The organism is Arthrobacter sp. Y3222053, assembly GCF_059092805.1.
This window is the reverse complement of the sequence record NZ_JBNHIA010000004.1, coordinates 226350-283355: the sequence shown is the minus strand read 5'-3', so window position 1 is coordinate 283355 and position 57006 is coordinate 226350. Positions and strand designations below refer to the sequence as shown.

Annotated in this window: 51 protein-coding genes (2 of these 51 running past the window's edge); 33 read left to right on the top strand and 18 right to left on the bottom strand. The window is 69.7% G+C overall.

Annotation, left to right across the window (positions count from 1 at the left end; all coding sequences use genetic code 11):
• Nucleotides 1-580: the 3' end of a dihydrolipoamide acetyltransferase family protein gene (locus tag AC5RUW_RS12640; protein WP_494161015.1), read on the top strand. It extends 1085 nt beyond the left edge of the window; the window shows 580 of its 1665 coding nt (coding positions 1086-1665); its start codon lies beyond the left edge, outside the window; its stop codon occupies nucleotides 578-580.
• Between the two features lie 80 nt (nucleotides 581-660).
• Entirely contained in the window at nucleotides 661-1515 is an 855-nt protein-coding gene (locus tag AC5RUW_RS12635) for an MBL fold metallo-hydrolase (protein WP_494161014.1), read from the top strand.
• A 23-nt stretch (nucleotides 1516-1538) separates the two neighbouring features.
• On the opposite strand, the gene AC5RUW_RS12630 is transcribed toward AC5RUW_RS12635, so the two are convergent.
• Together AC5RUW_RS12630 and AC5RUW_RS12625 are read right to left on the bottom strand one after the other, a co-directional pair.
• Entirely contained in the window at nucleotides 1539-2306 is a 768-nt protein-coding gene (locus tag AC5RUW_RS12630) for an ABC transporter permease (protein WP_494161013.1), read from the bottom strand.
• Nucleotides 2303-3040, bottom strand: a complete 738-nt coding sequence (locus AC5RUW_RS12625; protein ID WP_494161012.1) for an ABC transporter ATP-binding protein — start codon at nucleotides 3038-3040, stop codon at nucleotides 2303-2305. Before AC5RUW_RS12625 ends, AC5RUW_RS12630 begins: the two co-directional genes overlap by 4 nt.
• 109 nt (nucleotides 3041-3149) lie before the next feature.
• Between AC5RUW_RS12625 and AC5RUW_RS12620 the strand changes: the two genes are divergently transcribed.
• The 3 genes from AC5RUW_RS12620 (at nucleotide 3150) to AC5RUW_RS12610 (ending at nucleotide 6445) form a co-directional block, all read left to right on the top strand.
• Nucleotides 3150-4253 (top strand): sensor histidine kinase, encoded by a 1104-nt coding sequence (locus AC5RUW_RS12620; RefSeq protein ID WP_494161011.1) that lies wholly within the window; start codon nucleotides 3150-3152, stop codon nucleotides 4251-4253.
• Nucleotides 4235-4891, top strand: a complete 657-nt coding sequence (locus tag AC5RUW_RS12615) for a response regulator (RefSeq protein ID WP_494161010.1) — start codon at nucleotides 4235-4237, stop codon at nucleotides 4889-4891. Before AC5RUW_RS12620 ends, AC5RUW_RS12615 begins: the two co-directional genes overlap by 19 nt.
• 102 nt (nucleotides 4892-4993) lie before the next feature.
• Complete coding sequence (locus AC5RUW_RS12610; protein ID WP_494161009.1) at nucleotides 4994-6445, top strand: MFS transporter; 1452 nt, start codon at nucleotides 4994-4996, stop codon at nucleotides 6443-6445.
• 73 nt (nucleotides 6446-6518) lie between these two features.
• On the opposite strand, the gene AC5RUW_RS12605 is transcribed toward AC5RUW_RS12610, so the two are convergent.
• Complete coding sequence (locus AC5RUW_RS12605) at nucleotides 6519-7412, bottom strand: phosphatase PAP2 family protein (protein ID WP_494161008.1); 894 nt, start codon at nucleotides 7410-7412, stop codon at nucleotides 6519-6521.
• Between the two features lie 121 nt (nucleotides 7413-7533).
• Between AC5RUW_RS12605 and AC5RUW_RS12600 the strand changes: the two genes are divergently transcribed.
• From AC5RUW_RS12600 to menD, 4 genes are all read left to right on the top strand, one after another.
• Nucleotides 7534-8550: an o-succinylbenzoate synthase gene (locus AC5RUW_RS12600; RefSeq protein ID WP_494161007.1), complete on the top strand. Its 1017-nt coding sequence runs from the start codon at nucleotides 7534-7536 to the stop codon at nucleotides 8548-8550.
• Between the two features lie 420 nt (nucleotides 8551-8970).
• A complete protein-coding gene (locus AC5RUW_RS12595; protein ID WP_494161006.1) occupies nucleotides 8971-9378 on the top strand; it encodes a hypothetical protein in 408 nt (135 codons plus the stop codon).
• A 320-nt stretch (nucleotides 9379-9698) separates the two neighbouring features.
• Complete coding sequence (locus AC5RUW_RS12590; protein ID WP_494161005.1) at nucleotides 9699-11828, top strand: PhoX family protein; 2130 nt, start codon at nucleotides 9699-9701, stop codon at nucleotides 11826-11828.
• Nucleotides 11829-12022: 194 nt separating this feature from the next.
• Nucleotides 12023-13693, top strand: coding sequence for a 2-succinyl-5-enolpyruvyl-6-hydroxy-3-cyclohexene-1-carboxylic-acid synthase (gene menD, locus AC5RUW_RS12585; protein ID WP_494161004.1), 1671 nt, complete (start codon nucleotides 12023-12025; stop codon nucleotides 13691-13693).
• 199 nt (nucleotides 13694-13892) lie between these two features.
• Here menD and AC5RUW_RS12580 read toward each other — a convergent pair whose 3' ends face one another.
• The 4 genes from AC5RUW_RS12580 to AC5RUW_RS12565 all read right to left on the bottom strand — a co-directional run bounded on the left by AC5RUW_RS12580 (nucleotide 13893) and on the right by AC5RUW_RS12565 (nucleotide 17926).
• Entirely contained in the window at nucleotides 13893-14651 is a 759-nt protein-coding gene (locus tag AC5RUW_RS12580) for an amino acid ABC transporter ATP-binding protein (protein ID WP_494161003.1), read from the bottom strand.
• Nucleotides 14652-14655: 4 nt separating this feature from the next.
• A complete protein-coding gene (locus AC5RUW_RS12575; RefSeq protein WP_494161002.1) occupies nucleotides 14656-15441 on the bottom strand; it encodes an amino acid ABC transporter permease in 786 nt (261 codons plus the stop codon).
• Between the two features lie 184 nt (nucleotides 15442-15625).
• Nucleotides 15626-16420, bottom strand: a complete 795-nt coding sequence (locus AC5RUW_RS12570; protein WP_494161001.1) for a basic amino acid ABC transporter substrate-binding protein — start codon at nucleotides 16418-16420, stop codon at nucleotides 15626-15628.
• 156 nt (nucleotides 16421-16576) lie between these two features.
• Nucleotides 16577-17926, bottom strand: coding sequence for an isochorismate synthase (locus AC5RUW_RS12565; protein ID WP_494161000.1), 1350 nt, complete (start codon nucleotides 17924-17926; stop codon nucleotides 16577-16579).
• Nucleotides 17927-18070: 144 nt separating this feature from the next.
• On the opposite strand from AC5RUW_RS12565, the gene AC5RUW_RS12560 reads away from it, so the two are divergent.
• The 3 genes from AC5RUW_RS12560 to AC5RUW_RS12550 are packed head-to-tail and all read left to right on the top strand — an operon-like array spanning nucleotide 18071 to nucleotide 21230.
• Nucleotides 18071-18805, top strand: a complete 735-nt coding sequence (locus AC5RUW_RS12560) for a demethylmenaquinone methyltransferase (RefSeq protein WP_494160999.1) — start codon at nucleotides 18071-18073, stop codon at nucleotides 18803-18805.
• Nucleotide 18806: 1 nt separating this feature from the next.
• A complete protein-coding gene (locus tag AC5RUW_RS12555; RefSeq protein ID WP_494160998.1) occupies nucleotides 18807-20162 on the top strand; it encodes a geranylgeranyl reductase family protein in 1356 nt (451 codons plus the stop codon).
• 9 nt (nucleotides 20163-20171) lie between these two features.
• On the top strand, nucleotides 20172-21230 hold the full coding sequence (locus AC5RUW_RS12550) for a polyprenyl synthetase family protein (RefSeq protein ID WP_494160997.1): 1059 nt from the start codon (nucleotides 20172-20174) through the stop codon (nucleotides 21228-21230).
• 169 nt (nucleotides 21231-21399) lie between these two features.
• Here the strand turns inward: AC5RUW_RS12550 and AC5RUW_RS12545 are convergent, their stop codons facing one another.
• From AC5RUW_RS12545 to AC5RUW_RS12530, 4 genes are all read right to left on the bottom strand, one after another.
• A complete protein-coding gene (locus tag AC5RUW_RS12545) occupies nucleotides 21400-22005 on the bottom strand; it encodes an HIT family protein (protein WP_494160996.1) in 606 nt (201 codons plus the stop codon).
• On the bottom strand, nucleotides 21897-22322 hold the full coding sequence (locus AC5RUW_RS12540; protein ID WP_494160995.1) for a hypothetical protein: 426 nt from the start codon (nucleotides 22320-22322) through the stop codon (nucleotides 21897-21899). The genes AC5RUW_RS12545 and AC5RUW_RS12540 overlap by 109 nt, the downstream gene beginning before the upstream one ends.
• 130 nt (nucleotides 22323-22452) lie before the next feature.
• A complete protein-coding gene (locus tag AC5RUW_RS12535; RefSeq protein ID WP_494160994.1) occupies nucleotides 22453-23133 on the bottom strand; it encodes a putative glycolipid-binding domain-containing protein in 681 nt (226 codons plus the stop codon).
• A 128-nt stretch (nucleotides 23134-23261) separates the two neighbouring features.
• Entirely contained in the window at nucleotides 23262-24698 is a 1437-nt protein-coding gene (locus tag AC5RUW_RS12530; RefSeq protein ID WP_494160993.1) for a PucR family transcriptional regulator, read from the bottom strand.
• Between the two features lie 246 nt (nucleotides 24699-24944).
• Between AC5RUW_RS12530 and gabT the strand changes: the two genes are divergently transcribed.
• Nucleotides 24945-26300, top strand: a complete 1356-nt coding sequence (gene gabT / locus AC5RUW_RS12525; protein ID WP_494005711.1) for a 4-aminobutyrate--2-oxoglutarate transaminase — start codon at nucleotides 24945-24947, stop codon at nucleotides 26298-26300.
• Between the two features lie 301 nt (nucleotides 26301-26601).
• Nucleotides 26602-28197, top strand: coding sequence for a CAP domain-containing protein (locus AC5RUW_RS12520; protein ID WP_494160992.1), 1596 nt, complete (start codon nucleotides 26602-26604; stop codon nucleotides 28195-28197).
• 74 nt (nucleotides 28198-28271) lie between these two features.
• On the opposite strand, the gene AC5RUW_RS12515 is transcribed toward AC5RUW_RS12520, so the two are convergent.
• Nucleotides 28272-30032, bottom strand: coding sequence for an HNH endonuclease signature motif containing protein (locus tag AC5RUW_RS12515; protein ID WP_494160991.1), 1761 nt, complete (start codon nucleotides 30030-30032; stop codon nucleotides 28272-28274).
• 325 nt (nucleotides 30033-30357) lie between these two features.
• Entirely contained in the window at nucleotides 30358-31308 is a 951-nt protein-coding gene (gene rarD, locus AC5RUW_RS12510; RefSeq protein WP_494160990.1) for an EamA family transporter RarD, read from the bottom strand.
• Between the two features lie 156 nt (nucleotides 31309-31464).
• Between rarD and AC5RUW_RS12505 the strand changes: the two genes are divergently transcribed.
• Together AC5RUW_RS12505 and AC5RUW_RS12500 are read left to right on the top strand one after the other, a co-directional pair.
• A complete protein-coding gene (locus AC5RUW_RS12505; RefSeq protein WP_494160989.1) occupies nucleotides 31465-32886 on the top strand; it encodes an FAD-dependent oxidoreductase in 1422 nt (473 codons plus the stop codon).
• A gap of 201 nt (nucleotides 32887-33087) precedes the next feature.
• Nucleotides 33088-34533, top strand: coding sequence for a GAF domain-containing protein (locus AC5RUW_RS12500; RefSeq protein WP_494160988.1), 1446 nt, complete (start codon nucleotides 33088-33090; stop codon nucleotides 34531-34533).
• Between the two features lie 42 nt (nucleotides 34534-34575).
• On the opposite strand, the gene AC5RUW_RS12495 is transcribed toward AC5RUW_RS12500, so the two are convergent.
• Nucleotides 34576-37029: a DUF6541 family protein gene (locus tag AC5RUW_RS12495; protein WP_494160987.1), complete on the bottom strand. Its 2454-nt coding sequence runs from the start codon at nucleotides 37027-37029 to the stop codon at nucleotides 34576-34578.
• Between the two features lie 558 nt (nucleotides 37030-37587).
• Here AC5RUW_RS12495 and exaC point away from each other — a divergent pair.
• The 8 genes from exaC to AC5RUW_RS12455 all read left to right on the top strand — a co-directional run bounded on the left by exaC (nucleotide 37588) and on the right by AC5RUW_RS12455 (nucleotide 46270).
• On the top strand, nucleotides 37588-39111 hold the full coding sequence (gene exaC, locus AC5RUW_RS12490) for an acetaldehyde dehydrogenase ExaC (protein WP_494160986.1): 1524 nt from the start codon (nucleotides 37588-37590) through the stop codon (nucleotides 39109-39111).
• A gap of 6 nt (nucleotides 39112-39117) precedes the next feature.
• Nucleotides 39118-39516 (top strand): DUF779 domain-containing protein, encoded by a 399-nt coding sequence (locus AC5RUW_RS12485; RefSeq protein ID WP_494160985.1) that lies wholly within the window; start codon nucleotides 39118-39120, stop codon nucleotides 39514-39516.
• A 160-nt stretch (nucleotides 39517-39676) separates the two neighbouring features.
• Nucleotides 39677-40117 carry a hypothetical protein gene (locus AC5RUW_RS12480; protein WP_494160984.1) on the top strand — a complete coding sequence of 147 codons (441 nt, stop codon included), beginning with the start codon at nucleotides 39677-39679 and terminating at the stop codon, nucleotides 40115-40117.
• 197 nt (nucleotides 40118-40314) lie between these two features.
• Nucleotides 40315-40941: a TetR family transcriptional regulator gene (locus tag AC5RUW_RS12475; RefSeq protein ID WP_494160983.1), complete on the top strand. Its 627-nt coding sequence runs from the start codon at nucleotides 40315-40317 to the stop codon at nucleotides 40939-40941.
• Nucleotides 40942-41039: 98 nt separating this feature from the next.
• Entirely contained in the window at nucleotides 41040-43625 is a 2586-nt protein-coding gene (locus tag AC5RUW_RS12470; protein ID WP_494160982.1) for an MMPL family transporter, read from the top strand.
• A 171-nt stretch (nucleotides 43626-43796) separates the two neighbouring features.
• On the top strand, nucleotides 43797-44096 hold the full coding sequence (locus tag AC5RUW_RS12465) for a DUF4193 domain-containing protein (protein WP_494005698.1): 300 nt from the start codon (nucleotides 43797-43799) through the stop codon (nucleotides 44094-44096).
• Nucleotides 44097-44224: 128 nt separating this feature from the next.
• Nucleotides 44225-44893 carry a nucleotidyltransferase family protein gene (locus tag AC5RUW_RS12460; RefSeq protein ID WP_494160981.1) on the top strand — a complete coding sequence of 223 codons (669 nt, stop codon included), beginning with the start codon at nucleotides 44225-44227 and terminating at the stop codon, nucleotides 44891-44893.
• Nucleotides 44894-45082: 189 nt separating this feature from the next.
• Nucleotides 45083-46270, top strand: a complete 1188-nt coding sequence (locus AC5RUW_RS12455; RefSeq protein ID WP_494160980.1) for a TerC family protein — start codon at nucleotides 45083-45085, stop codon at nucleotides 46268-46270.
• 102 nt (nucleotides 46271-46372) lie between these two features.
• Here AC5RUW_RS12455 and AC5RUW_RS12450 read toward each other — a convergent pair whose 3' ends face one another.
• Entirely contained in the window at nucleotides 46373-47008 is a 636-nt protein-coding gene (locus AC5RUW_RS12450) for a DUF2238 domain-containing protein (protein ID WP_494160979.1), read from the bottom strand.
• Between the two features lie 115 nt (nucleotides 47009-47123).
• On the opposite strand from AC5RUW_RS12450, the gene AC5RUW_RS12445 reads away from it, so the two are divergent.
• Nucleotides 47124-47879 carry a glycosyltransferase family A protein gene (locus tag AC5RUW_RS12445; protein ID WP_494160978.1) on the top strand — a complete coding sequence of 252 codons (756 nt, stop codon included), beginning with the start codon at nucleotides 47124-47126 and terminating at the stop codon, nucleotides 47877-47879.
• Here AC5RUW_RS12445 and idi read toward each other — a convergent pair.
• On the bottom strand, nucleotides 47876-48403 hold the full coding sequence (idi, locus tag AC5RUW_RS12440) for an isopentenyl-diphosphate Delta-isomerase (protein WP_494160977.1): 528 nt from the start codon (nucleotides 48401-48403) through the stop codon (nucleotides 47876-47878). The two genes, AC5RUW_RS12445 and idi, sit on opposite strands and share 4 nt — an antisense overlap.
• Nucleotides 48404-48445: 42 nt before the next feature.
• Between idi and AC5RUW_RS12435 the strand changes: the two genes are divergently transcribed.
• Genes AC5RUW_RS12435 through AC5RUW_RS12410 form a run of 6 tightly spaced genes read left to right on the top strand, consistent with a single transcriptional unit; the run spans nucleotide 48446 to nucleotide 53651 of the window.
• Nucleotides 48446-49507 (top strand): polyprenyl synthetase family protein, encoded by a 1062-nt coding sequence (locus tag AC5RUW_RS12435; protein ID WP_494160976.1) that lies wholly within the window; start codon nucleotides 48446-48448, stop codon nucleotides 49505-49507.
• Complete coding sequence (locus tag AC5RUW_RS12430) at nucleotides 49507-50394, top strand: phytoene/squalene synthase family protein (RefSeq protein ID WP_494160975.1); 888 nt, start codon at nucleotides 49507-49509, stop codon at nucleotides 50392-50394. Before AC5RUW_RS12435 ends, AC5RUW_RS12430 begins: the two co-directional genes overlap by 1 nt.
• Nucleotides 50391-51992 carry a phytoene desaturase family protein gene (gene crtI / locus AC5RUW_RS12425; RefSeq protein WP_494160974.1) on the top strand — a complete coding sequence of 534 codons (1602 nt, stop codon included), beginning with the start codon at nucleotides 50391-50393 and terminating at the stop codon, nucleotides 51990-51992. Before AC5RUW_RS12430 ends, crtI begins: the two co-directional genes overlap by 4 nt.
• A complete protein-coding gene (locus AC5RUW_RS12420) occupies nucleotides 51992-52372 on the top strand; it encodes a lycopene cyclase domain-containing protein (RefSeq protein WP_494160973.1) in 381 nt (126 codons plus the stop codon). The genes crtI and AC5RUW_RS12420 overlap by 1 nt, the downstream gene beginning before the upstream one ends.
• The gene (locus AC5RUW_RS12415; protein WP_494160972.1) at nucleotides 52369-52761 is read left to right on the top strand and encodes a lycopene cyclase domain-containing protein; all 393 of its coding nucleotides are present in this window, start codon (nucleotides 52369-52371) and stop codon (nucleotides 52759-52761) included. Before AC5RUW_RS12420 ends, AC5RUW_RS12415 begins: the two co-directional genes overlap by 4 nt.
• A 41-nt stretch (nucleotides 52762-52802) precedes the next feature.
• Nucleotides 52803-53651, top strand: a complete 849-nt coding sequence (locus AC5RUW_RS12410; RefSeq protein WP_494161067.1) for a prenyltransferase — start codon at nucleotides 52803-52805, stop codon at nucleotides 53649-53651.
• A gap of 66 nt (nucleotides 53652-53717) precedes the next feature.
• On the opposite strand, the gene AC5RUW_RS12405 is transcribed toward AC5RUW_RS12410, so the two are convergent.
• Together AC5RUW_RS12405 and AC5RUW_RS12400 are read right to left on the bottom strand one after the other, a co-directional pair.
• Complete coding sequence (locus tag AC5RUW_RS12405; RefSeq protein ID WP_494005687.1) at nucleotides 53718-55208, bottom strand: catalase; 1491 nt, start codon at nucleotides 55206-55208, stop codon at nucleotides 53718-53720.
• A 92-nt stretch (nucleotides 55209-55300) separates the two neighbouring features.
• Nucleotides 55301-55747, bottom strand: a complete 447-nt coding sequence (locus AC5RUW_RS12400; RefSeq protein WP_494160971.1) for a Fur family transcriptional regulator — start codon at nucleotides 55745-55747, stop codon at nucleotides 55301-55303.
• 62 nt (nucleotides 55748-55809) lie between these two features.
• Between AC5RUW_RS12400 and AC5RUW_RS12395 the strand changes: the two genes are divergently transcribed.
• Nucleotides 55810-56604 carry an alpha/beta fold hydrolase gene (locus AC5RUW_RS12395; RefSeq protein ID WP_494160970.1) on the top strand — a complete coding sequence of 265 codons (795 nt, stop codon included), beginning with the start codon at nucleotides 55810-55812 and terminating at the stop codon, nucleotides 56602-56604.
• A protein-coding gene (locus tag AC5RUW_RS12390; protein WP_494160969.1) for an esterase/lipase family protein crosses the window boundary here: on the top strand, nucleotides 56601-57006 show its 5' portion. Its footprint extends 287 nt past the window's final position; the window shows 406 of its 693 coding nt (coding positions 1-406); it begins with the start codon at nucleotides 56601-56603; its stop codon lies beyond the right edge, outside the window. Before AC5RUW_RS12395 ends, AC5RUW_RS12390 begins: the two co-directional genes overlap by 4 nt.

The window sequence follows — 57006 nt, the reverse complement described above, 5'->3', positions numbered from 1 at the left end:
GGAGCTGCGCGCGGACCTGAAGAAGCGCCACCCCGACTCCACACCGGGGCTCATGGCCTTCCTGGCCCGCTTTGCGCTGGCCGGCCTCGCCCGCTTCCCGGAGCTGAACACCCGCTGGGAGGACAAGGACGGGGGCGCCGAAATTGCGGCCTTCGACGGCGTGAATCTCGGTTTCGCCGCGCAGACGGAGCGGGGGCTGGTCGTGCCCTCGATCCGCCGGGCCGACGCCCTGAACGCCCGCCAGCTCGACGCCGAGATCCGTCGGCTGACCGCTGCGGCCCGGGCGGGCAAGGCCAGCCCGGCCGAGCTGACCTCGGGCACCTTCACACTGAACAACTACGGGGTCTTCGGGGTCGACGGCAGCGCGGCGATCATCAACCATCCCGAATCCGCGATCCTGGGCATTGGCCGGATCATCGACAAGCCTTGGGTGGTGGACGGTCAGCTGGCGGTGCGCAAGGTGACCGAACTGACGCTGGCCTTCGATCATCGGGTGTGCGACGGCGGCACGGCCGGCGGTTTCCTGCGCTACGTCGCGGACGCCGTCGAGAACCCGGGCAGCGTGCTCGCCGATCTCTGAATGTTGCGCTTATCCCGGCCGGCTCCGGCCGGCCGGGATAAGTTGGAGGGCAGGCGCAGGATCAGGGCGGAAGGGCGAGCATGAGCGAAGCAACAGCAGCACCGGCACCGCGGGGCGTGCAGATCGCACCACGGATATGGGTTTTCAGCAGCCCCGGCTTCCGGGTCAACACCGGGCTGGTGGTCGGCGACGAACGGGCCCTGCTCATCGACACCGGCAGCGGACCGCGGCAGGCCGCCGCCCTGCTCGCCGCAGGCCGTGAGGTCACCGACCTGCCGCTGACGGTGGTCAACACGCACGCCCATTTTGATCACTTCTTCGGCAACGGGTTCTTTGCCGCCGAAGCCGGCGTCGAGGATTTTTGGGCCACCTCTGCGGCTGCCGCGGAGATGGGCGGGCACGGCGAGGAGCAGCGCATCCACGTCGCTGACGCTGAACCGGAGATGGCCGCCGACGCCGGGCCGCACACCGCAGTCAGAGTGCCGAACCGGCTGGTGGAGGACGCCCCGGTGGACCTGGATCTCGGCGGTATCACCGCCACCCTGTTCCATCTGGGTCGCGGCCACACCGGACACGACCTGCTGGTCGGCGCCGCGGAGGTGCTGTTCACCGGAGACCTGGTCGAGGAAGGCGCCGATCCGGCGTTCGAGGACTCCTTCCCGAAGGAATGGATCCGCACCCTGGGCAAAGTGGTGGCCCTGGAGGACCTCTACACCGTGTTCGTTCCCGGACACGGTGCTCCGGTGGAACTGGATTTCGTCACCACGCAGATGAACAAGATGCGCACCGCGGTGACCGTGACCCGCAGCGCCATGGACCAGGCCTCCACTGACGTGACCAAGGCCGTGCCCCTCCTGCCCTACGGTCCGGTGCAGAGCCGGGCCCTTTTGAACCGTCTGCGGACCCTGGCGCAGTGGAAGTGGCTGCGGACCTGAGCTTCACGCGGTGAAAGCCGCTGCTACTCCCACCGGAAGAAGGCTGCGGAGAGGGTCACGCCGACGAGGGTGGTCACCGCCAGGCCGATCAGGGCTCCGGCGTCGGGAGCGGTACCCACCCAGGCGGCGCCCAGGGAACTGACCGCTGCTCCGAACGGCAGCCAGCCGCCGAGGTCGGCCAGCGGCCCGGGGAGGGCTCCGGGGCCGCCGAACATCCCGCCCAGCGCCCCAAGGGCGAAGAACAGCACCAGTCCGATGGCGACGGCGGAGTTCGGTGTGGGCGCGACAGCCGCCACCGTCATGCCGAGGCTGTACATTGCCGCGATCGTCAGGACGGCGACCCCCGCGGCCCAAGCCGGCCTGGCGGGCAGGTTCGCGCCGAAGGCGGCGACCGCGACGGTCAGCGCGGCCGCGATGCCGATGAGTGTCTGAACGACGCTGACCGCCGCCTGCGCCGCAAGCACCATCATCGGGGAGGCCGGGGTCACGGCCAGCCGGCGCAGGATGCCCGAGCGCCGGTAATACGCCAGGAACCCCGGCATGTTGAGGACCCCGATGCTGGAGACCACCATCACGAGCACCAGCGGGAGCACAAAAACCTCCAGGGCCGTCATGCCCTCGGCGATCTCCTGACCGGCCGCCCCGGTCGCGCTGGTGAGGAGGATCAGCAGGGGCAGCCCCAGCGGCACTATCAGTCCCGGGGCGTCCCTCACCACCATTCGCGCTTCGCAGCCGATGAGCATGAGCCATGCCCGGATTCCCGGGCGGCGCGCCTCGACCAAGGTGCTCATTCGGCTTCCTCCAGCTCTCTTCCGGTCAGGGTGACGAAGGCTTCGTCGAGGGTGTGCGCACCCGCCGACGCACGGAGGTCCGCCGGTGTGCCCTGTGCCCGGACCAGCCCGGCGTCCAGGATCGCCGCCCGGTCGCACAGCCGTTCCACTTCCTCCATGGCGTGGCTGACAAGCAGCACCGTCACGCCGTCCTGCTTCAGCTGCTCCACAGTTCGCCACATGCGGCGGCGCGCTCCCGGGTCGAGGCCGGTGGTGAGCTCGTCCAGGATCACGACGCGCGGTCGCCCGACGAGCGCGAGCGCGATGGAGAGGCGCTGCTGCTGGCCACCGGAAAGGTTCTCGAACCGGATCCGGTGCTGGTCCGTCAGCTCCACCAGTTCCAGCAACTCATCGCAGGCCCGTGGGTTGGGATAGAAGCTGCGGTACAGGTCCACCAGCTCACGCACCCTCAGCGCCCCGTGCAGGTAGGACTCCTGGAGCTGCACGCCCAGGACCTGTCGGAGCCGGTCCCGGTCCCGGCGGGGATCCAGGCCCAGCACTCTTACCCGGCCGTTGTTCGGGCGGCGCAGCCCGGCGACCATCTCGACCGTGGTGGTTTTTCCGGCCCCGTTGGCACCGAGGACGCCAAAGACCTCTCCTTCGAGGATCCGCAGGCTCACATCGGCAACCGCGGTCCTGCCCCGGTAGCTCTTGGCAAGGTGTTCGGCGAGCACCGCCGGTTCCGTCGTCGTCATGGTTCCATGCTGACCGCGGCGAATCCGCGGGGGCAGTGCCGATAGTCAGCCTTCACGGCCATGACCTTTGGCACGTGTGTCTGGGCCGCCCGCCTCCTAGGATGGGTGGATGCGACGGCTGGGGACTGAGGGGTGGGCGGGGCTGGCGATGCTCGTCATTGCCGTCGGGGTCGCCGCGCCCACCCTTTTCGGCGCGCTGGAGCCGGTGATCCCGCGGGCCTGGTGGGCCCTGCTGTTTGCCCTGTTCCTGGCCGCCCTGTTCATTTCCACGGCCGCCCGGGAGCGGTCCCCGCTGCAGTACGGGGCGTTCGCCGTCGCCGTGGCGGCGGCCTGGGCCGCAGTGCTTACGGCCCAGAGCACCGGGCTGCTGCTGATCCTGCTGGTCATTACCGCGGCCACCAGCGCCTACGTTGTGCCGCTGTGGCTGAGCGTGGTCCTGGTGGTCCTGAACACCGTCGTCGTTGCCCGGGTCAGCCTGCCGCTGGAGATCTACCGGACGGAAATGGCTGTCCTGGTCGGGTTCTACCTGCTGATCCAGCTGGCCACCCTGCTCAGCAGCACCACCTTGATCCGGGAACAGCAGATGCGCCGGGAACTTGGTGAGGCGCACGCCGAGCTGAAAGCAGCCGGAGTGCTGCTCGCAGAGTCCGCCCGCACCGCGGAGCGGCTGCGGATATCCCGGGAGCTCCATGACCTGATCGGCCATCAGCTCACCGTGCTGACCTTGGAGCTGGAGACCGCCCGGCACCTCGACGGTCCGGGCGCCGCCGTCCATCTGGACCGCGCCGACAGGACAGCCCGGGACCTGCTCCGCGACGTCCGCACCACGGTAGGCCGGCTGCGGAGCGCCCCGACGGACCTTGAGCGGGCGCTGCGGGAGATGACCGGTGATCTTCCCGGCCTGGGGGTCCGGGTCGACGTTTCCCCGGATGTCCGCCTCGGGGATGAGCACAGTGCCGCGTTCCTGCGGGCGGCGCAGGAGATCGTCACCAACACCCTCCGCCACGCCGACGCCGCGCAGCTGCACATCCAGGTCAGCGCTGCAGCGGACTCGGTCACCCTCCTGGCCCGCGACGACGGCGTCGGCGCTACGGAAGCGGTATTCGGCAACGGCCTGTCCGGACTGCGGGACCGGTTCACGGAACTCGGCGGCGACATAGCAGTCGACGGGAGTCGGGGATTCCAGGTCACGGCATGGATGCCGGCGCCGTGATCCGGGTAGTCATCGTGGACGACCAGGCCCTCATCCGGCAGGGCATTTCCGGGCTGCTGGCGGTGGCGGGGATCGAGGTCGTCGGCGAAGCCGCCGACGGTCAGGCCGGTGTCGATGTCATCGCCGGGGCGGCCCCCGACGTCGTGCTGCTCGACATGCGCATGCCCCGTTTCGACGGTATCTGGACGCTGCGCCGGCTGCAGGAGCTGGGCCTGGACGTGCCGGTGCTGGTACTGACCACCTTTGACGACGACGACCTCGTGCTCGACGCCTTGAAGGCAGGAGCGCGCGGCTACCTGCTGAAGGACGTCACCCTGGACCAGCTCACCGACGCCGTGCAGGTCCTCGCAGCCGGCGGCACGCTCGTCGCCCCGGCTGTCACCGACCGGCTGCTGCGCGGCGTGCGTTCCGGGGGATCCCTGCCCGAGCCGGGCCCTTCAGGCGGCGAGCTGACCGCACGGGAGCTCGAGGTCCTGCGCCTTGTCGCCTCCGGGTTCGGAAACCGGCAGATCGCGGACGCGTTGTTCCTCGCCGAGGGAACGGTAAAGAACCATGTTTCCGCAATCCTCGCCAAGCTGGGTGCCCGTGACCGCACCCACGCAGTCCTCCGGGCGCTGCAGGACGGACACCTGCGTTAGGCCGCGAGGGCTCGGGCGCAGGCCGGGAAGACCGGGGCGCTGGCCGGGAAGACCGGGGCGCAGACCGGGTGGGCCGCACCGTCCCCGGAGTAGGCTGAATCGGTGCCAACCGAACCCTTCAGCCTGAAGAGCATCGCCGTTCCCGCCTACGGGCCCACGCTGCTGTACGGGCTGGCCACCGGCGCCATCCTGCCGGTCATCGCCCTCACGGCCCGGGACCTGGGCGCCTCGGTGCCGCTGGCCGCACTGATCATCACGCTGACCGGCATCGGCTCGCTGGTAACCAACGTTCCCGCGACGGTGATCACCACCCGCTTCGGAGAGCGCGGGGCCCTGGTCGTCGCCGCAGCGTGGTGTGCGGCCGCCATGGCAACGGCGGCGACCGTGCCGCTGCTCGGAGTCTTCGCCCTGTCGGTGTTCATGGTGGGGATGGCCGGTTCGGTATTCGGCCTGGCCCGGCAGAGCTACCTCACCGAGGCAGTGCCGCTGCACATGCGGGCCAGGGCTCTCTCCACGCTCGGCGGGGTGAACCGGATCGGCGTCTTTGCCGGGCCTTTCATCTCGGCCGGCGCCATGCACTTCCTGGGAACCCCGGGCGCGTATTGGACCGGCGCCGTCGCGGCCCTGGGCGCCGGGCTGCTGAGCCTGAAGGTCCCGCCCGTCACGGCCCACCCGGTGCGGCGGGGGCCTGAGCCGTCATCGACCAGGTCCTCGTCCTCCGCCGCGTCGCCCGCCGCCGCGTCGCCCGCCGCCTCGTCGCCCGCCGCCTCGTCGCCCGGCGGATCCCGGCCCTCCGCCGCGTCGTCCTCCGCGCCGGCCTCGTCCGCATCGGCTCTGACAGGGCCGTCGCCGGCAGCGTCATCGCCCGCCTGGAAGCCAGGCGGGGACCGGGCTGCCGACGGTACCGAAGCGGGCGCCGTCGGGCTTCACGACGCTGCGTTGCCGCCCACGGTCCGGCGGATCCTGCGCAGCCACGCCCGGATCTTCCGCACCGTGGGGGTGGGCGTACTGCTGATCGCCGCGGTCCGGGCCACCCGTCAGGCCGTGATTCCGCTCTGGGCCCAGCACCTCGGCCTGGACCCCACGGCCACGAGCCTGATCTACGGGCTGTCCGGGGCCATCGACATGCTCATTTTCTACCCGGCCGGCAAGGTGATGGACCGGTTCGGCCGGCGGTGGATCGCCGTTCCCTGCATGCTCACGATGGGTGCCGGCCTGGCCCTGCTGCCGCTGACCTCCACGCCGGGGCAGCTCCTCGCCGTCGCCATGCTGATCGGGTTCGGCAACGGCATCGGCTCCGGAATCGTGATGACGTTGGGTGCGGACTTTTCGCCGTCGCCCGGCCGCCCGCAGTTCCTGGGCATCTGGCGGCTGCTGGCCGACCTCGGCACCATGGGCGGGCCGGCGCTGCTGTCAGGAGTGACGGCGCTGGCTGCGCTTCCGGCCGGTATCGCCGCGACGGCGGTACTGGGTTTCCTCGGCGCCGCAGCGCTGTGGGCCTGGGTGCCGAAGCGGCCCAAGGAGGAGCCGCTTCCGCTCCGCCCGGCGGCCTGACAGCGGGACCGACGTGACCCCCTGACTGCAACTGAGACGCGCGCCGTCGGGGGAAGCGGGGCCGGCTCCGGTCCTAGTCTCCGGTCTGCTGGTTGAACAGTGCGATCGCCAGGGCCCAGAGAACGTACCCGACTCCGATGATCAGTGTCAGCCCCCACCAGAAGTAGGGCAGCAGGGGATCGGCCGCCGTGGAGGCAGGGGCCAGGAACCGTGCGTACAGATAGGAGCCCGCGCAGGCGACCAGCGACAGCAGTCCGGCGAACCAGCTGAGCAGCCCCCAGGCGCCGCTGCCGTGCCGCCGTCCCTGCCACCGGTTCCATTCCGGCTGCAGGCGCATCATTGCCAGCCCGCCCAGCAGGGTCCATGCGGCGACCACCAGGAAGGACGCAACGACATCGGCCGGGCGGTGCCACAGATTCACCACGGTCGCGGCGCCGGCCAGCACGGCATAGGTGCCGCCGATGAACGCTGCGGCCGGGCGCCAGCGCGGGGTGGCCAGCAGGAAGACGACGGCCGCGGCCGAGGCAGCCAGGGTGGTGTGCCCGCTGGGCAGGGAATTGAAGTCCAGGGTGACGACGCCGCGGTCCGGACGGTCAAGCAGCAGGCGCTTGAGCACCTGGGTGGTCACGTTGGCGCCGGCGAAGGTGATGAACGCGATGAGCGCCGGGACCAGGGACCGCCGGTAGATGGACACGGCGAGCATCACTATGCCGGCCAGGAACACCGAGATCAGCGGCAGGCTGTCCAGGAATTCCAGGATCGGCAGCCGCTGCGGGGAGACCAGCAGTTCGGCTTCCTTGAAGGCGGACTCGTCCAGCAGCTGCCCCGTGGTGGTGCGGACAAACGCCCAGTAGGTCAGCGCCAGCGCCGCAGCGCACCACAGCGCGGTGAAGATGAAGAGCGCCGGGTTGTGGGCGGGCCGCCGGGCGGATGTGCCCCGGTTGTTCAACAGATTGCGTGTGTCCATTGCTTCCAGCGTAGGGACTGCGGCAGGGGTGGTGCGGTGCCGGGCGCCGCAGTACCCGCCCCGCAATGAACCAACAGGATACTAAACGTCGCTGGAATAACCGGGAGCGTAGGCTGGCAGCGTGCCTGACTACACCCTGCCCGACCTTGACGACCTGACCTGGCGCGCCCGCGTGGTGTCCCTGCCCATGCGGGTGAAGTTCCGGGGTGTGCTGCACCGTGAGGCGCTGCTGCTGCAGGGCCCGGCGGGATGGGGCGAGTTTGCGCCCTTCCCGGAATACGGCGACGACGAAGCGGCCGCCTGGCTGGCCTCGGCCCTGGAAGCCGGATGGCACGGCTACCCGGAACCGGTCCGCCGCAGCATTCCGGTCAACGCGACCGTTCCCGCCGTCGGTCCGGAGCACGTCGAAGAGGTGCTGAGCCGGTTCGGCGCCGTGTCCGCGGTCAAGGTGAAGGTCGCCGAGCGGGGCCAGGACTTGGCCCAGGACCTCGCGCGGGTGGCCGAGGTGCGCCGGCTGCTGCCCGATGCCGCGGTTCGGGTGGACGCCAACGGCGGCTGGGACGTGCCTGCCGCCGTCGAGGCCCTGACGGCGCTCGCCGACGCCGGCCTTGAATACGCCGAGCAGCCCGTACCCGACATCGCCGGCCTCCGCGAGGTGCGGATGGAACTGATTCGCCGCGGCATCACCGTGGCAGTGGCTGCCGACGAGAGCGTCCGCAGGGAGTCCGACCCGCTGCAGGTGGCGCGGGAGGACGCTGCGGACCTGATCGTGGTCAAGGCCGCACCGCTGGGCGGGGTCCGGCGGGCGCTGCGGATCGTCGCCGAGGCTGGGCTGCCCGCCGTCGTCTCCAGCGCCCTGGACACCTCGGTGGGCATCCGGACCGGCGTCGCCCTCGCCGCGTCGCTGCCGCAGCTGCCGCATGCCTGCGGGCTGGGCACTGTGTCGCTGATGGCCGCCGACGTCACCTCCGATTCCCTGGTGCCCGACGGCGGGGCGCTCGCCGTGCGCCCGGTCGCCGTTGACGAGGAGCTGCTGGAACGCCACGCCGCACCGGTAGAGCGCACCCGCTGGTGGCTGGAACGGTTGGAACGGGTCCACGGGGTGCTGGCTGCGCGGCAGGAGTCCGACGCCGGCTGAGCCGCCTGCGGGGCGTTTTCCGGGCGGTCTTGACGCGGCCGATTCGAGTTACGGACCCTGTTGGCAGGGGCTGGCCCGTTCATCGACATCCGTAACAGGAACCCGGCCATGAAAACGACCTATACGCTGGCAGCGGTTACCGCAGGCGCCTGTCTTGGCCTGGCTGCGTGCACCGGAGGCGGTGGCACCACGGCGGAACCAACGGCAGCGACGCCGACGGCCTCGCAACAGCAGTCCACCTCAGCAGCTACGTCGTCCGGACAGTCCGGTTCTCCGTCGGCGCCGACCACCGGCCGGCAGACGGGCAATCCGTCGGAGACTCCCGCTTCACCTCCAGGCCCGTCGCCGTCCACTCCGGCAGCCGTTCCGTCGACTCCCGTTCCGTCTGCCACGCCGTCCGACTCGGTACCCTCCGGTCCGGTGACGCCGCAGCCGACCTACCGGTCCCCGACCGAGATGACGCCGGAAGAGGCCCTGGACGCTGTGCTGCGCGGCCGGATCAGCCTCGATGAGTACTGTTCCCGGGACACATTCGCCTCCTCCGGAGACACCCAGATGTGTTACTACTACAACAATCCCGAGATCCTGGAGCCCCCGGAAACGTATCCTCCGCCGGACTACCCCGATGTCTTCGACTCGTGGCGGGAAAGTCCCACGAGGTACCTGTTTACCTACGATGAGGCCTACGCCGCCTGGCAGTCAGGCATGCCGTACTACCTTGCGTTCTGCCTGAACTACATTCCCGTCACCTCAGGCGGGGTTTCACAGTGTGAAGGAATCGAGGCAGGAACCGTTGACGCCGTCACCGGAGAGTACGTCGGGCCCTAGGGACACCTGCACAGGGTCCGACATGCCCAGGTGAATTGGTCCTCCCGCAGTGCAGCCCCGGCCCGCTTAGCCTGCCGCCCTCCGTTACGTCCTGGACCCGGCCCACGGACCGGCTGGGGAGGCCCCAAGTCCCTGGGATCCCGACGTCGTGACCGCGGACCTGTGTGCCTCAATTCACTTTCCGTTCACCCTGCGGCGGCTCTCCCGTCATTTTGGCTTGCCACGTTGGAGGAGCTCCGGGTCTTTCCCTGCGGCGGCTTTCTCCCCGCCGCAGGGACGCATCCTGCCCCGGTGCCTCCCGTGGACGGAAGGACCTGCCCGTGACCAACCTGCTGAAACTGCTGCCCGCCCCGCACGCCCGCGGCAAGCGCAGCCCCGTGACCTGCCGGCTGAAGTGCGACGACGCGTGCACCAAGGCGGTGTGCAACACCTCGTCGAACGGCTACTTCCGCGACATCGCCTCGGCGGAGTTCTCCCGCCGGGCCGCGCTGGGTGCCGGGGCAGCGGGCGCGCTGAGCGCAGCGGTGGTGCTGCTGGGCGCCGCGCAGCCTGCCGCCGCAGGACCGGCCCCGGCCCACGGTCCCGGCCGGCCCGGCCACGGCGGCCGCGGCAGGCTGCCCTTCAGCCCCATCGCCCCGGTGGACGCCGCTTCCGACACCTTCGATGTGCCCGGCGGCTACAGATGGGAACCAATCCTGCGCTGGGGTGATCCGCTGTTCGACGATTCCCCGGAGTTCGACTTCGCGGCCCAGACCGCGGCGGCCCAGGCCCGCCAGTTCGGCTACAACAACGACTACCTCGACATCCTGCGCGCCCGGGACGGACGCAGCGCCGTCCTGGTCTGCAACCACGAGTACGTGAACCCGCAGATCATGTTCCCGGCCGCACCGGCATCCGCCGCGGAGGAACGCGAGCGGCGCGCGATCTTCCGCAACGCCGTCGGGCTCTCCGTCGTCGAACTGAGCCGCCGACGGCGCGGCGCGCCTTGGGACTACGTGCGCGGGGCGCGCCGGAACCGCCGCATCACCATGGACACCGTCTTTGAACTCACCGGCCCGCTGGCCGGCACGGACCTGGTGCGCACGAAGGAGGACCCGGAGGGCCGCTGGGTGCGCGGCACGCTGGGCAACTGCGCCGGCGGCACGACACCGTGGGGCACGATCCTCTCCGGCGAGGAGAACTTCCACGGCTTCTTCCGGGCACAGGGCACGACGGCGGAGGAACGCCGCTACGGGCTGGCCGACAAGGCCACCGCCATGGGCTGGGAGCAGGACGACCCGCGCTTCGACGCCCGCAGCGAGGAGTACCGCAACGAACCGAACCGCTTCGGCTACATCGTGGAGATCGACCCGGAGGATCGCGGGTCGGTGCCGGTGAAGCACACCAGCCTGGGACGCTTCAAGCATGAGGGCGCGAACGTCACCATTGCCCGTGACGGCCGGGTGGTCGCCTACTCGGGCGACGACGAGCGGTTCGACTACCTCTACAAGTTCGTCTCCCGCCACCGGTACCGGAAGAACGACCGGCGGCACAACATGCGCCTGCTGGCCGAAGGCAACCTGTACGTTGCCCGGTTCCGCGGCAGCTCCGAGGGCGAGATCGACGGGTCGGGGACGGTGCCGGCCGACGGCGGGTTCGACGGTACGGGGCGGTGGCTGCCCCTGGTCGTGGACGGGCGCAGCGCCGTGCCCGGCATGGATGTGCCCCAGGTGCTGGCCTACACCCGCCTGGCCGCAGACCGCGCCGGAGCGACCAAGATGGACCGCTGCGAGGACGTGGAACCGAACCCCGCCACGGGCCGGGTGTATGTGGCGTGCACCAACAACTCCAACCGTGGCGTCCCCGGGCAGCCCGGGCCGGACGAAGCCAACCCGCGCTCGCAGAACCGCGACGGACACATCGTCGAGCTCATTGAGCACCGCGGCGACGCGACGGCGGAAAGGTTCACCTGGAACCTGCTGATGCTGTGCGGGGACCCGGCCCGCGGGGGAGCGACCTACTTCTCCGGATACCCGGCGGAGAAGGTCAGCCCCATCTCCTGCCCGGACAACCTCGCCTTCGACACCCAAGGCAACCTCTGGGTCTCCACCGACGGTGCTCCCGGCGGCATCGGATACAACGACGGCCTGTTCAAGGTGGGCCTCGACGGCCGGAACCGGGGGAAAGTGGAACAGTTCCTTTCCGTGCCGCGGGAGGCCGAAACCTGCGGCCCCGTGATCCATGATGACGAGGACATGGTCTTCGTCGCAGTGCAGCACCCGGGCGAAGACGGCAGCTACGGGCAGCCGCACTCGCTCTTCCCCGACTACGTGGGCACAGGAGGAACGCGAACCCGCCCCGGCCGGCCGACGTCGGACGCAGTGGCCGCGCCGCGGCCTTCCGTGGTGCAGGTCTACCGGGAGGACCAGAATCAGGGCCGCGGCGGAGGCGGAGGCTCGAAGGGACGGTGAAACCCAGGGGCGGCGGTGAAACCCAGGGGCCGGGAAACCCAGGGGCACTCAGGGGCGGGGTCGGGCGGGCCATCGTGCCCGCGGCCGGCGGCGCTGCACGGAAGCGGGCCGCGGGTGCTGATCAGCGGCCTTGGGGACGCACCCCGGCACCGTCGACTGGCCGGGAGGCGGGGGCAGGTTCGTAGGATAAGGGAATGACCGGCCCCCTCACCTCCCTGCAGTCCGCCCGCTCCGCCGTCGCCGCCCTTGCGGCCGGAGGCGTGCAGGACGTCGTCCTCGCGCCCGGGTCCCGGAGCGCCCCGCTGGCCTACGCCCTGGCGGAGGCGGAGCTGCAGCACCGGATCCGCGTGCACGTGCGGATCGACGAGCGCGCCGCCGGGTTCCTGGCCCTCGGCCTGGCCCGGGGCGGGCACCGGCCTGCAGCGGTGGTGACCACCTCCGGCACCGCCGTCGGGGAACTGGTGCCGGCTGTGATGGAGGCGCATCACGCAGCGGTTCCATTGGTGGTCCTGTCGGCGGACCGGCCGACGGAACTGCACGGCACCGGCGCCAACCAGACCACCGTGCAGCCCGGACTGTTCTCCGGCTTCCCCGTGGCGGAGGCCAACGTGGAAGCCGGGGAGGATCCGGCCGGCGCCATCGCCGAGGCCTTTGCGGCCCCCTCCGGCGGGGCCGCGGGCCCGATCCACATCAACCTGCAGTTCCGGGATCCGCTGGTCCCGGGCCTCGATGACGCGCTGGGGCTGGAGCCGGGCGTGGGTCCGGCCGCCGTGGGCACAGTTCCCGAGCCCGAGGAGGACGAGCGCGTCCGCGTTCCGGCGGAGCCGGGAGCCGCCCGCACGGTGGTGATCGCGGGCGACGGCGCCGGTGAGATCGCCGCGCTGTTCGCCCGGCGTGCCGGGTTGCCCCTGCTGGCCGAACCGTCGTCGAACGCCCGGTTCGGCCCGAACGCCGTCGTTGCCTACCGGCTGCTGCTTGAGCAGCTGGGGCCGCGGATCCAGCGCGTGGTCGTGTTCGGACGGCCCACGCTGTCCCGGCCCGTGGCCGCTCTGCTGGCCCGCAGGGACGTGCAGCGGGCCATCTACCTGCCCCGGCCGGTCAACTGGTTCCGGCCGGGACGCCGGCAGGAAGTAGTCATCACGGACCTGGCTGCCCTGTTCGCCTTCTCCGGGACGGGCAGCGCGGCGTGGCTGAAGCTGTGGCAGGACGCCTCAGCGGTAGCGCAGCGGGCCCTGCAGGCCGTCCTGGACCGCGAGCCGGGCCTCACCGGGCTGCGGGTGGCCCAGCTGGTGTGGGAACACACCGACGGCAACCTGGTGGTCGGCTCCTCGAACCCGGTCCGCGACCTTGACCTGATCGCCGCTCCGGCCCGGCATCCGCTGGACGTCTATGCCAACCGCGGCCTGGCGGGAATCGACGGGATGATCTCCACGGCGTCCGGCGTGGCCCTGGCCAACGGCATCCCGACCCGCCTGCTGGCCGGAGACCTGACCTTCCTGCACGACGCCGGCGGGCTGCTGGTGCCGCGCACCGAAACCGAACCGGACCTGCAGGTGGTGGTGCTCAACGACACCGGCGGCGGTATCTTCTCCGTGCTGGAGCACGGAGCCCTGGGCGAACAACCTGAATACGCGGAACTGGTGGAGCGGTTCTTCGGCACCCCGCACGACGCCGACCTGGCGGCACTGGCCGCCGGGTACGGCGCCCGCCACCAGCTGGTCACGAGCGACGCCGAGCTCGACGCCGCGCTGGCCGCGCCGTTCAGCGGCCGGTCGGTGCTCGAGGTTCCGGTCCAGCGGCACGGGCTGCGGCGGCTGCATGCGGCGGTCCGGGATGCGGTGCAGGGGGCGCTCGACGTCGGCTGACCGCCGAGCTTCCCGGAAGGGCGCTCGACACCGGCTGGCCGCCGGGCTTCCCGGAGGGGCGCCGGCCGCTTGGCCCGGCAGAGCAGATATCTTCACCCGGCAGAGCAGATATGCAGCGGCCCCCGCAGGCGATGCCTGCGGGGGCCGCTGCATATATCCGGGGGCCGGGATCCTGGCAGGACCCCGCGGCCGGCGCGTCCTAAAGCACCTTGGACAGGAAGGCCCGGGTCCGTTCGTGCTGCGGGTTGCCCAGCACGTCTTCGGGGCGGCCCTGCTCGACCACTACGCCGCCGTCCATGAAGACGACGCGGTCGCCCACTTCACGGGCGAAGCCCATCTCGTGGGTCACGACCATCATGGTCATGCCCTCTTCTGCCAGCTGGCGCATGACGCCGAGGACGTCGCCGACCAGCTCGGGATCGAGGGCGCTGGTGGGCTCGTCGAAGAGCATCATGTCCGGGTCCATGGACAGGGCGCGGGCGATCGCCACGCGCTGCTGCTGGCCGCCGGAGAGCTGCGAGGGGAAGGCCTCCGCCCGGTCCCGCAGGCCGACCTTCTCCAGGTTGCGCAGTGCGGTGTCGCGGGCCTCGGCTTTGCCGCGCTTCTTGGCCCGCCGCTGGGCGAGCATCAGGTTGCTCAGCACGTTCAGGTGCGGGAAGAGGTTGAACTGCTGGAACACCATCCCGATCCGGGTGCGCACCTTGTCCAGGTCCGTGTCGGGGTCCGTGATGTCGGTGCCCTCGACCAGGATGGTGCCGCTGGTGGGCTCCTCCAGCCGGTTCACGCAGCGCAGCAGGGTGGACTTGCCGCTGCCGGACGGGCCGATGACGCAGACCACTTCACCCTGGTCGACGTGGAAGTCGATGCCTTTGAGCACCTCGTTGCTGCCGAAGCTCTTGTGGAGGTTTTGGACCTGGATGGCGGGCGTGCCGGCGGTCTTCTCAGTATGTGCGGCCATGATCCTACCGGCCTCTCTGGTTGTGTCGTTCAAGCTTGGCCACCAGCTGGGTCAGCGGAAGGGTGATCACCAGGTACATGAGCGCGGCGATGACCAGCGGAGTGGCGTTGGCATTCATCGTGACCGAGTCGCGGGCGAAGGTGGTCAGCTCGCGGTCCTGCATGGCCATGCCCGCAATGAACAGCAGCGAGGTGTCCTTGATGAGGATCACCAGCTCGTTGGTCAGCGGCGGGGTGATGATCCGGAAGGCCTGGGGCAGCACCACGGACACCATGGTCCACGACGGGCTCATGCCCAGGGAACGGGCGGCTTCAACCTGTCCCGGCGGGACGGCCTGGATGCCGGCGCGGATGGTCTCGGCGATGTAGGCCGCGGACACGACGATGAGCGCCATCAGGCCCAGGGTGGTGCTGCCGCCCGGCGGGCGCCAGCCGAACGCGATCGGTACGGCGAACGCGAAACCGAAGATCACCAGCAGCGCCGGCAGGCCGCGGAACAGCTCGATGTAGGCGGTGGCGGCCCATCGGTACGGGGCCACGGGAGAAAGCTTCATCAGGGCCAGGATCAGGCCCAGCAGCAGGCCGCCCGCAAAGGCGATCAGCGTGTAGATGACGGTGTTCTTCGCCGCGACGGTGATGATCTGCGGGAAGGCCTCACGGGCCACTTCGGGGTCAAAGAAGTTGACGCCGATCTTCTCCCAGTCGGCCAGGAACACCACGGCGGCTACGGCCGCGACGAAGATCGCGTACAGGATGCCCCGGAACAGGCGTCTGCGGGTTGAGGGTTTCACTGGGACCTTTCGGTCTGGTCAGGCGGCGCCGGATGGGTGGGGCGGCCGGCTTCTGTCGGTCGGTTCATACGCGCTGTCCGGCGGCGGCGGTGGCCCCGCCGGATGCCGGCTGCCGAATGGCTGCGGCCCAACGCGCGGGCGCCGTTCCGGAGATGACCGGAACGGCGCTCTGCGGTTAATTCTCCTACTGTGCGGCTTCGCTGAAGTACTTGTCGTAGATCTCCTGGTAGGTGCCGTTCTCGCGCAGCTCGGTCAGCTGCTCGTTGACGGCGGAGACCAGGTCGTCGTTGCCCTTCATCATGGCGAAACCGTAGGACTCGTCGGTCGGGTACTCCTCGGCGATTTCGTACTCGCCCTCGCCCACGTGGCCGATGTTCACCGGGAGGTCCTGGAGGATCGCATCGATGCCTCCGGACTGCAGGGCCAGGAACAGCTCCGCGTCGCTGGGGTAGGCGACGATCTCGGCGCCCTCGGCGTTCTCGCGGGCGTAGGCCTCGCCGGTGGTGCCCTGCTGCACGCCCACCCGCTTGCCGGAGAGGGTGTCGATCCCGGCGATGTCGGACCCGGCAGGAACCAGCAGCGACTGCAGGGAGTCGTAGTAGGGGTCGGAGAAGGCGAGCCGCTCCTGGCGCTCTTGGGTGATGGTGATGGCGCTTGCGCCCAGGTCGCACTGCCCGGCGGTCAGGACGGTGCCGGACTGCAGGCCGTCAAAACCCACCACCTGGACGGTCATTTCCAGGTCCATGCCGGAGGCGATCTCCCGGACCAGGTCCATATCGAAGCCGGTGTACTCGCCGTTCTCCTCGAATTCAAAGGGCGGGTAGGGGATGTCCGAGCAGACGGTCAGCTGCCCGTCATTGACCAGGTCCAGGCCCGACGCCGCCTCGGAGCCTTCCTCGTCGCCTCCGCCGCAGGCGGTCAGGGCCAGGGCGCCCACGGCAAGGGCGGCCAGTGCCGCTTTGCGGGTTTTGTGCAGCATGCGTTTTTCTACCTTACGTATCGGGTCCGGTGACTGTTCTCCGTACAGAGAGTTGAAAAGCAGTCTAAAGGAGGGCGGCGAAACCGGGCCGGAATTTCAAATGTGAAGCTGGATCATTTTTTGCGTCCGGTCCGGTATTCAGGCTGCCTCCGGCGCTCACGCCCCGACGGGTGCCGGGGCGCGTCCGGGCAGCGCGGACCGGCCGCCGGAATGGCTGTCCAGGCCCAGGGCTTCGAGCATGGGACGGAACTTGCTCCAGGTCTCCTCAAGTTCCGCCGCCGGATTGGAGCCGGCCACGATTCCGCACCCTGCGTAGAGGCGCACGGTCTGCGGATCCTCAATCACCGCCCCGCGCAGCGCGATGCCGAATTCGCCGTTGCCGGCGGCGTCGAGCCAGCCCACCGGCCCGGCGTACGGGCCGCGGTCCATGTGCTCCAGTTCGCTGATCAGCTCCCCGGCGACGCTGGTGGGGAAGCCGCACACCGCAGCGGTGGGGTGCAGGGCTTCCAGCAGGGTGAGCACGCCGGGACGCGCGCCGTCGGCGTCCTCGGCCAGATCGGCGGTGACGTCGGACGCCAGATGCCACACGTTGGGCAGCTCCAGCACGAACGGCTCGCTGTGGCTGCTCATGCTGGAGGTGAACGGCTCCAGCGGCGCCAGCAGCGATTCGATGGCGATCCGGTGCTCCTGCTGCTGCTTCTCCGAGCCGGCGAGCATCCGCGCGGCGTATCCCGGATCATCCTCGGGGGCGGTGGCGCGGTCCAGCGTGCCGGCAAGGACCCGGGCGCGGGCGACACCGTTCTCCACCTTGATCAGCATCTCCGGAGTGGAACCCAGCAGCCCGTCCACGGAGTAGGTCCAGCAGCTGCGGTAGCGCAGCCCCAGTTCACGCAGCACCTGCGGCGCGGCCACCGGCGTGCCGAGCGACGCGACAATGTCGCGCGCCAGCACGATCTTGCTCAGGTCTCCGGCACTGATGTGCGCCACCGAGCGGGCCACGGCGTTCTTCCATTCGGACTCGCTGAGCATGCCCGGGCGGATCTCATCCTCCGCGGTCGACTCCCGGTGCGCCGGTTCTGCGTCGATCCAGCCGGCCATGGCGGCCAGCACGGAGTCCTCGTCCAGGGCCTTCCCGGGGTCCGACGTCGTCATGGTCACCCAGGCGGTGCCCTCGCGGGAACCGATCACCAGCTCCGGAACGATAACGCGCGAGCGGAAAGGTGAGCGCTTGCTGAACGCGAACGACGCGAAGGCGCTGAGCCCGGTGCCCGGCGCTCCAATGGGGTCGGTGACGTCGGCCGCCGCAACGGTCTGCCGCCACCAGGCCTCGGCCTCGGTGAACCGGTCCGGACCCGAGGCCGTGAACCGGGCGGCCTCGCCGAAGCCCACCATTCCCTCGCCGCAGCGGAGCCAGCAGAGCTGCTCGTCACGGACCAGGTATTCCAGCAGGCCGATCGCCGCCGAGGGCTCGCTGATGGGAACGGTAACGGAACGCAGGGTGGTCATAGTGCCTTCCAGCCTACTCTCGCCCGCGCAGTGGCATGGATTACGTGCCGCGCGGCGGCGGTCCCGGGCGGGCAGGGGAGTGAGCCGCTCAACACCCCCGGACTTCCGTTCGGTGCCTCCGGCAATCTTTGAGACAATGAACGCGTGAACCGCGCATCGCTGGAAAAACGCCCTGACGAAGTTGCCGCCATGTTCGACGACGTCGCTCCCAAGTACGACGTCGTCAACGACGTCCTGTCCATGGGGCAGACCCGGCGCTGGCGCCGGATCGTCGTGGATGCCGTGGGCGCGGTGCCCGGCCAGCGGGTCCTGGACCTGGCCGCCGGCACCGGCACCTCAAGCGAGCCCTACGCCGACGCCGGCGTCGACGTCGTCGCCTGCGACTTCTCGCTCGGAATGCTCAAGGTCGGCAAGCGCCGCCGCCCGGACATCGACTTCGTCGCCGGCGACGCCACCGCGCTGCCGTTCGCGGACAACTCCTTCGACGCCACCACCATCTCCTTTGGCCTGCGCAACGTGAACGAGCCGCGCAGGGCGCTGGCCGAGATGCTTCGCGTCACCAAGCCCGGCGGCAAGCTGGTCATCGCGGAGTTCTCCTCCCCGGTGGTCCCGCTGTGGCGGACCATGTACACCGAATACCTGATGCGTGCCCTGCCGCCCATCGCGCGCAAGGTCAGCTCCAACCCTGACGCCTACGTCTACCTTGCCGAGTCCATCCGGGCCTGGCCGGACCAGGACGCCCTGTCGGGCTGGATCACCGAATCCGGCTGGCAGGACGTGGCCTACCGCAACCTGACCGGCGGCATCGTGGCCGTGCACCGCGCCGTCAAGCCGGAGGACGCCTCCGGCGTGGCGGTTACCGGGGCGCAGCAGGCCTGACGTGGATGTCCTGATCGTCGGTGCGGGCCCTGCCGGCTCCACCGCTGCCTATTACCTTGCCCGTTCCGGCATCAACGTCACGGTGCTGGAAAAGACCGCCTTCCCGCGGGAAAAGGTCTGCGGCGACGGCCTGACGCCGCGTGCCGTGCGTGAGCTGCAGCTGCTCGGCCTGCCGCACCGCGAAGAGGACGGATGGCGCCGCAACCGCGGCCTGCGCCTGATCGCCGGCGGCCGGAAGCTGGAACTGCCTTGGCCGGAGCACTCTGAGTTCCCGGACTACGGGCTGATCCGCACCCGGCTGGACTTCGACGCTGAACTGGCCGCGCACGCGCGGGCCGCCGGCGCCGTCGTCCTGGAACGCCACACCGTGACCGGGGCGCTGCGCGGACCCGACGGGCGCGTCCAGGGCGTCACCGCCAACGTTCTGGACGAGCGCGGCCGCCGGACCGGAGAGACGCGGGAATTCGCGGCCGACGTCGTCCTGGCCGCCGACGGCAACTCCTCCCGCACCGCGCTCAGCCTGGGCCTGGAGAAGCGCGACGACCGACCCCTCGGCGTCGCGGTGCGCACCTACTTCACCAGCCCGCGCTCCGACGACGAGTGGATGGAGGGGTGGCTGGAACTGCCCGACGCCGCCGGCAACCCGCTGCCCGGCTACGGCTGGGTGTTCGGCGTCGGCGACGGTACCTCCAACGTCGGCCTGGGCATCCTCAACTCGTCCAAGGAGTTCGGGAAGCTGGACTACCGCAAGGTGCTGCGGGACTGGACAGCGGCGATGCCCGCCGAGTGGGGCTTCACTCCCGAACACCAGGTGGGGGAGATCCGCGGGGCGGCGCTGCCGATGGGCTTCAACCGCACCCCGCACGCCGCTCCGGGCCTGCTGCTGCTCGGCGACGCCGGCGGCATGGTCAGCCCGTTCAACGGCGAAGGCATCTCCTACGCGATGGAATCCGCCCGCTACGCCGCTGAGTGCATTGTCGCCGCCGAGGCGGCCGCCCGCACCCCCGGGCTGCTGTCCTCCAACGCCGCAGCCGACGCAGTGCTGGCCGGCTACGCGGACTACATCCGCGGGCAGTGGGGCAGCCACTTCACGCTCGGCCGCGTGTTTGCCGGCCTGATCGGCCGGCCGGCCGTCATGAAGCTCGCCCTGCGCACCGGAATGCCGGTGCCGGTGCTGATGCGCTTCGTGGTCCGCATGCTGGCCAACCTCACCGACCACAACGCCCCCGATTTCCAGGACCGCGTCATCGCGCTGCTGGAGAAGCTGGTCCCCGCCGCCGACAACCGCGGTGCGCTCCCGCCCGCCGTCGGCGGCCAGGCCGCCCGAACCGCCCCTTCCGCCCTAGAGAATAGTTAGTCTGGAACAGTGACTGAATCCACCAACACCAGCTCCAGTGCAGCCGACGGGCAGCGGACGCGGCTGCCTGCCGGGTTTGCGCTCCTCGCCGACGACCCTGACCTGGGCCCCGCCATCGCCGAGGGACTGGAGCAGGTGGAGACCCAGCTGCGCGAGGCCATCGCCAACTCCGACCCGTTCGCCGATGCGACCTCCCGGCACCTGGTGGAAGCCGGCGGCAAGCGGGTCCGCCCGCTGCTGACCCTGCTCGCCAGCCACCTTGGCCCCGCCCCGGCCAACGCCGATGTGCTGACCTCGGCCGTCGTCGTCGAACTGACGCACCTGGCCACCCTCTATCACGACGACGTGATGGACGAGGCGCCGGTGCGCCGTGGGGCTCCCACGGCCCACGAGGTGTGGGGCAACTCGGTGGCGGTGCTGACCGGAGACCTGATTTTCGCCCGGGCCTCGAGCCTGGTGTCGGTGCTGGGCGGAGAGGCGCTGGGAATCCAGGCGAGGACCTTTGAGCGGCTCTGCCTCGGCCAGCTGCACGAGACCGTCGGCCCGGCCGACGGCCAGGATCCGCTGGAGCATTACCTGGGAGTGCTCGCCGGCAAGACCGGCTCGCTGATCGCAGCAGCCGGCCAGCTCGGTGCCCTTTTCGGCGGTGCCGACGACGCCGCCGTCCAGGTGATGGTCGACTACGGCGAAAAGGTGGGCATGGCCTTCCAGCTCGCCGACGACGTCATCGACGTCACCGGCCTGGAAGCCAAGTCCGGCAAGACCCCGGGCACCGACCTGCGCGAGGGAGTGCCCACGCTGCCCGTGCTGCTGCTGCGGCGGGCCGCGACCGGCGGTGACGAATCCGCTGCCCGGGTGCTCGAGCTGGTGGAATCGGACCTTAGCTCTGATGAGGCGCTGGCCGCGGCGGTGCAGGCCCTGCGCGCCCATCCGGTGACGAACGAGGCCTGGGCCGTAGCCCGCAGCTGGTCCGCCGAGGCGATCGAGGCGCTGGCGCCGTTGCCCGACAGCGTGGTGAAGCGCGCCCTCGCAGCGTTCGCCGAAGCGGTCGTGGAGCGCGAAGCCTAGACGGCACGCGGGGGCCGAGGCTGCGGGCAGCCGGAGGAAGAGGACAGCGCATTGACGGCGCTGTTCGGCTGCCCGGCGCGGGAGTCTGGTTCGGGCAGGTCCGCCGAGGGCGGCCGGCCGCCTGAAAGGCGGGCGGCCTGGAGGACCGGCAGCCTGGAGGACCGGCAGCCTAGAGGACGGCCCGCAGCTCGGCGGCCTTGACGGCGCGGACCGCCGGCGGCACGATCGGACGCTTCGGTGTGAAGTACAGCCCGTCGCCGTTCCAGCGCGGCAGGACATGCTGGTGGTAGTGCCAGACATGCTGGCTTCCCGCCGGTTCGTTGTGCTGGCGGGTGGTCACGCCGTCCGGCTCCCAGGCGCGTTTGATGGCGACGGCGATGTCCCGCGTAAGAAGCATGATCCGGGCGGCAACGTCGTCGGGAAGCTCGTAGAGCAGCTCATAGTGTGCCCGCGGCGTCACCAGCACGTGGCCCGGATGCGGGTCGAACCCGTGGGAGGCGATGAACGCCAGCACGAGGTCGTCTGAGTAGATCAGGTCTCCCGGCTCGCAGAGGTTGCCGGCATACCTGAATTCGCCGGAGGCAAGGTCGCAGAAAGGACATTCGTAGCCCTCTGGAGCGTGGCTGGCCCAGCCTGCCGGCGTCGTCCGCTGAACGTGTCCGGCGCTCAGAGTTCGTCCGCTTCCTCGAAAATCCAGTTGAACATGTCGAAGACGAACTCGCTGAAGGTCCCTTCTTCGGACTTCCAGGTGCCCCGGGCGTTGTTCCTGCGCCACACGATGGGGTCCGGCACATCCAGCTGGTCGGCACGGAAACCCCAGACGAACTTCTCATCCTCGTCTTCGAGGAACAGCAGGTAGCCGTCCTCGATCTCCAGCTCATCGGGGTCCCAGAAGAAGTGGTACGCCTCCATCAGGTCATCGCACCCGCCGATGGCGAGGTAGAACTCCCGAAGGACCAGCGGGATCCGCAGCTCACGTTCGGCGAGGATGCCGTCCAGCTCAGGGGCGGGAATGCCGTCCTCCGCCCGCCACTGGTCCTCCAGATACTTGGGGACCAGGTCGCGGAACTTGTCGAGGAACATATCGCTCATGGGTCGGTCTCCAAAGTTGATGGTGCTGTACTCCCATCCTAGCCGCGGGGCATCGGAGCTTCTGACGGGTCGCTGAGTCGGCTGCGGCTCCTGCCCGCCGGCACCCCGCCCGGCTTTCGGAGCGGCCAACCTAAGCGAAGAGCCCGGCGCCCTTCAGTGGCGCACCCGCGGGAACCGGCGTCGTGCGCCGGGCCAGCCCGGGGTAGTCGAGGACCACGCCGTGCCGGTCCACGGGCAGCTCCGTGGTGAAGCCGGAAGCGGTTGAACTGAAGAGCACGAGAGCGTGTCCGCGGTCTTCGGTCCACGGCTTGACCTGGGTGTACACCTGTTCGCTGGCGACCACGCGCAGGCTGGGGACTTCGATCCAAGCCATCGTCAGCTTGGTGTCGTCGGCCGGCGCTGAGTCGCCCAGCAGGTCGAGGCGAAGCATCGGCATGGTGTTGGTGAGCGGGCACAGGCCCAGGTCGACGTCCTGGGCGTTGTCCAAGGCCGTGGGGTCGTCGATGCCGGCCGGGGGCAGATCCGGGGCGCCCTTCTCATCGACCTCCGCCGTCCAGCGGCCAAAGGCGCTGCGGCTCAGTTCCAGGCTCCGCGCCCACCCGTCTCCCTGAACGTCGACGCGCATCCGGCGGGTCACCCACCCCGTATCCGTCCGGAGTGACCAGCGCAGCCGATAGCCGTCGCAGTCAGAGGTCCCCGAGGCAGCGAGCTCACTCTCCCGGAAGGAAACGACGGCGCTGTCCATCCGGGACGGGTCGTCGGTTCCACGCCAGCGATAGGTCATCACCGGCTCAACGGGCGGAGTGTGCATCCCTACAGCGTAAGGAGGGGCGGGCGCACGCACAACGTGGACCTGAATCAGCCCCGGGCAGCGTCGCGCCGGGCCGCCGCTCAGCCGCCCTGCCGGCCGCAGGCTCTGCCTGTCCTGCCGGCTGCCGGCTAGCCGGAGAGGCTGTGGACCCGCAGGGCCAGGAACAGATGGACGCGGTCGGCGGTCCTGGCCGGGTCGTACCCGGTCAGCTCGCGGATCTGGGCCAGGCGGTACCGGACGGTGTTGCGGTGCAGCGACAGGGCTTCGGCGACTGCGGCGGTGGAACCGTTGAGGTCCAGGTACTGCTGCAGGGTGTCGAGCAGCCCCGCGCCATGCTCCTCATCGAAGCGGAGCACCGGCTGCAGCGTTTCCTCGGCCAGCGCGGACAGGGGAACGTCCCTCGCCGTCATGAGCAGGGAGGCAAGGCTCAGCCGGTCCGCTTCGTTGACCCGCCCGCCGTGTGCCAGGGCTTCCCGCGCGGCGAAGTAGCTCCAGCGCAGGCCGGCCGGATCGACAAACCCGCCGCCGACGCCGATCCGGGCGGGCAGGCCCGCACCGTCAAGGTAGTCGCCCAGGTCCTCCGCGAGCTGATGCGGCTCCCTGCCTGCAGGGACGATGACCACCAGCCGCGAATCCACGACGGCAGTGACCGCGTCCACAAACGCGGCGGGCAGCGGCAGGGACGGAAGCAGCCGTGACTTGTCCGGGCCCACGTCGGCCAGCAGCAGGGCCCGCGGTTCCTCCCCGCCGAGGCCTGCGGCGGCGAGGCGGAGCGCTGCTTCCCGGCCGGCGAGGCGTCCGTCGCCGACGTCGGCCAGCAGCTGGCCTGTGACGGCGCGGTCGCGGGCGCGGCGTCGGGCCAGGTTGCTCAGCTCGACGCTGATCAGGCTCTGCGCATACGCCACGATCTCGGGCTGGCGGTAGGGTTCGGCGATTGCGAGGGTGCAGCGGTCCCGCATGCCGGTGGCGACGGGAAGCCGGTGCCAGCCGTCCTCCGTTTCCTCGGGCGCCGGACGATGATCATGGTTGAAGGCGAGGACCTGGGCGCCGTACTGGTGGAGGGTTACCGAGCTGTCGAGCAGCCGGGCCAGTTCCCCGAGCAGGCCGGAGAGTCCGCGGCCGCTCAGCAGGGCGCCGGCCAGGGTCTGGTGGGCGCGCAGCAGGCCCTCGAGGTGGTCAACGTGTTCGGCAGCCTGCGCCTGGGCCACCATGCGGCCGAGGGCGACGAACGGCGTCTGATAAGGAACCTCGAACACCGGCAGCTTCAACGCGTCGGCTTGCTCCAGCAGGGGTGCCGGGACCTTGGCATGGCTGAGGCCGGTGCCAAAACCGATGGCCAGGGCTCCTGCCTTGAAGACGCTGTCGACAAAGCGCACCTGCGCCGAACGCGTGCGATGCCGCAGCCCGGTCGTCAGCACAACCTCTCCGCCGCCCAGGAAGGGTGCCGGGTCCTCCAGTTCGGTAACCGCCACCCACTGAATCGGATCCTCCGAGGCCGGTGCGGCGCCGCGCAGGACCAGCTCAAGATGAGGTGCGGCCAGCAGGCCGGACAGAGACAACGCCATGCAGTTCATCTTAGGGAGCATCTGGGCGGGTGCACTGCAGCGGCTCGGCGTCGTTGTGCGAATGTATGTAGGTGAGGCCCCCGCCTGCACGTACCTTGGGAAAATGGCAGAAGCCGGACTCCGCGGGGACGGATGCGCCGGGCGCCAGCCCATCATCCCGGTTCCGCTCCGGGCCTTCCGCTTCATTGGGGGAGCGTCCGGGCGCACAGAGCAGCACGCAGACTCGCATCAACGAAAGGCAGCACCATGAGCACTCAGGCAATCCGGCCCGAATACCGGCTGGAGCAGAAGCGGAACATCACCGGAACGTTCCCGGGCCCCAAGTCCGTTGAGCTCAACAACCGCCGCTCCGCCGTCGTCGCCAAGGGCGTTGCCTCATCCGTTCCCGTGTACGCGGCCGACGCCGACGGCGGCGTGATCGTCGACGTGGATGGCAACTCCTTCATCGACCTTGGGTCCGGCATCGCCGTGACCAGCGTCGGCGGATCCGATCCCGCCGTCGTCGCCGCGGTCCAGGAACAGGTGGCCCGGTTTACGCACACCTGCTTCATGGTCACTCCGTACGAGGGCTACATCGCCGTTGCGGAGCGCCTGGCCGAGCTCACCCCCGGTGACCACGAGAAGCGGACCGTGCTGTTCAACTCCGGTGCCGAAGCCGTCGAGAACGCGGTAAAGATCGCCCGCGTCGCGACCGGCCGCAACGCGGTCGTCGCCTTCGACCACGCCTACCACGGCCGCACCAACCTGACGATGGCGCTGACCGCCAAGGCCATGCCGTACAAGACCGGCTTCGGTCCGTTCGCGTCCGAGGTCTACCGGATGCCGATGAGCTACCCCTTCCGCGAGGAGAACCCCGAGATCACCGGCCGGGAAGCCGCCGACCGGGCCATCCTCGCCATCGAAAAGCAGATCGGCGCCGACCAGCTGGCCGCCATCCTGATCGAGCCGATCCAGGGCGAGGGCGGTTTCATCGTCCCCGCGGAGGGCTTCCTGCCCCGCCTTGCGGAGTGGGCCCGGGAAAACGGCGTGGTCTTCATCGCCGACGAGGTGCAGTCCGGATTCTGCCGCACCGGCGAGTGGTTCGCCGTCCAGCATGAAGGCGTGGTGCCCGACCTGATGACCATGGCCAAGGGCATCGGCGGCGGCATGCCGATCTCGGCCGTGACCGGCCGCGCCGAGCTGCTCGACGCCGTGCACCCCGGCGGCCTGGGCGGCACCTACGGCGGCAACCCGGTGGCGTGCGCAGCTGCTCTGGCTGCCATGGACACCATGAAGGAGCAGGACCTGGCCGGCCGCGCAAAGGCCATCGAAGCCGCGGTACTGCCGCGCTTCCGCGCTGTTGCCGAGGAAACCGGCGTGATCGGTGACGTGCGCGGCCGCGGCGCCATGCTTGCCCTTGAGTTCACCAAGCCGGGCAGCAAGACCCCGGACGCGGAGCTGACGAAGAAGATCGCCGCTGACTGCCTCGAGCAGGGCGTCATCATCCTCACCTGCGGCACGTACGGAAACGTCATCCGCCTGCTTCCGCCGCTGGTCATTTCCGACGAGCTGCTCCAGGACGGTCTGGACGTTCTGGAAGCCGCCATCCGCGCCAACGTCTAAGCGCAACATCCACGACGGATGGGGGAAGGCCGGGATGCCCGCAGAGCATCCCGGCCTTCCCTGGCTTAAACGCACACACGGTACGGTGGGGACCGCCCTTCTCCGGAAGCAGAGCGCGCTCCGTGGCCGCGGGCTTTACCCAACCGGTGAGAACGATGTGGCTGTTGTGACTAATGTGCAGCTGGGATACATTCACTACGTCGCTTGGGCCTTTCCTTCCGAGCGGGCAGCTTCTGGGGTAGCTGCGTGGAACCAGCGCCGGCTGATCAGCCGGGGTCTCATAGATGAAGGTTTGTCGTTTATGCGAATCAAGACGCTTCTCAGCGTGCTCGCCGCCCTTGCCGTCACCTTTGTGGCTACCGTGACGGCCCTGCCAATGGCTCCGGCCAGCGCAGCGGATTATCAGGCGGCCAACCGCATCCACACTCTGATCAATGATTACCGTGCCCAGCATGCGCTGCCTCCGCTGGCCTGGAATGAAGGCCTGGCGGGTGTCGCCGGCGCATGGACGGAGCACTCCGCTGCCGTTGCCAACGTGCAGGGCGCGGGAAGCTTCATGCACAACCCGAACTTCATGAACCAGTATCCGGCCGGGGCGCTGTCCTATTCGGAGAACATCGCCTGGAGCATGAGCGCGGACCAGTCCTTCCAGTGGTGGGCCGGTTCTGCTCCGCATCGGGCCAACATGCTCCGCGGCGCGGATACCGATATCGGCATTGCGGTGGTTCAGCTGACCTCAGGGCCCAACAAGGGCGCGTATCTCGCGACGGCCAACTTCGGCCAGTACGAGGGCACGGCCGCGCGCATTGAAGCTGAGCGCAAGGCTGCTGCCGAGGAGGCGGAGCGCGTGGAGGCTGAGCGGAAGGCGGCTGCCGAGGAGGCGGCCCGCGTGGAGGCTGAGCGGAAGGCGGCTGCCGAGGAGGCAGCCCGCGTGGAGGCTGAGCGGAAGGCGGCTGAGGAAGCTGCCCGGATTGAGGCTGACCGTAAGGCAGCGGAGCAGGAGGCTGCCCGCGCTGAGGCTGAGCGGAATGACGCTGCAGATCAGTCAGCGGCAGATAAGGCAGCTGCTGAGAAGGCAGCGGAGCAGGAAGCTGCCCGGGTCGAGGCTGAGCGCCAAGCCGCGGAGCAGGAGGCTGCACGCGTCGAGGCCGAGCGCCAGGCCGCTGAGGAGGCCGCACGCGTCGAGGCCGAGCGCCAGGCCGCTGAGGAGGCCGCTGGGATCCAGGCTGCCGCCGTGCCGGCCGCCCCGGAGACCACCCCCGAACCGACCTCCGCCGCGACGCCTCCCGCCAGCGCATCCAACGAGGAGGACACGGACGAGGCGGAGCCGGCTGCAAGCGCTGAGCAGGGTGCTCCGGCCCAGGGCTCTGCATCCGCTGACATCAACGGAGCCGCCTCGACGGCGAGGACTCCGGGAATCCCGGTGATGCTCGAGTCCAGCGATGCCGCTGCCCTGACCCCCGCCACCAGGGGAGACTTCCGTGCCGACTCCCGCGGCAGCGGCCTGGCATTGTCCGGGCTGACCCCGGGCGCCACCTACCAGGTGTTCCTGCACTCAAACCCGATCAACATGGGCCTCGTCGCTGCTGATGCCCAGGGCACCCTTGCGCTGGCCGTCCCTGCTGAGCTTCCGGCCGGGGACCACAAGGTCGCCCTCTACCTGGACGGGGAGCTGGTCGGGTGGCAGCCCTTCACAGTCGAGGCAGCAGTCGATGTCATGGCAGCCAGCGCCGTGGCGGGTTCGGGGCCTGCGACCCTGGCCAATACCGGCCTCACCCGTGCACAGCTGATGGTTGGCGGGCTGGGCGCCCTGCTGGTGGCAGGAGGGATGGGAATCCTCCTGATCCTTCGGCAGCAGAAGCGTGCAGGCGACGTCGCCGACGCTTCCCGTATCTGATCGGGAGCTCCCAGTAGCTGACCGGGCAGGCGGACCACTATGGTCCGCCTGCCCATTGTTTTCGGCAGGCCGGTCTAGATGCCGGATTGCTCCCCGGCGTGGAAAAAGAGGTTTCTGAGCGGACGCTGCCGGGGGTCGACGTAGGGCGGCGGCACAAACCATGGCACTCCGGCGCGCATCACGACGCGCCAGTTTCCGTCATGGATGGTGTGATGGTGGAAGGAACAGAGCAACGCGCCGTTCTCGGTCCCGGTGGAGCCTCCGGACTCCCAAAACGTTACGTGGTGCGCTTCCGTCCACGGCCCTGGCACCGTGCAGCCGGGGAATGTGCACCCGCGGTCACGGGCATACAGCGCCTTGCGAAGGTGCGGAGGGAACAGCCGGGCGGATCGGCCAACGTCCAGGACCCGGCCTTCCGTACCCAGAAGGACCGGGATCAGCTCCGCATCGCAGGCCAGCCTCCTTATGGCGGAGACCGGCAGCGGGCCGGAGAAGGCGCCCGTGCCGGGTTGGGCCCGCCTGGGCTGCTTCAGATCGAGGACTGCGGCTCGGGAGGGCGATGCAGGTGAGGACGCGGTACCGGTTGAGGACGCGGCACCGGTCGAGGACGGGGTACCGGTTGATGAGGCGGCAGCTGCAGGCGGGGCCTCCGCTGTGGCCGCGGCGTCCTCTGGAGACGGCGCACCGCCTGCGGCCGTGGCATTCCCCGGCGACATGGCACCGACGGATAGTGCGGCGTCCCCAGGCAGCACGGCCAACGCAGGGGACACACCGCCGTCGGCCCCCGAACTGATCAGCCCATCCAGCAAAGAGCGATGGCTGATCGTGACCATCACCTGCGGGCGAAGCCCGCCTGCGGCCGGCACGCCGCCGCAGGCGAGGCCTGCCCGTACTCCGCTGAGGAGTCCTTCCAGCAGGAGCTGCGGCCGCGTCATCCGGGGCAGGCAGGGGTCCTGCGGGACCCGGCCGGCTCCTGCGGCACTGTTGATCAGGGTTTGGAGGGCCTCGTGCTGGTCATCGGTGCAGTAGATGTGCAGGTGGCTCAGCCCGTTGCGGCGACGGCCCGGAAAGATGCCCTGAAACTGCTGCAGCTCCTGCTCTGTAGGCGGCCGGTCCTGGTCTGCGAGAGCCACCCAGTAGCGGGCGGCCCGATGCAGGAAATCCTCGTCTTGGCCGGCGGCGATCTCGGTGAGCTGGGCTTCCATATCCGCCAGGGCCTCCGGCGCCAGACGGGGCTGGGCCTCACCGAGGGCCTCCAGCACGGTTGCCGCGCCTGATGATGAGATCTCCGTGCTCCGGCAGGCATCGGCCAGCTGCGGCCACGGTGAGGCGAGCGGTTCGCCGGCGGGCGACGTTGCCGGGAAGAGCGCGGCGGCGGCGGCCAGCCGCCGCTTCGCCGCTGACCGGCTGATCCGGAGCCTGGCTCGCATAAAGTCCGCGGTGGAGCGGAACTCACGTGCCCTGCGCCGCACGCCGCCAGTCCCGGGCTCCCGTTCTTCTTCGCCACCACCGGTCGCCTCACTGGCGCCGCCGGTACGCGCGCAGCGCTTTGCGCGCCCGTAATTGTCCGCCGGTCGCCCGCCGTCGAGAGCGGCGGCGGCAGTCAGCTGCAGCATGTCGATGGACCGGGAGAGCTGCTCCACGTGCTCGGCGAACCCTGCGGCATCGTCCAGCGGCAGCAGCCGCCACCCTTCGGCTGCCTCCTCGCAAAGCTCCCGTGCCGCCTGGACAAGTCCAAGGGCTTGGTCCTGCAGGTCGGCAGGCGGAAGGAACGACGGCGGCCGAAGATGAGGTGCCGATGCCTCGGCGGGCTGTTGCTGGAGGGGAAAGGCCATGCCACGAGCATCCCGCCGTGAGGGATGGGTCGGCAGGGGGACAGTCGGCTATGGGGACGGCCAAATCCGGCAAAGGCATGAGATCCGCCTGTGGAGGACCGGACAGCTATGCGGCCCTACGCTTGGAAGCGCACTTCAGCTGTCGATCAACTGAGCCTGCTGGCGCGCCCCGTGTCGTCGCTAAACGGATCCTGGGGGCGAAAAGCGCCCAGCCCTCCCCGCGCAGTGGAGCCTACGGGCTCAAGGCACCGGCCGTCGTCGCGCAACTGGTGCCCTGCGCCCGGAAAGCCGCTCAGACAACTGGTGCCCTGCGCCGGAAAGCTGCTCAGGCAACTGCCCGCTGCAGCTTCCGGGCCCGCCCGGGTGCTCCCACCATGTCGATCGTCAGCAGCACCAGCGCGAGCCAGACGAGCCCGAACCCGGCCCACCGCTCAGGCGGCATCTGTTCCTGGAAGACGACCAGCGCCAGGATGAACTGCAGCGTCGGCGCCAGATACTGCAGCAATCCAACCGTCGATAGGGGAAGCCGGCGGGCGGCTGCTCCGAAGAAGATGAGGGGAACGGCGGTGATTACGCCGGAGGCGGCGAGGAGCCAGAAGTGCGCCGGGCCTTCGGACAGGAGCGTGGCGCCGTCGGTCAGGCCCAGCCAGAGCAGAACCGCGGCGGCCACGGGAGTCAGGACCGCGGTCTCGATGGTCAGGCTGGCGACGGCGTCGATCCGGCCTCCCACCTGCTTTTTTACCAGCCCGTAGAAACCGAAGCTGAAGGCCAGCGTCAGCGCCACCCAGGGTACGGATCCGTAGGCGACGGCGAGCACCAGGACGGCGATGAAGCCCACCCCCATCGCAGTCCACTGGAGGGGACGCAGCTTTTCCTTCAGCAGCAGCACCCCGAGCAGCACCGAGACGAGGGGGTTGATGAAGTATCCGAGGGCAGCCTCGACGGCCCGCTCGTTCAGCACCGCCCACGAATAGGTGAGCCAGTTGGCGGCAATCAGCACCGAGGCGCCGGCCAAGACCGCTACCGTCCGCGGGCTGCGGGCAGCCGTGAGCAGCGGCCGCCAGCTCCGCATGGCCGTCACCAGGAGTACGCAGAACACCAGTGAGAAGAGCACGCGGCTGGCGACGATCTCGACGGCGCCGGCGCGCTGCACGGCGAGGAAGTAGAGCGGCAGCACGCCCCACAGCCCGTAGGCGCCGATGCCGAACAGGATCCCCGACGCATTGGGGGAGAGGCGGGGCGCCCGGGCCGTGGTTTTGTCATCTGTGGGAAGCACGACGGCGGCAACACCCGGGAGCGTTCGGCTATTCCCGTTTCCGGGCCCGGGTTGGGTGCGGCCGCCGTTTAGACGGGGGCAGGTCCGGACATTTAGAATAGGAAACTGTGCGCTTATTGTCGCGCGCCGCGGTTTCCCCGAGAAAAAGGACTATCAGTGTCTAACCCAGCCACGGACCTCTCGCAGCGTCCCCTGCGAGTTGCCATCATCGGTGCTGGCCCCGCCGGAGTCTACGCCGCAGATATCCTCACGAAGGCCGAGCGCGACTTCGAGGTCAGCATCGACCTGTTCGACCAGTACCCCGCCCCCTACGGTCTGATCCGCTACGGCGTCGCGCCGGATCACCCCCGGATCAAGGGCATCGTCACTGCCCTCCACAAGGTGCTGGACCGCGGTGACATCCGCTTCCTCGGCAACGTCAACTACGGCCGGGACCTGACCCTCACCGACTTCCGGCACTTCTACGACGCCGTCATCTTCGCCACCGGAGCCCTCAAGGACGCTCCGCTGGACGTGCCCGGCGTGGACCTCGACGGATCCTACGGCGGCGCAGACTTCGTGTCCTGGTACGACGGGCACCCCGACGTGTCGCGGGAGTGGCCGCTTGATGCGAAGGAAGTTGCCGTCATCGGCAACGGCAACGTGGCCCTCGACGTCGCCCGCATCCTTTCGAAGCACGCGGATGATCTGCTGACCACCGAGATCCCGGCCAATGTGTACGAGGGCCTGAAGAAGTCTCCCGTCACCGACGTCCACGTCTTCGGGCGCCGCGGTCCGGCGCAGGTGAAGTTCACTCCGCTGGAGCTGCGCGAACTCTCGCACTCCCGCGACGTCGACATCGTGCTGTACCCGGAGGACTTCGAGTTCGACGAGGCCTCGGATGAGCAGATCCGCACGAACAACCAGACCAAGACCATGGTCAACACCCTGACCAACTGGCTGGCCGAGGAGCAGGACACCGGCGCGTCCCGCCGGCTGCACCTGCACTTCCTGCACAGCCCGGTGGAGATTTACGACGACGCCGCGACCCCGGGCAAGGTGGCCGGCATCAAGTTCGAGCGCACCGAGCTGGACGGAACCGGCAACGTCCGCGGTACCGGCGAGTTCGTGGATTACCCCGTGCAGGCCGTTTACCGGGCCATCGGCTACTTCGGATCCGAGCTGCCCGAGGTCGGCTATGACGAGCGCCGCGGCGTCATCCCCAACCAGGGCGGCCGCGTCATCGACGAGGAAGGCAACCCGGTTCCGGGCATCTACACCACCGGCTGGATCAAGCGCGGACCGGTGGGCCTGATCGGCCACACCAAGGGCGACGCCCTCGAGACCATCGGGTTCCTCCTGGAGGACCGGCTGAACCTGCCGGCGGCATCCGAGCCCAGCCCCGATGCCATCATCAACCTGCTCGAGGACCGCGGAGTCCGCTACACCACCTGGGAGGGCTGGAAGAAGCTCGACGCCCACGAACGGGAACTCGGCGCCGCCTACGTGCATGGCGATCCGGGCCTCGGCGAGCTGGTCCGCGAGCGGGTCAAGGTCGTCGAGCGTGAGGACATGATCCGGGTTTCGCGCGGAGAGTAGCAGCGAAACCCCGTCGCAGGAGGCCGCAGCCGGAAGGCAGCGGCCTCCTGTCGTCTCCGGGCGGGGGGGCAGGACTGTGACTGACGCCGGTCATATGACCGGCGTCAACCCATGGTCCTTGTCCGGGGCGCGCGGTACTGTTGCCTGCAGCATCCGGCGACTGCCGGAGCGGTCTCCTTATCAGAGCAGATAGGCGGGGCGGTGGACACTGCAGCCGGCGGACAGACGCGCGCGGGTGCCCTGCGCGCAGGCACCGCGCATGATCGCGACCGGGCGGCACGACGGGCCCACGACCTGCTGGCAGCGAGCCCTCCGTCCGCCTTCCCCGGCCCCGCCGACGGGCCTGCCATCGGCAAAGTGGACGCCCGCACACACAGACACAAATCGTCCGCGCACGCCTGGCCGTCCTCCGACGCCCAGCCCGATGGGCTGCGAGCCGCTGTCCGGGAGTCCTGGCAGCGTTCGCTCGCCTACGCCCGGAATCCCGACGCCGACACCCCCGCCGTCGTCTTCGCGCCCGATGAGCTTGCCGACTACCGCCGGGAGCACCCGCTGCACGTGGTGATGCCCGTGATCCAGCGGCTGCTGGTGGAACCGGCGGCGGATACCGGCGTCCTGGTCGCGGTAGGGGACCAGCACGGGCGGCTGCTGTGGGTGGAGGGCGACGCCGCGCTCCGGCGGCGCGCCGAAGGCATGTACTTCATGCCGGGAACGGACTGGTCCGAGCCGTCGATTGGAACCAGCGCGCCCGGCGCGGCGCTGGCCTCGGGAACGGCCATGCAGATCTGCGGCGCCGAACATTTCAACCGGCGGGTGCATGCCTGGAGCTGCACGGCGGTGCCGGTCCGGGACCCTGACTCGGGTGCGGTGATCGGCGTCGTCGATATCACCGGGGGAGCGGACGCAGTGGCTCCGCACACCCTCTCGCTGGTGGAGGCCACGGTCGCGGCGGCACAGTCCCATCTGCGGGTTGAGCGCCTTGAGCACAGGGTGCGCAGCCGGGGGCACCGCCGCAGGCGGCTTGAGTCGGTGCGCCGGAGCCTGTACCGGGACAGCCTGCAGATCCTGGGCCGTGACCACGCGCTGCTGACGGTGGGCGGGCGGTCGCTGAATGTCGGCGGCCGGCATGCGGAGCTCCTGACGCTGCTCGCCCTGCACCCGCAGGGGCTGACGGCTGAGGAGCTGGCCATGATGGCGTATGCCCAGGACGTGCCGCCGGCGACCGTCCGGGCGGAGATGCTGCGCCTGCGTGCGCTGCTGGCACGGGCCGCCGACGGGCCTGACGGACTCGTCCCGCAGTCGCGGCCGTATCGGCTGCCGCGGGAGCTGGTGGTCGATGCCCGCCAGGTGCTCAGTTACCTTGGGCATGGAGCGCATCGGCTGGCGTTGAACATCTACGCCGGGCCCGCCCTCCCGCGGTCCGAGGCACCGGCCATCGCGGTCCTGCGCGGAGAGGTCTCCGCCGTGCTGCGCGAGTCCATGCTCTCCGACGCGGCCCCGGACCTGCTGCTCCAGTACCTGCAGCTGGAGGAGGCCGCCGACGACGTCGAGGCGTGGACGGTGGCCCTGCGCCTCCTGCCGCCGGACTCGCCGCGCCGCGCCGCGGTCGTTGCCCGCCTGCAGCGGCTGGAGAACGAACTCGGCTAGACGCGGGCCTGCATTGTCAGAGGTGCGAGGCCTTCGCCGGCGTCAGGGCCCGTCGCCGCACGCCGTCACCCGGTACAACCGTGCCTGGCCGACCTGGTCGATGAGCTGCACGGAGGGATTGTCCGCCAGGTTGTCCAGGCCGGGCGGATCGGGAGCCTCGCCGTGGACCCCCGCGGTGCCGAAGTCGAGGGCGTAGTAGGCTCCAGTGCGCTCGATGGCGGCACAGATTTCCCCTCCCGCCGCGGCCTCGTCCAGATGATTCAGGATCAGTGACGAATCAGCGGTGTCCGTCCAGAAAACGTGCGGGGTGAGGGCCGCCCTGTCTGCGAGGGCGTAGACCAGTGCCGTCCCGGTCCACGGATTGCCGACGACCACGGCGTCTTCGGGCACCGCCTGCCCGAGGCGCGACAACAGCGTCTGCTCGTCCCGATCCAGCAGCCGGCCGTTGCCCTCCGTGTCATAGCTGCGGGCCGCTGAACGGACTGCCTGGTCGACGGCGGCGGACCCGTTCGCCGCCCAGCCCAGCGCGCCGGCGCAGAGAAAGCCGACCAGCAGCGCCGCACCTGATCCGGGCACGGGCCGCGGGTTGCGCCGGGAGCGCGGGCCCGGCGGGATCCGTCCTCCTGACGGTGGTGCCAAGGGTGCCTTTGACCGGCCGGTCGGGGGCCTGTGGTCCCGAGGCGCTGCAGCGGCCGCTTCCCCTGTCGGCCGCTGGACGGATGCCCGGCGCAGCTCAGGTGCCGGGAGTGCCGCCGCCGCAGCCGACCTCGCCGACGCCGTCACAGCAGCCGACTCCGTAGCCGTCGTCACCGCACCCGTCGTCGGGCGTCCCGCCGCAGCCAACTCCCGGGCTGCAGAGTACGACGGGGAAGCAGGAGAAGCAGGAACCGCAGGAGCGGGCGCCTCGGGGTGCTGGAACCGTGCACGGCCGGACGCGGCATGGCCGGACGGTTCCAGGTCCGGCGCGCTGCGGTCCGGCGTCCTTGCCGCCCCCTTCGACACACCGGCCTGCTGCTCCGGCCCCGGATCCGCGGTTTCCTCGGACGGCGGCCGGCGCGGCTTGGAGCCGCGACGCAGGGTGCGGGCTGCGGCACCGGTGAGCGCCGCAGCCCGGTCGACGGCCGCCATCGCGCCCAGGAGAACCGTGCCCATCGCCGCCGCCGGGAGGAGGGCGGCCAGGCGGACCGGATCGTTGTACCAGCTGCCCACCAAGGCGGTGCGCAGGTCGGACCATGGGAACCCGATGGCCACCGTATACAGGCCGACGCCGATCCCCAGGACTCCGATCACCCACCCGTCCCGCCGTGAACGGAGGGCGCTCCCGACGCCGAGGGCGGTCAGCACTGCGACCAGCACCGGGACGGGGTAGCTCAGCGGGGCATTGAGGATGCCTTCACCGAACGCCTGCGCCGGGTTCATCCGCGCTTCCCAGCGGATGCCTCCAATTTCCGGGCGGAGGAAGGCCCATGCCGCGTAGACGACGGCCCCGTAGGCCGCCCCGACCACGGCCGCCGTGCACACGGCGGCTGACCGTCGGGAGAAGCGCCGGCTCCCGGCAACGGCGCCGACCGCACGAACACCCATAGGCAGGCTGAGGGCGGCAAGGGCCACCAGGGAGCTGGGATGGGCAAGCCCCAGGCCGGGCAGCGCCAGCAGGAACAGGAGCCAGGAGAGCCGGATCCCGGCAGCACCTTTGCGGGTTCCGCTGACCAGGAGGGCCAGCAGCGCCGGAAGCAGGGCGAGGGAGAGGTAGTTGGGGTACAGCACGCCGAAATCAACCATGAGGTAGGGAAACGCGGCGAACGCGCCGGCCAGCAGCCCGCTCAGCAGCCAGACAGCCGGCCGGTCACCGGCCAGGACGGTGCCGAGCAGCATGACGGCGAACGGCCACAGGACCGCCCCTATGACCAGGTTGACGATCGTCGCGGCGACCGGCACGGAAGCACCGGAGGCCTCGGCAACGAGGGCAACGACGTCATGCCAGGCCGCAGGGTAGGGCTTGAATTCGGCTCCCGGATCCGTCAGCTGCCCGGCAGCCAGCGAGGAGCCGCTGCCGGTGTCCAGGACGAATTTGGCCAGGTTGAGATGGAAGATGTTGTCCAGCGTCTGGGAAATACTGTCCGGGCGCTGAAAGACCTCCAGCAGCCGTGACCCCAGGAACCCGCACGCAACGGCGGCAGCGAGGGCCTTGACCACAGTGGCCCACGTGGGACGCACCGCTGCGAAGACCGTGGAAGGTGCGGTGGTTGCCAGCCTCAGCCCCAGGATGGGGACGGCCGCAACACCAGTGGCGACGACGACGGCGCCCGGAGTCAGCGGACGGTCCAGCAGCCCCAGGATCACGGCGCCCAGGCCGATGATGCTGACCGACACAGGTCCGGCCAGTCCCAGCAGGACCATGCTCCTCGCGCCTGCCGCGGCGCACACGGCCAGGCCCGGCAGGAGCAGCACCGTGCACGCGGCGAGCAGGACCAATCCCGTTTCTTGCCATTCCATCTGTCCCCCGAGTCAACGGATGTCATGTTCATCAACCGCGGCCGGCAATGCATGGAAGGACGCGGCGGCCCCGTCAACCTACCTCACCTGACCGGTGGATGAGCAGGGTGGGCGGCCTATCCGCAGCCGGCGGTGCCCGAGTCGCGGGTTTCCCCTGCGGAACGGCCCCGTCCGGCCTCCCGCACGTTCGGCTTCGCCGAAGATGCCTCACTGCTTCCGCCCGCTGTGCCGGCCCTCGTGCCCGTCCCTGTCTGCGGCTGCGCCTGCGGGCCGATGACCGGACGGATCCGCAGGCTGGTCAGCCGCCCGATCAGCAGCGCACCGCAGCTATCCATCCCGCCGGGGAGGCTCCGGCCGCCGTCCGGCTGCGTTCCCGGAGCACGAACGCGGTCAGCACCGCGCCGCCCATCCTGGGCCCGGAGCGATGCAACGTACATGCAACGTCCGCCGGCCTACCCTCGAGGCATCCGCAGGCAGCGCCGGTTCCGCGGCCGGACAGCGCGTTGCCCCGCTGCGGCCCGCCCCTGCGCGGCGGCCGCTGACCCGAGGAGCTTCCAGATGAGTGTTTACGCCCGGCCCGGCACCGAAGGAGCCAAGGTCTCCTTCAAGCCCCGCTACGAGAACTGGATCGGCGGCGAGTGGGTGGCCCCCGTCCGGGGACAGTACTTCGAGAACGTCACGCCGGTGACCGGCCAACCGTTCTGCGAAGTCGCCCGGGGCACCTCCGAGGACATCGACCTGGCCCTCGACGCCGCGCACAAGGCCGCCGGGTCCTGGGGGAAGACCGCCCCGGCCGAACGCGCGCTGATCCTGCACCGGATCGCGGACCGCATCGAGGAGAACCTGGAGATGCTCGCCGTCGCCGAGGTGTGGGACAACGGCAAGCCGATCCGTGAGGTGCTGGCCGCGGACCTGCCGCTCGCCGTCGACCACTTCCGCTACTTCGCCGGCGCGATCCGCGCCCAGGAGGGCGGCATCTCCCAGATCGACGACAACACCACCTCCTACCACTTCCATGAGCCGCTCGGCGTGGTCGGGCAGATCATTCCCTGGAACTTCCCGATGCTGATGGCCACCTGGAAGCTGGCGCCCGCGCTCGCGGCCGGCAACGCCGTCGTCCTGAAGCCTGCGGAGCAGACGCCGACGTCGATTCTGGTCCTGGCGGAGCTGATCGGGGACCTGCTCCCGGCCGGCGTGCTGAACATTGTCAACGGCTTCGGCGTCGAGGCGGGCAAGCCGCTGGCCTCCTCCAACCGGATCCGGAAGATCGCCTTCACCGGCGAGACCACCACGGGCCGGCTCATCATGCAGTACGCAAGCCAGAACCTGATCCCGGTGACCCTGGAGCTGGGCGGCAAGAGCCCGAACATCTTCTTCGCCGACATCGCCGCCCAGGACGATGCGTTCTACGACAAGGCGATCGAGGGGTTCAACATGTTCGCCCTCAACCAGGGCGAGGTCTGCACGTGCCCCTCCCGGGCCCTGATCCAGGACTCCATCTACGACAGCTTCCTCGCCGACGCGCTGGCGCGCACCGGACAGATGGTGCAGGGCAACCCGCTGGACACCAACACGATGGTCGGCGCCCAGGCCTCCAACGACCAGCTGGAGAAGATCCTTTCCTACCTGGACATCGGCAGGCAGGAAGGCGCGAAGGTCCTGGCCGGCGGCGGGCGTGCCCACCTTGACGGTGACCTGGCGGGGGGCTTCTACGTCCAGCCCACGGTCTTCGAGGGCAGCAACAACATGCGCATCTTCCAGGAGGAGATCTTCGGCCCGGTGGTCTCGGTGACCCGGTTCTCCGATTACGGAGAGGCCCTGGCGATAGCCAACGACACCCTGTACGGGCTCGGCGCCGGCGTCTGGTCACGCAGCGGCAACACCGCCTACCGGGCCGGGCGGGACATCCAGGCCGGCCGGGTCTGGGTGAACAACTACCACGCCTACCCGGCGCACTCGGCCTTCGGCGGCTACAAGTCCTCCGGCATCGGGCGTGAAAACCACGCGATGATGCTGGACCACTACCAGCAGACGAAAAACCTGCTGGTCAGCTACGCCGAGACCAAGCTCGGGTTCTTCTAGGCCGTCATGGATGCCGTCCCCGCTTCCGCCTTTGCCGCCGCTCCCGCACTGCCGGGGGAGACCGGTTCCCGGGTGGCACTCACGCAGCCGGCGCTTGAGCTCCTGCGCCGGCTGCGCGGGCAGCACGGCCCCCTGATGTTCCACCAGTCAGGCGGCTGCTGCGACGGGTCATCGCCCATGTGCTATCCGGCCGGAGACTTCATCACGTCCGAAGCGGACGTGCTGCTGGGGGTGTTCGACCTGGACGGCGAGGCGCTTGAATTCTGGATGTCCCGGGAACAGTTTGAATACTGGAAGCACACCCATCTGACCGTGGATGTCGTCACCGGGCGGGGCAGCGGCTTCTCCGTGGAGGCACCGGAAGGCAAGCGCTTCCTGATCCGCTCCCGGCTGCTGGATCCCTGACCCTGCGCGGCGGGCACTGCCGGCGGTTTCCCCGGGCTGCGGGGACCCGCCGGCAGGCAGTCAATATAAGCAAGCTTTCTATTTTTTCCCGATCCCGGTATTGTGCCTCGTGAAAGGTATTCACTGGATGCTCCCAGGGGGAGCGGGAATGAGGATAACCATGATGAAGAAGGCCACTTTTCTCGTCGGCATCGGTGTTGGCTACCTCATCGGCTCGAAAGAGGGACGCGAGAAGCTGATGCAGCTTTGGAATGACCCGAAGGTCCAGGACACGGTCCAGCAGGGGACCGACTGGGCCAAGGAGAAGGCTCCGGGTCTGCAGGAGAAGGCGCAGGACGCCGTCGACTCCGCCAAGGAAGGCGCCAAGGGTGCCGTCGGCCAGGCCAAGGAAAGCGTCGGCGGCTCGGGGTCCTCGAACTCCGGCAGCTCCGGCACTTCCGGCTCCTCCGGCTCGTCGAGCTCGGGCGGCTCGTCGAGCTCGGGCGGCGCCTCGGCCCGCCCCGCGTCGACCTCCGCCACGGCAGGCGCCACCGGTGCCCAGACGTCCGGCGGCGACCGCCCGATGGATCCGGCACACCCGCAGCCGGAAGCCGGTCGCTAGGCCGAAGCAACCCGCCGCCGGCTGAAGGCCGCGGCACCTGGCCCGCCCCGAAAGGATCCGTCCTTTCGGGGCGGGTCTTTGTGGTCCCGGGCCGCCGGGCCGTGACGGTGACTCCGGGACCCGCGCCGCACCCGTGTCCGGCCGCCCTGAGCGACAGGCTTGCATCCTGTGCAAAGTTGCACGTAGTGTAGGCGACCGTGGAACAGCCAGGAGAAGTCCCGCTCTCGCGGCGGGCCATGAACAAGACCGCCACCCGTCGCGGCATCGTCAGTGCCGTGCTGGGGCTGGTGCGCAGCCACGGCCCCGGCAACTTCACCATCGACGACGTCGCAGCGTCCGCCGGGATCTCCCGGCGCACCTTCTTCAACTACTTTCCCAGCGCCGAGGCCGCGCTCACGGTCTCCATGGATGAGTTCCTCACCGGGGTCCTGGGCTGCTTCGAAACCCGCCCGCACGACGAGCACATCGTCGATTCCATGCTGTACGCCCTGACCCGGCCGCAGGACCCCGAACAGCTCGCCGTCCTGGCTGAGCTGCATGCGCTGGCACAGGCCAACCCGGAAATGATGCGGTATGAGCTCGAAACCTGGGACCGGGCCGAACAGCGCATCGTCACCTCCGTGAAGCAGCGCCTTGGCGAGGACGCCGACCCGTTCTACATCTCCTGCCTCGTGGGTTCCGTGCTTGCCTGCGGCAGGAGCGCCTTCAAGGAATGGCAGCGCCGCAACAAGGGCTCTATCACGCCGGCATCCGTCGCCGAACTCGAAGCCCTCTTCGCTGAAGCGGTCGGCTTCCTGCGTCACGGGTTCACCCGCAGGCCCTGATCCGCCGGCCCGGCCCGGACAGCCCCGGCCCGGGCCCTATCCCACCAGCTTTCGCACCCGGTTCACTCACCGATACGTCCACAGTCAGAAAGAACACGATGGCTTCCCTGTTATACCGGCTTGGCAAATTCAGTTTCCGCAACAGGTGGTGGTTCCTCATCGCCTGGCTCGTCATCCTGCTGGCAGTGGGTGGTTCCTTCCTCGCCTTCAGCAAGCCGACGAGCAACAACTTCACCATTCCGGGAACCGAGAGCCAGAGCGCGCTCAACGATCTCCAGGAGAAGGTGCCCTCCGCCGCCGGCGGAACCGGGACGGTCGTCTTTGAGAGCTCTTCCGACGGCGGCTTCACCGACGCTGAGCGCCAGGCGGTCAACGAGACCCTGGGTGAGCTTGAAGCGCAGGACTTCATGGCCTCGGTGACCAATCCCTTCACCACCGAAGAGCAGGTGGAGCAGTCCAGGGCCCAGCTCGAACAGGCTTCGGCGCAGCTGGAGGCCGGAACCACCGAGCTCGAGGCCGGACAGGCACAGTACGACGCGCAGGCCGCCCAGGCGCAGGCACAGTCGGAGCTCGCCCTCACCCAGGCCGACCAGCTGGCGGCAGCGGGGCAGGCAGCCCAGGCTGAAGCGGTGCGGGAGCAGGTCCGTCAGGGCCAGGCACAGCTGGAGGCCGCCAGGGCCCAGCTGGACACCGCCCGCGCGGAACTGGAAGCCGGACGTGAGGAGTACGAGCAGGGCAAGCGCACCCTGGAGCTCGCCTCGGGCGTCAGCTTCGTCTCCGAGGACAACACCACCGCCTACGCCCCGATCCAGTTCACCGACGCGTCCTACTCCGTGACGCCCGAGCAGCGCGAGCAGGTTCAGGCCGTCGGCGCTCAGGCCGAGGACGCCGGCCTGGACGTGTACTTCAGCAAGGAGATCACCGAAGACGTCAGCGCCCTTTTCGGCCCCTCGGAGATCATCGGCGTGGCCGTGGCCGCCGTTGTCCTGCTGATCATGCTCGGCACCCTGGTGGCAGCGGGGCTGCCGCTGCTTCTGGCGCTGGTCGGCGTGATCGCCGGCGTGGGTGCCACCATGGCCCTGACCGGCGTGGTGGAGATGACCTCCGTGTCGCCGATCCTGGCCCTGATGCTCGGCCTGGCCGTCGGCATCGACTACTCGCTGTTCATCATCAACCGCCACCGCGGCCAGATCCTGGCCGGCATGGACCTGGAGGAGTCGGCCGGCCGCGCCACCGGCACCAGCGGCAACGCCGTGCTCTTCGCCGGACTGACCGTGGTCATCGCGCTGGCCGCCCTGGCCGTTCCCGGCCTGCCCTTCCTCACCGTGATGGGCCTCGCCGCCGCCGGAACCGTGGCGCTGGCAATCGCCGTCGCGCTCACCCTGACCCCGGCCTTCCTGGGCTTCGCCGGGCGGCGCCTGGTCTCCCGCCGCGCCTGGGCCAAGGCGGAAGCCGACGCCGACGCCGCGGCCGGCCCGGCCGTCGGCGACGACGGTGCCGGTCTTCCGGCGCGGGCCGAGACCCCGCGCCGCTGGGGCCGCCTGGTCACCCGCCACCCGGTGATCACCGTGATCCTGAGCGTGCTGCTGCTGGGCACCATGGCGCTGCCTGCCTCGGACCTGCGGCTCGGCCTGCCCGACGGCGGCTCCGAGCCGGTGGACTCCACCGCCTACCAGGCGTACGACCTGCTCGGCGAAAAGTTCGGCGAAGGCGTCAACGGTGCGGTCATCGTGGTCGGCTACATGCCCGACGGGCTGGACGACGCCGAAAGCACCGATGTGCAGCTGACCGTCGCGGAGCGGCTGAGCGAGGTCGACAACGTACGCACGGTGGTCCCTGGCGACATCAGCGAGGACGGCAGCCTTGCCGTCTTCCAGCTGGTGCCGGAAGACGGGCCTGCCGCGGAGAGCACCGAGGACGTGGTGCACGAGATCCGCGACCTGCACGGCGAAATCAAGGACGAAACCGGCGTCGACGTTGCGATCACCGGCATGACCGGCGTGAACATCGACCTGTCCGACCGCCTCGCCGAGGCGATGCCGATTTACCTGGCCATCGTCGTCGGGCTCTCGCTGGTCCTGCTGCTGCTCGTGTTCCGTTCGATCCTGGTGCCGCTGCTGGCCACCGGCGGGTTCCTGCTCTCACTGATGGCCAGCTTCGGAGCCGTCGTCGCGATCTACCAGTGGGGCTGGCTGGGACCGGTCTTCGACGTGCAGAATCCCAGCGCCGTGCTGAGCTTCCTGCCGATCATCCTGACCGGCGTGCTCTTCGGGCTGGCCATGGACTACCAGATGTTCCTGGTCTCCGGGATGCGCGAGGCCTACGCCCATGGTGAGGACGCCCGCAGGGCCGTGCGCACCGGCTTCGACCACGGAGCCCGCGTGGTGACCGCGGCCGCCATCATCATGGTGTCGGTGTTCGCCGGCTTCATCTACTCGCACCTGACCATGGTGCGGCCGATCGGCTTCGCGCTGGCCTTTGGCGTCCTGCTGGACGCCTTCGTCATCCGCATGACCTTCATCCCGGCCGTCATGCACCTGCTCGGGAACAAGGCCTGGTGGCTGCCGAAGTGGCTGGACCGCATCCTGCCCGATGTCGACGTTGAGGGTGCCCGGCTGGTGACCGCTCCGAAGACCACGGTGGAGGAGACGCCGCGGGAAGAAGCGGCCGCCGCCTCCCGCTGACCGGCGGGTCGGAGGCCGCGGAAGCACGCGGCCTCCGACCTGCTGTGCAGGGAGGCGTTTTCCCACTATGCTGTGCCGGAATTTCCACACCGTCTGATCGGTTACCATCAGGTGCGCGCCGCGGAACCGCGACGGGCAGCAGAACAACGAAATGGAGTGTGAACCGCGTAAATGGCTACGGATTACGACGCACCGCGCAAGACCGATGAGGACGCGGGGCCTTCCTCCATCGAGGAGCTGAAGGCCCGCCGAAGCGACACCCAGTCGGCCGTGGTGGATGTCGACGAAGCCGATACCGCTGAAGGGTTCGAGCTTCCGGGCGCGGACCTCTCAGGCGAAGAACTCCAGGTGCGGGTGGTGCCCGCACAGACCGATGAGTTCACCTGCGCCTCCTGCTTCCTGGTGCGCCACCGCTCCCAGGTTGCGAAGGAAAAGGACGGCCTGCAGTACTGCGTCGACTGCGAAGGATAGTCCCGCTTCCAGGCGCCGCACCGGTTTCGCCGGTGCGGCGCCTTTGCGTTGCCTAGGATGGGCGGATGGACGATAGGGGACGCACGGGGGCCGGCCCTGCCCGACCACCTGGACCCGCACGGCCGGCCGTGAGCGCGGTGCTGCTGGCCGCGGGCGCCGGCACCCGGCTCGGAGCCGGGCCCAAGGCGCTGCTGCCGTACCGCGGGCGTGCCCTGGCCGCGGTGTTGGCGCAGGTCCTGCGCGACGCCGGCTGCTCAACGGTCGTCGTCGTGCTGGGCGCAGACGCCGACAGGGTGGCGGCCACCGCCGCGCTGGGGGAGTACGTCCTCGAGGTCAACCCGGACTGGCAGCAGGGCATGGGCAGCTCCTTCCGCCGGGGCATCGCCCGGGCCCTCGCCGCAGACCCGGACGCAGCCGTGCTCGTGGCGCTGGCCGATCAGCCGGGCCTGACCCACGAGCTGATCCAACGCATTGCCGATGCCCACACCGCGCGGCTGGCGGGCCCGTCCGCACCGAAGGCAACAGCCGCCGGGTCCGCCGAACCGTCCCTTGCCACCGCGGCGGCCTACCGGACCGCGGACGGCCGGCTGCACCGCGGGCACCCCGTGCTGTTCAGCCCCGCCGCTGCCCGGGCTGCTGCTGCCGGCGCATCCGGCGACGCCGGAGCCCGGGCCTGGCTGCGTGCCAACGCCGCCGCCGTGCAGCTGGTGGACTGCTCGGATCTGGCCGACGGAAGGGACATCGACACCCCCGCGGACCTGCCCCTGCTGGACAGCGCACCGCCGGGAGCAGGATGAAGTCCAGGGGCGTCTTTGCCGGGGCAGTGTTGCGGCCGCTACACTTGAGGCTTCGTAGGGGAGTATCCACCTCGTTTCCACCCGTCAGCACGTGGGGCATCGTTGCCGCGCCGGATGGAACGGTCGACATCGATATCAGTGTCGGCGGAGAGACCTATGGTCCTTCGCCGTACCTACGAAAGAGGCAGCATGACTGTTTCCCCCACAATCTGGGGCGTGACCATTGTGGTCATCCTCGGACTTTTGGCCTTCGACTACTTCTTCCACATCCGCAAGGCCCACATCCCGACCCTGAAGGAAGCGGCCATCTGGTCCGCCATCTACGTGGGGCTCGCGATCGTTTTCGGCATCCTCGTGCTGGTCTTCGGCGGGGCAACGGCCGGCGGGGAGTACTTCGCCGGCTACATCACCGAGAAGGCCCTGTCGGTGGACAACCTGTTCGTCTTCCTGATCATCATGGCCAGCTTCCGGGTGCCCCGTGAGGACCAGCAGAAGGTCCTGCTGTTCGGTATCGTCTTCGCGCTGATCGCCCGCACCGGCTTCATCTTCCTCGGTGCGGCCCTGATCAACTCCTTCTCCTGGGTCTTCTACGCCTTCGGCCTGATCCTGCTGCTGACCGCCGGCAACCTGCTCAAGCCCGAGGACAGCGAGAAGGATGAAGCCAACAACTTCATCATCCGCATCGCCAAGCGCGTGCTGCCGACCACCGACCACTACGACGGCGACAAGCTGATGACGGTGGAGAACGGCAAGAAGGTCCTGACCCCGATGCTGCTGGTCATGGTGGCCATCGGTGGTACCGACATCCTCTTCGCCCTGGACTCCATCCCGGCGATCTTCGGCCTGACGCAGAACACCTTCATCGTCTTCACCGCCACGGCGTTCTCGCTGATGGGCCTGCGCCAGCTGTACTTCCTGATCGACGGCCTGCTGGACCGCCTGATCTACCTCTCGTACGGCCTTGCCGCCATCCTGGCCTTCATCGGCGTCAAGCTGATCCTGCACGCCCTGCACGAGAACACCCTGTGGTTCATCAACGGCGGCGAGCACGTCCAGGTCATCGAAGTCTCCACCGGGCTCTCGCTGAGCGTGATCATCGGCGTCCTGGTGGTGACCGTCATTGCCTCGCTGGTCAGCCCGGCCGGCAAGGCCCAGAACGCTGTCAACAACGCCCGCCGGCATGCCGCGGCCTACCTCGACCTGAGCTACACCTCCGATCCGGCCGAGCGGGAGCGGGTGTACAAGGCGCTGTGCGATGAGGAGACCCAGATCCTGAAGATGGACATCAAGCACCGCAACAAGGTCAAGGACATCGAAGAGATCCGCGAGACCATCCGGCAGGCACACGCCGAACACGAGCGCTACATCTCCCGGTAACCGCTTCCGGCACCGCACCCACAACAACGACGGCGCCCGGCCGGCCCATCAGGGCAGGCCGGGCGCCGTCGTGGTCTCGACGGGACATATCCCGCCGGGAGTTCAGGGCCGGTTCGAGGGCAGCCGGCGGCCCTCACGGGAGACGCCGGAAGCAGGAGAGGTGCTGCGGCGGCCCATCGTGAGGGCGAGGCCCGCGGCGACGGATCCGACGCCTCCGGCCAGCAGATCGCCCAGCGTATCGTCATAGCCGACGTTGATCCGGCTGTCGATGAAGGTGTGCCCCCACCATTCCCCGAACTCCCAGACGACGCTGAGCGCCAGGCCGACGGCGGTCACCAGCAGCACGACGACCGTCCGGAAGGCCCGGACACCGTCCGCCGCACCCTGCGGGTCCGGCACGGCCTTCAGCCGTGCCAGCAGCAGGTACCCCATGGCGGCGAGGGCTCCCGTGGCGGCCAGGTGCACGGCGATGTCCCACCAGCCGATCCTCGCGTAGAGGTCGGCCACCGAGCTCCACGCGGCGCCCAGCAGGACCATCCCGCCCGCGGCGTCGAGGACGGCCGGGACGGCAAGCGCCCGAAGGATCAGCAGCCCGAGCAGGACCAGCGCGAACAATGCGGTCTCCACCGGGCCGAACCATGCGGCGGCGGCGAGGAGGCTCCCGAGGCCGAGAGCGCGGACGCCGTCGGGCACCGCGTCCCCGGGCAGCCGGGGCCGGCGGAGAAGGGCGTCGATCATGAAAACACGGTAGCCCACATGCGCGCCAGCCTGCTCTCCGCCGCCCGTCCAGGCACCGTTTTCCGGCCAATCAGGCGCGTCGGCAGCAGGCCCGGGGCCGGTAGACTTCCATGGCATGGCCGCCTCCCCGCCCACGGTTTCCGTCGTCATTCCCTGCCTGAATGACGCCGAGCTGCTGGCCGGTGCCCTGGCCTCCCTGGCCCGCCAGACGCGTGCGCCGCTGGAAGTGGTCGTGGTGGACAACGGCAGCTCCGACGGGAGCGCCCGGGTGGCGAAGGAGGCGGGAGCCCGCGTGGTCACCGAAGCGCTCCGAGGCATTCCGGCGGCCGCTGCCGCCGGGTACGACGCCGCCGCAGGGGACATCATTGCCCGCTGCGACGCCGACTGCGTGCTGCCGCCGGACTGGATCGAAAAGCTCCAGGCCGCCTTCGCCGCCGATCCCGTCTTGGCGGCGATGAGCGGTCCGGGGCGGTTCCGCGGCTTTCCCCGCGGGCTGGCCCGGGCCGTGGACCGGATCTACCTGGGCTCCTATTACCTGGCCATGGGTGCAGCCCTCGCCCACCGGCCGCTGTTCGCCTCGAACCTCGCACTGCGGCGGAGCGTGTGGGAGCAGGTCAGCACCGAAGTGCACCGGGCGGATCCCGAACAGCACGACGACGTGTGCCTGAGCTTCCATCTCGGCCAGCGGTTCCGCTGCGCGTACCGCAGCGACCTGGCGGTCGACATGGACCCCCGCGCGGTGCTCGGGGCAGCCAACCTGCGCCGCCGCTTCCGGCGGGCCTTCCATACCCTGCGTGTGCATTGGCGGGACGGCGGGCAGCCCTGGGTGCGGTGGCAGCGCAGGCTGGCCGCCGCCCGTGCCTCCGCCTAGCCTTCCGGGTACAGCAGCGGCAGCTGCAGCGCGAGCCACGGGCTGAATGCCCAGGGCGTGGCCCGCACGGCGGGCACCAGCTCCCGCGGATCCGCCCAGCGCCACTCCATGACTTCGTCGGCCGAGGGCCGGGGATCCTGCGCGGCCACGGCGGTGTAGACCGGGCAGATCTCATGCTCGACCACCCCGGACGCGTCCACCGCCCGGTAGCTGAAGTCCGGCAGCCGAAGCTCGAGCCGGTCCACCTCCAGCCCCAGCTCCTGCCGGGCGCGGCGGTGTACCGCATCCTTCGTGGCCTCGCCCGGTCCGGGGTGGCCGCAGAACGAGTTCGTCCACACTCCGGGCCAGGTGAGCTTCGACAGGGCCCGTCGGGTCACCAGGATGTCGCCGTCGGAATTAAAGACGTGCGTGGAAAACGCCAGATGAAGTGGAGTGTCCCGGGTGTGGACGGTCGCCTTGGGATGGGTGCCGATGACCTCGCCGTCGGGATTTACCAGAACCACCTGCTCTGACCGGTGTTCCATTTCTTCCCTTCGTGGTCAGGATGTTTACTCTTGTCTATGGAAATGGCTTCCCTGCCTGCACACGCGGCCGGCCACGATCTGGTCGAACGTGTCCTGGACGAATTCTTTGACCAGGCACGGGCGCGGGCAGGAAAACTCAGTCCCCGCTACCTTAGCCTGTGGGAAATCCTGCAATCCTCCGCCCGCGGCGGAAAACGGGTGCGCCCCAGGATCCTGCTGACGGCATATGCCGGCCTGGGCGGGACCGACCTTGAAGCCGCCGCCCGCGCCGGCGCCGCCTTCGAGCTGCTGCACACGGCGCTGATCATCCACGACGACGTCATCGACCTCGACTTCATGCGCCGCGGGCGGCGGAACGTGGCCGGAGCATACCGTGACCGGGCGGAAGCCGCAGGCGAGAGCGGGGACATCGCCCGGCACCGCGGGCTCTCAGCCGGCGTCATCGCCGGAGACCTGGCACTGGTCCACGCCTTCCGCATGCTCGAGACCGTTGAGACCGATCCCGCCACCCGCCTCGCGCTGACCGAAATCCTCGAAGACGCGATGTTCGCCTCCGCCGGCGGCGAGCTCATCGACATCGAATTTTCCCTGCATCCTGCGGCTCCGCCGGTGGAGGACATCCTGCACATGGAGCGGCTCAAGACCGCGGTCTACTCATTCGAGGCCCCGCTGCGGGCCGGCGCCGTCCTGGCCGGAGTCGACGGCGAGGTCACCGCCACGCTCGGAAAATTCGGCCGCGACACCGGCATCGCCTACCAGGTCGTGGATGATCTGCTGGGCATCTTCGGCAGCGAAAGCGCCACCGGAAAGTCCAGCCTGTCGGACCTGCGGGAAGGCAAGCGCACCGTGCTGATTGCGCATGCCGCGCAGACCGAGGTCTGGGAGGAGCTGTCCGGACTCATCGGCGACCCGGCGCTCGGACCCCGGCAGGCCGACCGGGCACGGGAACTGCTCGAATCCTGCGGTGCCCGCGCCTTTGCCGAGGACCTCGCCGCCGAATACGCGGCCCGCGCCCGGGGCCACCTGGAGTGCCCGGCCGTCCCGGAGCCCCTCCGTGCGGTCCTCTGCGGCATCCTGGCCGACGCCGTCGAGCGGCGCCGCTGATGGCGACCGGCCTGGAGCTCTACAACCGGGTGGCCGTGCAGAGCTCCGCAGTGCTGATCCGTTCCTACTCGACGTCCTTCGGGCTGGCCGCCCGGCTGCTCAGCCGACCCGTGCGGCATCACATCGAGGCGATTTACGCACTGGTCCGCCTTGCCGATGAGATCGTGGACGGCGTCGCCGCCGCCGCCGCGGTGCCGGCGGAGGAGATCGAACGGATACTCGATGCCTTGGAGCAGGAAACCGAGCAGGCCATGCGCAGCGGCTACAGCGTGAACCTGATCGTGCATTCCTTTGCGCTGACCGCCCGGGCCAACGGCATCGGCCCGGAAATGACCCGGCCGTTCTTCCGGTCCATGCGCGCGGACCTGCGCCGGACCAGGCACACGCCGGAGACGTTCACCGACTATGTGTACGGCTCGGCGGAGGTGATCGGCCTGATGTGCCTGTGCTGCTTCCTGCAGGGCACCGCCACTACGGACGAGCAGCGCCGGGGCCTGGAGGAGGGCGCCCGCCGGCTCGGAGCCGCCTTCCAGAAGGTGAACTTCCTGCGCGACCTGGCCGACGACTTCTCCGGCCTGGGCCGCAGCTACTTCCCGGGCATCGACGTCGAACGCTTCGACGAGGCGGACAAGGCGCGCCTGCTGGCCGACATCGACGCCGACCTGCGCGTCTCCGGCGCCGCCGTGCCGCACCTTCCGGCCAACTCCCGGGCCGCCGTCGCCCTGGCCCAGGAGCTGTTCACGGAACTGGCGCGCAGGCTGCGCCGCACCCCGGCCGAGGAACTGCGCACCACCCGGGTGCGGGTGCCGAATCCCGTCAAGGCGCGGATCGCGGCCGAAGCCCTCTACGCCCACCGCCTGCGCCGCAGCCTGGGAAGGACAGCATGAAGACCGCTCCGCCGCGCACCGCCGTCGTCATCGGAGCCGGGATCACCGGGCTCGCCGTGGCCGGGCTGCTGGCCCGCGAAGGCCTCGACGTGACCGTCCTGGAAAAGCAGCCGGAGACCGGCGGCCGCGCCGGCACCTGGGAGGCGGAGGGCTTCCGCTTCGACACCGGTCCCTCCTGGTACCTGATGCCCGAGGTCTTCGACCACTTCTTCCGCCTGATGGGCACCAGCGCCGACGAGCAGCTGGACCTGGTCCGGCTGGATCCCGGCTACCGGGTCCTGTTCGAGGACACCCCGGAACCGGTGGACATCGCCGCAGGCCGGGCGGCGAACATCGCCCTGTTCGAGTCCCTGGAGCCCGGCGCGGGGGAGCGGCTGCGGCGCTACCTGGAGTCGGCCGAAGACGTCTACGACATGGCGAAGAAGTACTTCCTGTACACGAGCTTCGCCTCGTTCCTGCCGCTGCTGAACCGCGAGGTGCTGCGCCGGGGCCCGCAGCTGGCGCAGCTGCTGCTGCAGCCGCTCAGCTCCTTCGTCGAGCGCCGCTTCCGGGACCCGCGGCTGCGCCAGGTGCTCGGCTATCCAGCCGTGTTCCTTGGCTCCTCGCCCTACACCACCCCCAGCATGTACCACCTGATGAGCAAGCTGGACCTTGCCGACGGCGTGCTCTATCCGCAGGGCGGCTTCAACCGGGTTACCCAGGTCATTGCCGACCTCGCCCGGCGCGAAGGCGTCCGGATCGTCACCGGGGCGACCGTCACCGGCATCCGCACGAGGCGGCAGGGCCGGCGCACGGCGGCCGCCGGCGTCGACTATCTGGTGGACGGCGGCCGTCCGGCCGCCCTCGACGCCGACCTGGTGGTCTCCGCGGCGGATCTGCATCACACCGAGACCCGGCTGCTGCCGCGGGCACTGCAGACGTATCCGGAAAGCTGGTGGAAGCGCCGGATTCCGGGCCCCGGCGGGCTGCTGCTGCACCTGGGCGTGCGCGGGGAGCTGCCGCAGCTGGAGCACCACACCCTCATGTTCACCCGGGACTGGAAGGCGAACTTCGAGAAGATCGTCGGGCGGGACGCCTCGGTGCCGGATCCGGCGTCGCTGTACATCTGCCGGCCGAGCGCCACGGACCCCGACGCCGCCCCGGAGGGGCACGAGAACCTCTTCGTGCTCGTGCCGGTGCCCAGCGATCCGGGGCTCGGCCGCGGCGGCGTCGACCGGAACGGCGATCCGCGGATCGAAGCGATGGCGGACACCGTGATCGGGCAGATCGCGAAGTGGGCGGGGATCCCGGACCTGGCCGACCGCATCACCGTGCGCCGGACCGTGGGACCGCAGGACTTTGTGGAGGACCTCAACTCCTGGCAGGGGACGCTGCTCGGCCCGGCGCATGTGCTCAGGCAGAGCGCGTTCCTCCGCGGCACCAACGCCAGCCGCAAGGTCGACGGGCTGCTTTATGCGGGCGGTTCCACGCTGCCGGGGATCGGGCTGCCGATGTGCCTGATCAGCGCCGAGCTGGTGCTCAAACGGCTGCGCGGCGACACCGGCACGGGTGCGCTGCCGGTGCCTGGCACAGCTGAGACGGGCCGGGGCAGGCGCTGATGGGATTTGCCTACCTGGCGGCACTGATCGGTTCGCTCGGCTGCATGGCGCTGCTGGACCGCCGATGGAAGCTGTTCTTCTGGCACCGGCCGGGCCGCGCCGCGCTGACCCTGGCCATCGGACTGGCGTTTTTCGTCACCTGGGACCTCTTCGGCATCGGGCTGGACATCTTCTACCGCGGGGAGACCCCGTTCATGCTCGGCCTCGAGGTGGCCCCCGAGCTGCCGCTGGAGGAGCTCTTCTTCCTCACGTTCCTGTGCTACCTGACCGTGGTGCTGTACGGGCTGTGCTCCGTGGCGCTGGAAACCCTGCGCAGCCGGCGGGGGAACGGCAGCGGAACGACGGCGGCCAGCCGCGGAGCGGGAGGACAGGCTCCATGACGTACTGGGCCCTGAACGCCGCGTTCCTCGTTCCCGCAGCCGCGGTGCTGGCGGCGGCTGTCCTCCGCCGCCGGATGCGCGGTGCCGCCCTCGCCGCAACGGCGGCCATCCTGCTGGTCCTGACCGCCGTTTTCGACAACCTGATGATCGCCGCGGACCTCTTCGGCTACAACCCGGACCGGATCTCCGGGGCGTTCCTGGGCGCCGCACCGCTGGAGGACTTCGCCTATTCCATCGCGGCCGTGCTGCTGCTGCCGGCCCTTTGGGCCCTGATCGGCGGCCCCGGGCCCACCCGGAGCCGGGGCACCGAACCTGGGGCGGCGGGTGCCCGCCCCAACCCTGAGCGGGCCGACCGAGCCACGACCGCAGAACGATCGGAGAACCCGTGACCACCCCGCAGGCCGCCCGCACCCCCGGCGCAACGGCCAGGATGCTGCTTGTCTCATCACGGCCGCTGTCCTGGGTCAACACCGCCTATCCGTTCGCCGCGGCCTACCTGCTCACCCACGGGACGATCGACGCGGCGTGGATCATCGGCACCCTCTACTTCCTCGTGCCCTACAACCTGGCCATGTACGGCATCAACGACGTCTTCGACTACGAATCCGACCTGCGCAATCCGCGCAAGGGCGGGGTGGAGGGAGCGCTGCTGGACCGGCGCTTCCACAAGGTGACCCTGGCCGCCGCCGTCGCCTCCAACGTGCCCTTCCTGGCCGCCCTGGTCCTGCTGGGCAGCCCGCTGTCCTGGCTGGTGCTCGCGGTCAGCGTCTTCGCGGTGATCGCCTACAGCGCGCCCGGGCTGCGGTTCAAGGAACGCCCGTTCCTGGACTCCGTCACCTCCAGCACGCACTTTGTCTCCCCGGCGGTGTACGGGCTGGTCCTGGCCGGAGCCGAGTTCACGCCCGGGCTCTGGGCCGTCCTGGGCGCGTTCTTCCTGTGGGGGATGGCAAGCCAGGCCTTCGGCGCCGTGCAGGACATCGTGCCGGACCGGGAAGGCGGGATCTCCTCCATCGCCACCGTCCTGGGCGCAAAGGCCGTGGTGCGCCTGGCGGCCGCCCTGTACCTGGCCGCAGGCGCGCTGATGCTGCTGACTCCGTGGCCGGCCGTCCTGGCGGGGCTGCTGGCCCTGCCGTACGTGGCAAGCCTGCTGCCCTACCTGAACCTGACCGATGCGGAGTCGGAACGGGCGAACGCGGGCTGGAAGCGCTTCCTGAAGCTGAACTTCCTCACCGGCTTCCTCGTGACGCTGATCATCATCTGGTACTGGCCCGGACGCTGACTTCAGGCAACGCAAAGGCGGCCGGCCCCCGAAGGGACCGGCCGCCTTGGCCGTGCGCTGCCGGAATTACTCGGCGACGCCCACGTACTCGGCCTGCTCGTTGGCCGTGGTCTCGCCGGAGGCCAGGTTGGCGCGCAGCTTGGCGCCCAGCTCGGCGTCGACGTTGGTCCAGTACTGGATGGCGGCCTCACGGATGTGCGGGCGCTTCACGCCGCCCACCGCACCGGTGATGGTCTCCAGGAAGCGGGCCTTCGCGGCGTCGTCGAACACCTCGCGGTACAGGGTGCCGGCCTGGCCGAAGTCGCTGTCCTCGGAGTGCAGGGTCGCGGCGGAGCGCACCAGCGCGCCGTCGTTCTCCCAGGTGCCCTCGCCGGCCAGGGCCGGATCGGCCACCGGGCCGCCCAGGGTGTTCGGCGCGTAGACCGGGGCGTCGGCCGGGTTGAAGTGGTACCGGCCCTGCCCGTCCTGCGAGTAGTTGTGCACCGGTGCCTTCGGGGCGTTGACCGGCAGCTGGTTGTAGTTGGTGCCCACGCGGTACCGCTGCGCATCCGGGTAGGAGAAGATGCGGGCCATCAGCATCTTGTCCGGGGAAGCGGCGATGCCCGGAACCAGGTTCGCCGGAGACAGCGCGACCTGCTCGATCTGCGCGAAGAAGTTCTCCGGGTTGCGGTTCAGGGTGTGGGTGCCCACCTTGATCAGCGGGTAGTCCGCGTGCGGCCAGACCTTGGTCAGGTCGAACGGGTTGAAGCGGTAGGTCTTGGCATCCTCGTACGGCATGACCTGGACGAACAGGTCCCAGGACGGGAAGTTGCCGGCCTCGATGTTCTCGTACAGGTCGCGGCGGTAGTAGTCCGCATCCGCGCCGGCGATCTTCTCGGCCTCGGCGCCGGTCATCTCGACGTTGCCCTGGTTGGAGACGAAGTGGTACTTCACCCAGAAACGCTCACCGGCGGCGTTGATCCACTGGTAGGTGTGCGAGCCGAAGCCGGGCATTTCCCGCCAGGAGCGGGGCAGGCCGCGGTCGCCCATCAGGTAGGTCACCTGGTGTGCGGACTCAGGGGAGTTGGTCCAGAAATCCCACTGCATGTCGGCGTCGCGCAGGCCCGAGCCCGGCAGGCGCTTCTGCGAGTGGATGAAGTCCGGGAACTTGATGCCGTCGCGGATGAAGAACACCGGGGTGTTGTTGCCCACGATGTCGTAGTTGCCCTCGGTGGTGTAGAAGCGAAGGGCGAAGCCGCGCACGTCGCGCCAGGTGTCGGGTGAACCCATTTCACCGGCGACGGAGGAGAAGCGCTGGACGGTCTCGGTGACGGCGCCCGGCTGGAAGACAGCGGCACGGGTGTACTTGGAGACGTCCTCGGTCACCACGAACTCGCCGAACGCGCCGCCGCCCTTGGCGTGCACGATGCGCTCCGGGATGCGCTCACGGTTGAACTGGGCCAGCTTTTCGACCAGGTAGCGGTCGTGCAGGGCGATTGCGCCGTCCGCGCCGGTGGCGAGGGAGTGCGCATCGCTCGCGACCGGAGTGCCGGTCTGCGTGGTGGTGAAGTTGGACATGCCTTCTCTTTCTTCTACTGGTCCATGCGGACATGGGGTGTCCGGCCGCGGGAAGCGGCCGGGACGAGTGATGGTGCGGCTCGGTCCGCGCGTCAGCCCTTGGCGGCGCAGTCGGCGCAGAGGCCGCGGTACAGCACCTCGGCGATCTGGATGCTCATTCCGTGGCTGTCCGACGGCGTCAGGCAGGGCGAGTGCCCCACTGAGCAGTCCACGTCTTCGATCTTTCCGCAGCCGGTGCAGACGGCGTGGTGGTGGTTGTCGTTGACGCGGGTTTCATAGCGGGCAGGGGAATTGGGCGGTTCGAACCTGCGGATCATGCCCGTGTCGGTGAGGTCCGAAAGGATCACGTAGACGGACTGCAGGCTGATGCCGGGGAGCTGGGTGCGTACGGCGGCCGCGACGTCGTCGGCCACCGCATGCGGGGAGTGCTCGACGGCGTCGAGGACGGCGAGGCGCTGTTTCGTGACGCGCCGGCCGTGCGCACGCAGCTCGGCGGACCACCTGTCGGTGCTGCTGCCGGGTGCTGCTGTCGATGCCATGGCTCCATCGTACACGCTTATTCTGACTGATTCATAATAAGGCGCACCTAACCCCGGTTAGGGTGGATGAAAGACCGGAGGAGGCGATGGTGGAAATGGCTGCGGAACCGGCTGTGCGCAGGCTGCGGGTGGAAGGGCACGACGTCGGGCTGCGCACTGCCGGCGCCGGCCCCGGCGTCGTCCTGGTCCACGGCATCGGGGCGTCCGGGCGGTACTTCGAGCGGCTGGCCGCCGAACTCGCCGCCGATCACCGTGTCCACACCGCCGAGCTGCCCGGCCACGCCCGGCTGCGGCGTCCCGGCCATGCACTCACCATGTCCGGGTACGCGGCCGTCCTGGTCGAAGCGCTGCGGCGGGCCGATGTCGGCCCGGTGCAGCTGGTGGGCCACTCGATGGGCTGCCAGGTGGTGGTCGAGGCCGCCATCCAGGCTCCGGAGCTGGTCTCTTCCCTGGTGCTGCTGGGCCCCACCGTGAACGACGCCGAACGGTCCGGACCGCTGCAGGCGCTGCGCCTGGGCCAGGACACGCTGCGCGAAAGCCCGGCCGTGAACCGGATCGTGTTCAGCGACTACCTGCGCGCCGGGCCGCGCTGGTACCTCACGACGCTGCCGAGGATGATCCGCCACCGCCTCGAGGAAAGGCTGCCGCTGGTGGACTGCCCCGTGGCGCTGGTGCGCGGGGAGCGGGATCCGGTGGTTCCGCGGGACTGGATCGAGCGGCTGGCGCAGGCCCGTCCCGGCACCCTCGCCGGGGAAGTGCCGGGTGAACCGCACGTGATGATGTGGCGCCGACCGGCCGAGACGGCCCGCTGGTGCCGCCGGCTGGAAGCGGAGGCTGATTCGGAGGCCGGACGGTGACCCGGCAGGGGCCCGCCGCGCGGGCGCTCGCCTGGGCGGCCGACTACGCCTACGTGGTGCGCTGGCAGGTCCAGGGCTTCCTGCGGCGCAAGGACCCGGCCGCCTATCTGAGCCCGCCGGCGACCGGCCCCCGCAGGCTGCCGGTGATCCTCATTCCCGGGGTGTACGAGAACTGGCAGTTCCTGCGGCCGCTGGCCGTGCATCTGTCCTCCCGGGGGCACCCGGTGCACACGGTCGCGCCGCTGGGCTACAACCGCGGCCGGATCGAGGACATGGCCCGCCTGGTGGAGGCGTATCTGCGGGCCCGCGACGTCGACGCCGCCGCGATCGTGGCGCACAGCAAAGGCGGGCTGGTCGGCAAGCAGGTGATGCTCGGGCCCGAGGGGAACAGGGTGCGCCGCA

Coding starts and splice junctions, on each gene's coding strand:
- AC5RUW_RS12420 (WP_494160973.1), top strand. CDS start 51,992: ATGGGATTTGCCTACCTGGCGGCACTGATCGGTTCGCTCGGCTGCATG.
- AC5RUW_RS12405 (WP_494005687.1), bottom strand. CDS start 55,208: ATGTCCAACTTCACCACCACGCAGACCGGCACTCCGGTCGCGAGCGAT.
- AC5RUW_RS12520 (WP_494160992.1), top strand. CDS start 26,602: ATGCGAATCAAGACGCTTCTCAGCGTGCTCGCCGCCCTTGCCGTCACC.
- AC5RUW_RS12455 (WP_494160980.1), top strand. CDS start 45,083: ATGACTGTTTCCCCCACAATCTGGGGCGTGACCATTGTGGTCATCCTC.
- AC5RUW_RS12535 (WP_494160994.1), bottom strand. CDS start 23,133: ATGCACACTCCGCCCGTTGAGCCGGTGATGACCTATCGCTGGCGTGGA.
- idi (WP_494160977.1), bottom strand. CDS start 48,403: ATGGAACACCGGTCAGAGCAGGTGGTTCTGGTAAATCCCGACGGCGAG.
- AC5RUW_RS12530 (WP_494160993.1), bottom strand. CDS start 24,698: ATGGCGTTGTCTCTGTCCGGCCTGCTGGCCGCACCTCATCTTGAGCTG.
- AC5RUW_RS12465 (WP_494005698.1), top strand. CDS start 43,797: ATGGCTACGGATTACGACGCACCGCGCAAGACCGATGAGGACGCGGGG.
- exaC (WP_494160986.1), top strand. CDS start 37,588: ATGAGTGTTTACGCCCGGCCCGGCACCGAAGGAGCCAAGGTCTCCTTC.
- AC5RUW_RS12445 (WP_494160978.1), top strand. CDS start 47,124: ATGGCCGCCTCCCCGCCCACGGTTTCCGTCGTCATTCCCTGCCTGAAT.
- gabT (WP_494005711.1), top strand. CDS start 24,945: ATGAGCACTCAGGCAATCCGGCCCGAATACCGGCTGGAGCAGAAGCGG.
- AC5RUW_RS12615 (WP_494161010.1), top strand. CDS start 4,235: ATGGATGCCGGCGCCGTGATCCGGGTAGTCATCGTGGACGACCAGGCC.
- AC5RUW_RS12410 (WP_494161067.1), top strand. CDS start 52,803: ATGCTGCTTGTCTCATCACGGCCGCTGTCCTGGGTCAACACCGCCTAT.
- AC5RUW_RS12480 (WP_494160984.1), top strand. CDS start 39,677: ATGATGAAGAAGGCCACTTTTCTCGTCGGCATCGGTGTTGGCTACCTC.
- AC5RUW_RS12605 (WP_494161008.1), bottom strand. CDS start 7,412: ATGGACACACGCAATCTGTTGAACAACCGGGGCACATCCGCCCGGCGG.
- AC5RUW_RS12400 (WP_494160971.1), bottom strand. CDS start 55,747: ATGGCATCGACAGCAGCACCCGGCAGCAGCACCGACAGGTGGTCCGCC.
- AC5RUW_RS12620 (WP_494161011.1), top strand. CDS start 3,150: ATGCGACGGCTGGGGACTGAGGGGTGGGCGGGGCTGGCGATGCTCGTC.
- AC5RUW_RS12485 (WP_494160985.1), top strand. CDS start 39,118: ATGGATGCCGTCCCCGCTTCCGCCTTTGCCGCCGCTCCCGCACTGCCG.
- AC5RUW_RS12435 (WP_494160976.1), top strand. CDS start 48,446: ATGGCTTCCCTGCCTGCACACGCGGCCGGCCACGATCTGGTCGAACGT.
- AC5RUW_RS12630 (WP_494161013.1), bottom strand. CDS start 2,306: ATGAGCACCTTGGTCGAGGCGCGCCGCCCGGGAATCCGGGCATGGCTC.
- crtI (WP_494160974.1), top strand. CDS start 50,391: ATGAAGACCGCTCCGCCGCGCACCGCCGTCGTCATCGGAGCCGGGATC.
- AC5RUW_RS12540 (WP_494160995.1), bottom strand. CDS start 22,322: ATGAGCGATATGTTCCTCGACAAGTTCCGCGACCTGGTCCCCAAGTAT.
- AC5RUW_RS12470 (WP_494160982.1), top strand. CDS start 41,040: ATGGCTTCCCTGTTATACCGGCTTGGCAAATTCAGTTTCCGCAACAGG.
- AC5RUW_RS12580 (WP_494161003.1), bottom strand. CDS start 14,651: ATGGCCGCACATACTGAGAAGACCGCCGGCACGCCCGCCATCCAGGTC.
- AC5RUW_RS12625 (WP_494161012.1), bottom strand. CDS start 3,040: ATGACGACGACGGAACCGGCGGTGCTCGCCGAACACCTTGCCAAGAGC.
- AC5RUW_RS12415 (WP_494160972.1), top strand. CDS start 52,369: ATGACGTACTGGGCCCTGAACGCCGCGTTCCTCGTTCCCGCAGCCGCG.
- AC5RUW_RS12515 (WP_494160991.1), bottom strand. CDS start 30,032: ATGGCCTTTCCCCTCCAGCAACAGCCCGCCGAGGCATCGGCACCTCAT.
- AC5RUW_RS12450 (WP_494160979.1), bottom strand. CDS start 47,008: ATGATCGACGCCCTTCTCCGCCGGCCCCGGCTGCCCGGGGACGCGGTG.
- AC5RUW_RS12635 (WP_494161014.1), top strand. CDS start 661: ATGAGCGAAGCAACAGCAGCACCGGCACCGCGGGGCGTGCAGATCGCA.
- AC5RUW_RS12565 (WP_494161000.1), bottom strand. CDS start 17,926: ATGACCACCCTGCGTTCCGTTACCGTTCCCATCAGCGAGCCCTCGGCG.
- AC5RUW_RS12430 (WP_494160975.1), top strand. CDS start 49,507: ATGGCGACCGGCCTGGAGCTCTACAACCGGGTGGCCGTGCAGAGCTCC.
- AC5RUW_RS12570 (WP_494161001.1), bottom strand. CDS start 16,420: ATGCTGCACAAAACCCGCAAAGCGGCACTGGCCGCCCTTGCCGTGGGC.
- AC5RUW_RS12495 (WP_494160987.1), bottom strand. CDS start 37,029: ATGGAATGGCAAGAAACGGGATTGGTCCTGCTCGCCGCGTGCACGGTG.
- menD (WP_494161004.1), top strand. CDS start 12,023: ATGACCGGCCCCCTCACCTCCCTGCAGTCCGCCCGCTCCGCCGTCGCC.